General features: G+C 41.6%; 53 protein-coding genes and 1 other annotated feature (2 of these 54 running past the window's edge). Of the genes, 38 read left to right on the forward strand and 15 right to left on the reverse strand.

The annotated features are described in order from the left end of the window. On the forward strand, positions 1–1,423 hold the 3' portion of the coding sequence (locus MKY52_RS25110) for a glycoside hydrolase family 43 protein (protein WP_341054240.1). 44 nt of this gene lie to the left of the window's left edge; 1,423 of the gene's 1,467 nt are visible here — the last part of the coding sequence; its start codon lies beyond the left edge, outside the window; the stop codon is at positions 1,421–1,423. A gap of 88 nt (positions 1,424–1,511) precedes the next feature. Here the strand turns inward: MKY52_RS25110 and fabF are convergent, their stop codons facing one another. Beyond that, entirely contained in the window at positions 1,512–2,750 is a 1,239-nt protein-coding gene (gene fabF / locus MKY52_RS25115) for a beta-ketoacyl-ACP synthase II (protein WP_149644240.1), read from the reverse strand. Between the two features lie 124 nt (positions 2,751–2,874). Between fabF and MKY52_RS25120 the strand changes: the two genes are divergently transcribed. After that, positions 2,875–3,723 (forward strand): helix-turn-helix transcriptional regulator, encoded by an 849-nt coding sequence (locus MKY52_RS25120; protein ID WP_341054243.1) that lies wholly within the window; start codon positions 2,875–2,877, stop codon positions 3,721–3,723. Between the two features lie 116 nt (positions 3,724–3,839). On the opposite strand, the gene MKY52_RS25125 is transcribed toward MKY52_RS25120, so the two are convergent. Next, on the reverse strand, positions 3,840–5,009 hold the full coding sequence (locus tag MKY52_RS25125; protein WP_341054244.1) for an MFS transporter: 1,170 nt from the start codon (positions 5,007–5,009) through the stop codon (positions 3,840–3,842). Positions 5,010–5,195: 186 nt separating this feature from the next. On the opposite strand from MKY52_RS25125, the gene MKY52_RS25130 reads away from it, so the two are divergent. Further along, positions 5,196–5,612 (forward strand): hypothetical protein, encoded by a 417-nt coding sequence (locus MKY52_RS25130; RefSeq protein ID WP_341054245.1) that lies wholly within the window; start codon positions 5,196–5,198, stop codon positions 5,610–5,612. 158 nt (positions 5,613–5,770) lie between these two features. Continuing rightward, complete coding sequence (locus MKY52_RS25135; RefSeq protein ID WP_341055625.1) at positions 5,771–6,535, forward strand: exodeoxyribonuclease III; 765 nt, start codon at positions 5,771–5,773, stop codon at positions 6,533–6,535. A gap of 64 nt (positions 6,536–6,599) precedes the next feature. Here MKY52_RS25135 and MKY52_RS25140 read toward each other — a convergent pair whose 3' ends face one another. Continuing rightward, positions 6,600–8,042, reverse strand: a complete 1,443-nt coding sequence (locus MKY52_RS25140) for a serine hydrolase domain-containing protein (RefSeq protein ID WP_341054248.1) — start codon at positions 8,040–8,042, stop codon at positions 6,600–6,602. Between the two features lie 86 nt (positions 8,043–8,128). Further along, positions 8,129–9,265: a VanZ family protein gene (locus MKY52_RS25145; protein WP_341054251.1), complete on the reverse strand. Its 1,137-nt coding sequence runs from the start codon at positions 9,263–9,265 to the stop codon at positions 8,129–8,131. Between the two features lie 149 nt (positions 9,266–9,414). On the opposite strand from MKY52_RS25145, the gene MKY52_RS25150 reads away from it, so the two are divergent. After that, positions 9,415–9,762 carry a hypothetical protein gene (locus MKY52_RS25150; protein ID WP_042187563.1) on the forward strand — a complete coding sequence of 116 codons (348 nt, stop codon included), beginning with the start codon at positions 9,415–9,417 and terminating at the stop codon, positions 9,760–9,762. 166 nt (positions 9,763–9,928) lie between these two features. Further along, positions 9,929–11,161, forward strand: coding sequence for an aminopeptidase (locus MKY52_RS25155; RefSeq protein WP_341054253.1), 1,233 nt, complete (start codon positions 9,929–9,931; stop codon positions 11,159–11,161). Positions 11,162–11,368: 207 nt separating this feature from the next. On the opposite strand, the gene trpS is transcribed toward MKY52_RS25155, so the two are convergent. Continuing rightward, entirely contained in the window at positions 11,369–12,364 is a 996-nt protein-coding gene (trpS, locus tag MKY52_RS25160) for a tryptophan--tRNA ligase (RefSeq protein WP_341054255.1), read from the reverse strand. Between the two features lie 102 nt (positions 12,365–12,466). Further along, positions 12,467–12,752, reverse strand: a binding site (T-box leader). Between the two features lie 203 nt (positions 12,753–12,955). Between trpS and MKY52_RS25165 the strand changes: the two genes are divergently transcribed. Further along, positions 12,956–13,381 carry a hypothetical protein gene (locus MKY52_RS25165; protein ID WP_341054256.1) on the forward strand — a complete coding sequence of 142 codons (426 nt, stop codon included), beginning with the start codon at positions 12,956–12,958 and terminating at the stop codon, positions 13,379–13,381. A gap of 60 nt (positions 13,382–13,441) precedes the next feature. Here the strand turns inward: MKY52_RS25165 and MKY52_RS25170 are convergent, their stop codons facing one another. Then, the gene (locus MKY52_RS25170; RefSeq protein WP_042187569.1) at positions 13,442–13,810 is read right to left on the reverse strand and encodes a winged helix-turn-helix transcriptional regulator; all 369 of its coding nucleotides are present in this window, start codon (positions 13,808–13,810) and stop codon (positions 13,442–13,444) included. A 224-nt stretch (positions 13,811–14,034) separates the two neighbouring features. On the opposite strand from MKY52_RS25170, the gene MKY52_RS25175 reads away from it, so the two are divergent. The 3 genes from MKY52_RS25175 (at position 14,035) to MKY52_RS25185 (ending at position 17,444) form a co-directional block, all read left to right on the forward strand. Beyond that, on the forward strand, positions 14,035–14,571 hold the full coding sequence (locus MKY52_RS25175) for a sigma-70 family RNA polymerase sigma factor (RefSeq protein ID WP_149644250.1): 537 nt from the start codon (positions 14,035–14,037) through the stop codon (positions 14,569–14,571). Next, positions 14,564–15,685 carry a DUF4179 domain-containing protein gene (locus MKY52_RS25180; RefSeq protein WP_341054257.1) on the forward strand — a complete coding sequence of 374 codons (1,122 nt, stop codon included), beginning with the start codon at positions 14,564–14,566 and terminating at the stop codon, positions 15,683–15,685. The genes MKY52_RS25175 and MKY52_RS25180 overlap by 8 nt, the downstream gene beginning before the upstream one ends. Positions 15,686–15,872: 187 nt before the next feature. Beyond that, positions 15,873–17,444 carry an ABC-F family ATP-binding cassette domain-containing protein gene (locus MKY52_RS25185; RefSeq protein ID WP_341054260.1) on the forward strand — a complete coding sequence of 524 codons (1,572 nt, stop codon included), beginning with the start codon at positions 15,873–15,875 and terminating at the stop codon, positions 17,442–17,444. 2 nt (positions 17,445–17,446) lie between these two features. On the opposite strand, the gene MKY52_RS25190 is transcribed toward MKY52_RS25185, so the two are convergent. Together MKY52_RS25190 and MKY52_RS25195 are read right to left on the reverse strand one after the other, a co-directional pair. Then, complete coding sequence (locus MKY52_RS25190; RefSeq protein ID WP_341054262.1) at positions 17,447–19,252, reverse strand: cache domain-containing sensor histidine kinase; 1,806 nt, start codon at positions 19,250–19,252, stop codon at positions 17,447–17,449. 6 nt (positions 19,253–19,258) lie between these two features. Then, positions 19,259–20,887 (reverse strand): response regulator, encoded by a 1,629-nt coding sequence (locus tag MKY52_RS25195; protein WP_341054264.1) that lies wholly within the window; start codon positions 20,885–20,887, stop codon positions 19,259–19,261. Positions 20,888–21,181: 294 nt separating this feature from the next. On the opposite strand from MKY52_RS25195, the gene MKY52_RS25200 reads away from it, so the two are divergent. The 7 genes from MKY52_RS25200 to MKY52_RS25230 all read left to right on the forward strand — a co-directional run bounded on the left by MKY52_RS25200 (position 21,182) and on the right by MKY52_RS25230 (position 28,779). Beyond that, positions 21,182–22,573 carry an ABC transporter substrate-binding protein gene (locus MKY52_RS25200; RefSeq protein ID WP_042187580.1) on the forward strand — a complete coding sequence of 464 codons (1,392 nt, stop codon included), beginning with the start codon at positions 21,182–21,184 and terminating at the stop codon, positions 22,571–22,573. 125 nt (positions 22,574–22,698) lie between these two features. After that, positions 22,699–23,595, forward strand: coding sequence for a carbohydrate ABC transporter permease (locus tag MKY52_RS25205; RefSeq protein ID WP_427468745.1), 897 nt, complete (start codon positions 22,699–22,701; stop codon positions 23,593–23,595). A 12-nt stretch (positions 23,596–23,607) separates the two neighbouring features. Then, on the forward strand, positions 23,608–24,495 hold the full coding sequence (locus MKY52_RS25210) for a carbohydrate ABC transporter permease (protein ID WP_081382857.1): 888 nt from the start codon (positions 23,608–23,610) through the stop codon (positions 24,493–24,495). A gap of 58 nt (positions 24,496–24,553) precedes the next feature. Continuing rightward, positions 24,554–25,471, forward strand: a complete 918-nt coding sequence (locus MKY52_RS25215) for a dihydrodipicolinate synthase family protein (RefSeq protein ID WP_341054267.1) — start codon at positions 24,554–24,556, stop codon at positions 25,469–25,471. Positions 25,472–25,476: 5 nt separating this feature from the next. Then, positions 25,477–26,160 carry an N-acetylmannosamine-6-phosphate 2-epimerase gene (locus MKY52_RS25220; protein ID WP_341054269.1) on the forward strand — a complete coding sequence of 228 codons (684 nt, stop codon included), beginning with the start codon at positions 25,477–25,479 and terminating at the stop codon, positions 26,158–26,160. Positions 26,161–26,179: 19 nt separating this feature from the next. Beyond that, entirely contained in the window at positions 26,180–27,175 is a 996-nt protein-coding gene (locus MKY52_RS25225; RefSeq protein WP_341054271.1) for an ROK family protein, read from the forward strand. A gap of 197 nt (positions 27,176–27,372) precedes the next feature. Then, on the forward strand, positions 27,373–28,779 hold the full coding sequence (locus MKY52_RS25230) for a GNAT family N-acetyltransferase (protein WP_341054273.1): 1,407 nt from the start codon (positions 27,373–27,375) through the stop codon (positions 28,777–28,779). Positions 28,780–29,094: 315 nt separating this feature from the next. Here the strand turns inward: MKY52_RS25230 and MKY52_RS25235 are convergent, their stop codons facing one another. Next, a complete protein-coding gene (locus MKY52_RS25235) occupies positions 29,095–29,625 on the reverse strand; it encodes a GNAT family N-acetyltransferase (protein WP_341054274.1) in 531 nt (176 codons plus the stop codon). Between the two features lie 240 nt (positions 29,626–29,865). On the opposite strand from MKY52_RS25235, the gene MKY52_RS25240 reads away from it, so the two are divergent. Continuing rightward, a complete protein-coding gene (locus tag MKY52_RS25240; protein WP_341054275.1) occupies positions 29,866–31,053 on the forward strand; it encodes a stalk domain-containing protein in 1,188 nt (395 codons plus the stop codon). A gap of 184 nt (positions 31,054–31,237) precedes the next feature. Continuing rightward, complete coding sequence (locus MKY52_RS25245; RefSeq protein WP_076121390.1) at positions 31,238–31,426, forward strand: hypothetical protein; 189 nt, start codon at positions 31,238–31,240, stop codon at positions 31,424–31,426. Positions 31,427–31,543: 117 nt separating this feature from the next. Here the strand turns inward: MKY52_RS25245 and MKY52_RS25250 are convergent, their stop codons facing one another. Further along, entirely contained in the window at positions 31,544–32,833 is a 1,290-nt protein-coding gene (locus MKY52_RS25250; RefSeq protein ID WP_340969084.1) for an adenylosuccinate synthase, read from the reverse strand. 113 nt (positions 32,834–32,946) lie between these two features. On the opposite strand from MKY52_RS25250, the gene MKY52_RS25255 reads away from it, so the two are divergent. The 6 genes from MKY52_RS25255 (at position 32,947) to MKY52_RS25280 (ending at position 39,793) form a co-directional block, all read left to right on the forward strand. Beyond that, a complete protein-coding gene (locus MKY52_RS25255) occupies positions 32,947–33,825 on the forward strand; it encodes a LysR family transcriptional regulator (RefSeq protein WP_341055627.1) in 879 nt (292 codons plus the stop codon). A 45-nt stretch (positions 33,826–33,870) separates the two neighbouring features. Continuing rightward, positions 33,871–35,106, forward strand: coding sequence for a molybdopterin-dependent oxidoreductase (locus MKY52_RS25260; RefSeq protein WP_341054278.1), 1,236 nt, complete (start codon positions 33,871–33,873; stop codon positions 35,104–35,106). 162 nt (positions 35,107–35,268) lie between these two features. Then, entirely contained in the window at positions 35,269–36,078 is an 810-nt protein-coding gene (locus tag MKY52_RS25265; protein WP_341054279.1) for a hypothetical protein, read from the forward strand. A gap of 13 nt (positions 36,079–36,091) precedes the next feature. Beyond that, the gene (locus tag MKY52_RS25270) at positions 36,092–37,780 is read left to right on the forward strand and encodes a vWA domain-containing protein (protein ID WP_341054282.1); all 1,689 of its coding nucleotides are present in this window, start codon (positions 36,092–36,094) and stop codon (positions 37,778–37,780) included. Positions 37,781–37,804: 24 nt separating this feature from the next. Beyond that, on the forward strand, positions 37,805–38,944 hold the full coding sequence (locus MKY52_RS25275; RefSeq protein WP_341054283.1) for a toxic anion resistance protein: 1,140 nt from the start codon (positions 37,805–37,807) through the stop codon (positions 38,942–38,944). Positions 38,945–39,070: 126 nt separating this feature from the next. After that, positions 39,071–39,793, forward strand: coding sequence for a sensor domain-containing protein (locus MKY52_RS25280; protein ID WP_341054285.1), 723 nt, complete (start codon positions 39,071–39,073; stop codon positions 39,791–39,793). An 86-nt stretch (positions 39,794–39,879) separates the two neighbouring features. Here the strand turns inward: MKY52_RS25280 and MKY52_RS25285 are convergent, their stop codons facing one another. After that, positions 39,880–40,668 (reverse strand): tyrosine-protein phosphatase, encoded by a 789-nt coding sequence (locus MKY52_RS25285; protein ID WP_341054286.1) that lies wholly within the window; start codon positions 40,666–40,668, stop codon positions 39,880–39,882. Between the two features lie 218 nt (positions 40,669–40,886). Here MKY52_RS25285 and MKY52_RS25290 point away from each other — a divergent pair, with 218 nt between their 5' ends. Continuing rightward, on the forward strand, positions 40,887–41,708 hold the full coding sequence (locus MKY52_RS25290; protein ID WP_341054287.1) for a DUF2785 domain-containing protein: 822 nt from the start codon (positions 40,887–40,889) through the stop codon (positions 41,706–41,708). A 96-nt stretch (positions 41,709–41,804) separates the two neighbouring features. Next, on the forward strand, positions 41,805–43,196 hold the full coding sequence (locus MKY52_RS25295) for an alpha/beta hydrolase (protein WP_341054289.1): 1,392 nt from the start codon (positions 41,805–41,807) through the stop codon (positions 43,194–43,196). 148 nt (positions 43,197–43,344) lie between these two features. Here the strand turns inward: MKY52_RS25295 and MKY52_RS25300 are convergent, their stop codons facing one another. Beyond that, the gene (locus tag MKY52_RS25300; protein WP_341054290.1) at positions 43,345–44,073 is read right to left on the reverse strand and encodes an SDR family oxidoreductase; all 729 of its coding nucleotides are present in this window, start codon (positions 44,071–44,073) and stop codon (positions 43,345–43,347) included. 164 nt (positions 44,074–44,237) lie between these two features. Between MKY52_RS25300 and MKY52_RS25305 the strand changes: the two genes are divergently transcribed. The 4 genes from MKY52_RS25305 to MKY52_RS25320 all read left to right on the forward strand — a co-directional run bounded on the left by MKY52_RS25305 (position 44,238) and on the right by MKY52_RS25320 (position 47,627). After that, positions 44,238–44,576 (forward strand): winged helix-turn-helix transcriptional regulator, encoded by a 339-nt coding sequence (locus MKY52_RS25305; protein WP_341054291.1) that lies wholly within the window; start codon positions 44,238–44,240, stop codon positions 44,574–44,576. 81 nt (positions 44,577–44,657) lie between these two features. Further along, entirely contained in the window at positions 44,658–45,050 is a 393-nt protein-coding gene (locus MKY52_RS25310) for a hypothetical protein (RefSeq protein ID WP_341054292.1), read from the forward strand. Between the two features lie 142 nt (positions 45,051–45,192). Next, the gene (locus MKY52_RS25315) at positions 45,193–45,555 is read left to right on the forward strand and encodes a BlaI/MecI/CopY family transcriptional regulator (protein WP_341054293.1); all 363 of its coding nucleotides are present in this window, start codon (positions 45,193–45,195) and stop codon (positions 45,553–45,555) included. 2 nt (positions 45,556–45,557) lie between these two features. Then, on the forward strand, positions 45,558–47,627 hold the full coding sequence (locus tag MKY52_RS25320; protein WP_341054294.1) for a M56 family metallopeptidase: 2,070 nt from the start codon (positions 45,558–45,560) through the stop codon (positions 47,625–47,627). 501 nt (positions 47,628–48,128) lie between these two features. Here the strand turns inward: MKY52_RS25320 and MKY52_RS25325 are convergent. Next, positions 48,129–48,263: a hypothetical protein gene (locus tag MKY52_RS25325; protein WP_341054296.1), complete on the reverse strand. Its 135-nt coding sequence runs from the start codon at positions 48,261–48,263 to the stop codon at positions 48,129–48,131. Between the two features lie 209 nt (positions 48,264–48,472). Between MKY52_RS25325 and MKY52_RS25330 the strand changes: the two genes are divergently transcribed. From MKY52_RS25330 to MKY52_RS25350, 5 genes are read left to right on the forward strand one after another with little or no spacing between them, the layout of a single operon-like run. Then, positions 48,473–49,486 (forward strand): ABC transporter substrate-binding protein, encoded by a 1,014-nt coding sequence (locus MKY52_RS25330; protein ID WP_341054297.1) that lies wholly within the window; start codon positions 48,473–48,475, stop codon positions 49,484–49,486. A gap of 13 nt (positions 49,487–49,499) precedes the next feature. Then, positions 49,500–50,516, forward strand: a complete 1,017-nt coding sequence (locus MKY52_RS25335) for a FecCD family ABC transporter permease (RefSeq protein ID WP_341054298.1) — start codon at positions 49,500–49,502, stop codon at positions 50,514–50,516. After that, positions 50,509–51,546: a FecCD family ABC transporter permease gene (locus tag MKY52_RS25340; protein WP_341054299.1), complete on the forward strand. Its 1,038-nt coding sequence runs from the start codon at positions 50,509–50,511 to the stop codon at positions 51,544–51,546. Before MKY52_RS25335 ends, MKY52_RS25340 begins: the two co-directional genes overlap by 8 nt. Positions 51,547–51,565: 19 nt before the next feature. Beyond that, positions 51,566–52,366, forward strand: a complete 801-nt coding sequence (locus tag MKY52_RS25345) for an alpha/beta hydrolase (RefSeq protein WP_341054300.1) — start codon at positions 51,566–51,568, stop codon at positions 52,364–52,366. A 20-nt stretch (positions 52,367–52,386) separates the two neighbouring features. Next, positions 52,387–53,130 carry an alpha/beta hydrolase gene (locus MKY52_RS25350; RefSeq protein ID WP_341054302.1) on the forward strand — a complete coding sequence of 248 codons (744 nt, stop codon included), beginning with the start codon at positions 52,387–52,389 and terminating at the stop codon, positions 53,128–53,130. Between the two features lie 99 nt (positions 53,131–53,229). On the opposite strand, the gene MKY52_RS25355 is transcribed toward MKY52_RS25350, so the two are convergent. Continuing rightward, the gene (locus tag MKY52_RS25355) at positions 53,230–53,763 is read right to left on the reverse strand and encodes an SRPBCC domain-containing protein (protein WP_076299382.1); all 534 of its coding nucleotides are present in this window, start codon (positions 53,761–53,763) and stop codon (positions 53,230–53,232) included. Between the two features lie 18 nt (positions 53,764–53,781). After that, positions 53,782–54,114 carry an ArsR/SmtB family transcription factor gene (locus tag MKY52_RS25360; protein WP_341054305.1) on the reverse strand — a complete coding sequence of 111 codons (333 nt, stop codon included), beginning with the start codon at positions 54,112–54,114 and terminating at the stop codon, positions 53,782–53,784. 341 nt (positions 54,115–54,455) lie between these two features. Between MKY52_RS25360 and MKY52_RS25365 the strand changes: the two genes are divergently transcribed. Continuing rightward, positions 54,456–55,094 (forward strand): universal stress protein, encoded by a 639-nt coding sequence (locus MKY52_RS25365; RefSeq protein ID WP_231573438.1) that lies wholly within the window; start codon positions 54,456–54,458, stop codon positions 55,092–55,094. A 126-nt stretch (positions 55,095–55,220) separates the two neighbouring features. Next, positions 55,221–57,671: the 5' portion of a Na+/H+ antiporter subunit A gene (locus MKY52_RS25370; protein ID WP_341055629.1), read on the forward strand. 414 nt of this gene lie beyond the right edge of the window; the window shows 2,451 of its 2,865 coding nt (coding positions 1–2,451); it begins with the start codon at positions 55,221–55,223; its stop codon lies beyond the right edge, outside the window.

Raw genomic sequence — 57,671 nt, forward strand, 5'->3', positions numbered from 1 at the left:
AGCAGTAACCGCGTGCAATGATAATTCAGCTAGTTCCAGCAACACAAATAACGTAGCTGACTCTGCGCAGCCTGTCTTAAAAAATGTATCTGTACATGATCCGTCGATCATTATGGCAGATAACAAATACTATGTGTTCGGCTCTCATTTAGCATCTGCTAAATCAAATGATCTGATGTCTTGGACTCAGCTGTCCTCTGGGGTGGTAGAAGGAAACGTACTCATTCCTAATGTCAAAGAGGAGTTTGCTGAAGCATTAAAATGGGCACAGACGGATACCTTATGGGCACCCGATGTTATCCAATTGGCGGATGGCAAATACTATATGTATTACAATGCTTGTAAAGGGGATTCCCCGTTGTCTGCACTCGGCATAGCTGTGTCGGACAATATTGAGGGACCTTATAAGAATAAAGGAATCATTCTGAAGTCAGGTATGATGGGCAAGGGTGATGATGGAGAAATATATGATGCCACTCAAAAGCCGAATGTAGTAGATCCGGATGTGTTCTTTGATAAACAAGGGAAGCTGTGGATGGTCTATGGCTCTTACTCCGGTGGTATTTTTATTATGGAACTAGATGCTAATACAGGCTTCCCGCTGCCAGATCAAGGTTATGGCAAAAAGCTTCTGGGTGCGAACCATGCTCGGATAGAAGCTCCATATATGCTGTACAGTCCGGAAACGGATTACTACTATCTGTTCCTATCCTACGGTGGTCTGGCTGCAGACGGTGGATATAACATCCGTGTAGCTCGTTCAAAGGCGCCTGATGGACCTTTCGAAGATTCTGAGGGTCAGGATATGATTAATGCACAAGGATCGCCATCCGTATTGTTCGATGATCCAGCATATGCTCCTTATGGAGTGAAGCTAATGGGGAATTTCGAATTCTTGAATACGGATGACGAGCTGCCAGTGAGTGGAGAAGGATATGTATCACCAGGTCATAACTCAGCGTTTTATGATGAAGAGAATGGCAAGTATTATCTGATCTTCCATACACGGTTCCCGAATCGTGGAGAAAAGCATGAGGTAAGAGTTCATCAGATGTTTATGAACAGTGAGGGCTGGCCGGTTGTAGCCCCGCACCGCTATGGCGGAGAGAGCATAGAGAAATACACAAAAGAGCAAATTTCAGGCGAATATAAATATGTAAACCATAACAAAGACATTACTGCTGATATCGTGCAGTCGGAGCTGATTGAATTAACTAAAAGCGGTAAGATTAAAGGAGCAGTAAAAGGGAAATGGAAGCTTATTGATGATCATACTGCTGAGCTTACCATTGACGGTTCTACTTATAATGGGGTGTTCCTGAAAGAGTGGAATGAAGCAACAGCTAGTAACGTTATGACGTTTACTGTGGTTTCCAAGGAAGGTATCTCTATCTGGGGGAGCCACGTATCAACGATGGAATAATAGATTTTTTTTGAAATTGGCAGTAGAAACGGGGTTCCACTTAGTCCTGAGAATGACTAAGCTGGAACCCCGTTTTATGGATGAGTGGTCAATCTTCAAACTTTCGAATCACAATGACAGCATTATGCCCACCGAAACCAAAGGAGTTAGACATGCCTATAGTAAGATCAGATTTTCGCGCAATGTTCGGGACATAATCTAAATCACAGATGGAATCTTTGACCTCCTGATTAATGGTAGGTGGGATGATTCCTTCTTGAATGCTCTTAATTAGGGCAATGGCTTCTAGGCCACCGGCCGCCCCTAAGGCGTGTCCAGTCATGGACTTATTAGCGGTTACGGGAATCTGGTAGGCTTGATCACCGAATAACTTCTTTATCGCAAGGGTCTCAGAGCGGTCACCTACTACTGTACTCGTGGCATGAGCACTAATTACATCCACCTCTTCGGGCTGGAGATTAGCTTCATTCAGGGCCAGCTTCATCGCTTGATAAGCACCAATTCCTTCTGGATGGGTGGCGACCATATGATAGGCATCAGAGCTGGCACCATAACCGATAACCTCTCCGTGAATCTTGGCGTTTCTACGCTGTGCATGAGAAAGTGACTCCAGAATAACTATTCCGCCACCTTCACCGATAACAAATCCGTCACGTTCCCCGTCAAAAGGGCGACTCGCCTTAATCGGGTCCTCATTTCGAGTGGATAAGGAGGTGGCATTGCCGAAACTGGCTAAAGAGATTTCAGTAATGGCTGCTTCTGATCCACCAGCAATTACGATGTCGGCACCTCCATAACGGATCAACCGGAAGGCTTCACCGATTGCCGTATTTCCAATAGAGCAGGCAGTTACTGGAGACATTGTAGGACCTAAGGCTCCTAATTTAATGCTGATCATCGCCGCAGCCATATTAGAGATCATCATGGGAATTAAAGTGGGGCTGACCCGATCTGGTCCGCGGCCCTTTAACACATTCCCTTGTTCCATCAAGGTTTGAATTCCACCAACGCCTGATCCTACATAAACTCCGAGACGTTCCTTGTCAATCTTATCAAGCTGTAGACCGGAATGTGTCCAGGCATCTTCAGCGGCTGCCAGGGCGAACTGACTAAATCTATCCATTCTGCGTGCTTCTTTACGGCCAAATCTGGCCTCCGCATCGAAATCATGCACGATTCCCGCGATCTTTGTCTTAAAGTTAGAGGTATCAAATGAAGTGATTGGGGAAATACCCGACTCACCAGAAACTAGACGATCCCAGAATTGTTCTATTGTATTTCCAAGGGGCGAGATTAAGCCCATACCTGTAATAACTACGCGTTCCATAATGAACCTCCTCAAGAAGTGTATACAGGTATTTTTCCACTTATTTTATCCTATTACAAGTTATCGTTTATCCTAGTATAATTTGTACTATACTAAAGAATGTAACAGAGAGGAGAGTAAGCGTATGGCTAATCAGACGAGATTGCAGGCATTATCAGATTTCTTAAAAGCACGCCGTGCTGCGATCTCACCCAGCTCTGTTGAACTGCCAGAAGGCACACGCAGGAGAACGCCTGGACTTCGCAGGGAAGAAGTTGCACAGCTAGCGGGAGTAAGCAGTACCTGGTATACGTGGCTAGAACAGGGCAGGGATATTAAAGTATCTTCGTCTGTTCTGGACTGTATTGCGACTGCCCTAAAGCTAACTAATGATGAGCGGAAGTATCTTTTTGCACTAGCACTAGAGACTGGAACTGGGAACGTTCTATTTCAGCAAGAGGAATCCTCAGTAATAAGTCCTTCTCTACAGAAAATCTTACAGGAGCTTAAGACTTGCCCTACGATTATTTCAGACCGACGTTGCGGGATTGTTGGTTGGAATGAGGCTGCAGCATATGTGTTTCTAGATTTCTCTAAGTTGCCCATCGAGGAGAGAAACATGATTCGTTTGTTATTTGTTCGTAAGGAGTTCAGACGTTTAGCTGTAAATTGGGAACAATTCGTAAGTGGTTATCTATCCATCTTCAGAGCGTATTACGGACAATATGTAGAGGATCGTTGGTACGATGAATTTATTGAGGAATTAAAGGGACTGCATCCAGCGTTTAATGAAATGTGGGAACATAGTCGTGTAAGCTCTGCTCCAGATGTGCTATTGGAATTCAGACATGCCAAAGCAGGGAAAATGTTATTTCATTTAACCTCACTACAGGTTCAGGGCAGCACAGATTTACGTTGTAGTATTTATACGCCTGCCGCGGATTCAAATACTGAAATCAAACTGAAGCAGCTTATGGAGCAGCATAAAGAATGACACAAGTTCCCACCTGCAAGGTTTTTGTAAAGGCTAATACTCTTATTCATAGAAAACGGGCATGTCCCCTAGCCATCTACATGGCTAGGGGACATACCCGTTTAATTGTCCAAAGATTAATGAGTGGCTATATTCTTTTTATTGGCGTATTTACTTCCATAGATTCTGTACAATATCAATCCGAACAGCATACCGATAAATGACATCACAGAAATTGTTAAATAAAGGACCTTACCTCCAAAGGCTTCATATAATGCTCCACCTGCATAAGAGGCGAGAATTCCTGATACACCGAAGAACAGTAGCGCCAACACAGTTTGACCCGTAGCACGCCATTCCACAGGCACAATACTATATAGATACTGAATAGCTGCGGAGTAGAATACCGGGAAGGTAAGGATTTGTAAAATCTGTAGATAAGCTAATAAATGCGGATCCAAAATCCAGGCCGAAATAAAGAATCGAAGAAAATAAAAGGCTCCAGAAATCGAAATAATGATTAGCTCTTTTCCTTTGCGCAGCCACCAAAAGCTTAAGGCAAACACAATAATTTCACTCATTGCGGCGATAAAGAACGATTGGCCAACTAATTCAGGACTGCCACCAAGCTCGCGAATATAAACTCCAAGGAAGGTATCGTTCATTCGTGCGGGAACGGAGCTAATAAAGATGAGCACTAGAAATAGCAGTGTTTCTCTATTGCTAAGAAAATGCTTCAGGCTGTCAAGTGTGACCGGTTTACCGGTCACCGGAGCATCTGGCATGAACCAGCTGACTACAAAGCTTGTAAGACTAATCGCGACGAACAGCAAGGCCATCCCTTGTGAACCGAAATAACTCATCACATAACCTGTGAGTAAGGCCATAACACCGTATCCCAACGCACCGTATGTACGTATTGAACCATAACTGATTCCAGCTGCCTCAGAGATCCGGAAATTCAGGCTTTCAGCTAGTGGATCGATAGGCATTAAGAAAAAATAGAGCAGCATCGCAAAAAGAATAAGTCGCACGTAGCTGCTAGAATCGAATAAAAAATATCCCGTTACCGCAGAGCATAACAACAGAATTAACAGCACTTTGCGGATCGTTCTTGTTTTGTCACTGATCATCCCCCATAAGGGTTGAGCAATAATGGTAACAAACCCTCCAGTACCAATAATGAATCCAATTTGCGCGGGGTTAAGACCCTGCTCCCCTAGATAGACTGGCAGAAAAGGAATGAACATAGCCAGCAACGCAAAATACAAAAAGTTAAACCCTCGTAATAGTGTTGGTGCATTCATAAGTCTCTTTACCTCACGTATTTAATGATATTTGTATAGTTTCAATTTGGTTATTGTATCACGGATGTTGAATGATTAGGATATAAATCTATGATAAAAATATACTATTCTCCCATATGATATATCCATTCAAGGTTCAGTTCATTTTCATAGAATGTTGTATAACCTTGAAAGGAAGTGTTAAGAATGGCGTCAATTATTGATTATGGTTCTACGTTTTTAACTGTTGATGGTCCAGTATTGGCGGTTGGTGTTGGTCAAGGAATAACTACTACCTCTGTATTTCTTGATCCGGCTAATCCTGCAACTTATCGTTCGAGAGTTGAGCTAAAAGCGAGTTTCGGTGTTGATAGTTTTTCATTTACAGATGATATTCGCGTAGATATTTACAGAGGTGCTACAAAAGTATACAGTAGCCCGCTCAATCGATTCTTCGATCCTGGTAACAACCTTCAGATTGTAAACGTGCTTGCTGTGGATGGTGGACTGCCGGGAACCCAAATTTATACACTTGGTGTTCTATTTGCTAATAGTAATAATGCTGGAAGTTTAATTCAAATAAAAGGCCCAATTACATTCACAGCTACAGCAATTGGTCTATAAGTTAGCTAGCGTATGAATTAACTAAAAGCTGCACCAATTCTCCGCAATGGAGAGAGGTGCGGCTTTTGCTGCTATACATATCCCGTCAGCTCACTATAGTGATATAATAACCGCAGTAATAGTATAATTAAAGCAAAATGCAAGGAGAAAAGCCGATGATAAAGCTGGTATCATGGAATGTAAATGGCCTTAGGGCATGTGTCACTAAAGGGTTTAATGACTATTTCAAAGAAGTAGAAGCAGATATTTTTTGCGTTCAAGAGACTAAGCTGCAAGCAGGACAAATTACTATGGAGCAAGGCGAAGAATACGAGCAGTATTGGAATTACGCAGTGAAAAAGGGCTATTCAGGCACGGCAGTGTTCACCAAAATCAAACCGATCTCTGTGAGATATGGGATGGAAGAAGATGAAGAAGTAGAAGGTCGGATCATTACATTAGAGTTCGAACATTTTTATCTGGTCAACGTCTATACGCCTAATGCCAAACGAGATCTGTCTCGATTGGAATATAGAATGGAATGGGAAGACCGTTTCCGTAACTATCTCTTAGAACTGGACAAGCGTAAACCAGTTGTTGTCTGTGGAGACCTAAACGTTGCCCATGAAGATATTGATATCAAGAATGCAAAGGCTAACCGTGGGAACTCCGGTTTTACGGATGAAGAGAGAGGGAAAATGAGCACACTGCTAGAGTCGGGCTTCATAGATACGTTCAGATATCTTCACCCGGAGCTAGAGGGAGTGTATTCATGGTGGTCTTATATGCCGAAGGTGAGAGAGCGGAATGTGGGCTGGCGAATTGATTATTTCTTAGCTTCTTCTAGACTTGCACCTAATGTAATTGATGCTCAAATTGATTGTCAGATCATGGGTAGTGATCATTGCCCAGTCATGTTGAAGCTAGCTGATTTTTCGGAATAAAAAAAGTGATAAGGCCGCTAAGTTCCTGCATAGGACAAAGCGGCCTTTCTTTTATTAACTATACCTATTGTATTCTTCCAATTATATCATCGAATTCAAGCGGTCCCATATTCACATTAATCCGCTGCTTAAGGATTAGAGTGTTCTCTAGAATATTAATATCAAGTGTAATCAAGAAAGGCATTTCAACAAATAGCAAGGACAACTGAAGTTGATCTTCTGCAGTCCAAGTAAAGCTGGACATAATCCGGTTCATGAAAGGCTCCAGGATGAGTGCAAAGCTTTCGAGCCATTGTCCTCGGCCTAATCGAATAACATTCTTTTCACCAAGTTTAGTTATTAAAGTAACTTCAGCTTCATCATTGTTGAAGGAGATAGAGATGGTAGCTAGTGAAAATTGGTTATCCTCGAGTGTGTAGGTTACACCATTAATTTGATCTTCTAGAGAAGATGACTGCTGCGATTGTGGAGGGTCTATCGATAATTTCTTTAATTGGTCTGCCAATTTGGCTGCTAATGCTTGTTCTTCCAGAAGAGGGACATCTTTCATATTGGGTAATAAATGCTCCCACACTGCATTCAAAATACCTTGAATACTATTTGAAGCGGCAGTAATAGCAATTACCGCATTCTGATCAGGAAGAACAACGCAGAGTTGTCCGAATGCGCCATCGGCGCGGTAGGCTCCGTGTTGGCATCTCCAGAATTGATAACCATATCCGAGCGCCCAGTCATGATCGCCTTCGCCATTGGAAATGTGTTTGGAAGTTGCTTCATTAATCCACTGTTCAGGCAGGATTCGTTGATTATTCCAGATCCCTTTTTGTAAGTAAAGCTGGCCGAATTTAGCGATATCCTCTGTGGTAATGCTTAAGCCAAATCCCCCCGTGTTAATTCCACGTGGACAAGACTGCCAAGTTGCTCCGTGAATACCGAGCGGAGCGAACAGACGCGGTTCTAGATATTCTAGCAGTGTTTGGCCAGTAACTCGTTGAAGGATCGCGGACAGCATGTAAGTGGCGCCGGTATTATATAGAAAATGTGTACCTGGTTGTTTCTCCACTGGGACTGAGAAGAAAGCTTTAACCCAATTCCCGTCTGCACTTTTATGAAGTGTGTCCATAGTATCCACGACATGCCCGGTACCCATCATCAATAGATGTCTGATTGTCATGTTGGATAGTTTGTCAGTGTTAGTCGCAGGAGCCTCTTCAGGGAAGAAGGAGATAACTTCATCGTCGAGCGTAATTAGCTTTTCTGTAACCGCAAACCCGATTGCAGTTGAGGTGAAGCTTTTGCTAAGGGAAAATAGCATATGTGGTAGATCGGACTTATAAGGAGACCACCAGCCTTCAGAGACCACATACCCATGCCTAAGGAGCATGAAGCTATGCAGACCTAAGCTTTGCGTCTCTACTGCATCAATAAAGCTGGATATTGCGGCTGATGATATGCCCTGCTCTTCTGGAAGACTTCTAGACAACTGCAAGCTACTTGTAGTTTCCATTCATTCATCTCCTAAATTTTGAGAATCCTTGCCTTCCTATTTTATAATAAATTCCATTGTATAAATACTATATAAAATGAAGATTTTTAATCCTCTAAAGAGCTGCTGTTGGAGGCATCGGTATGCAATCTTTTCTCAGGCCATGAAATAACATGCGAGGTTCGGCTTAATTTCTCATAGATTAGCTGGTCATCTTTTTTGAATACCTTAATGATTAAATGAATAAAGAAAACTAAATCGACCAGTAGAACAATGAGGTAAGCGACCGTTCTCAATGGTGAAGATAGAAGCCCCGTCACATCAGAATCGATAACAATAGCGTGAAGTCCAAGTATTACCCAATATAACAGACCATATCGGATCATAAGCGCCCAGAAAGAAGCCCGATTACCTCTATTCGTTACCCGAATACGTACAATCCATTTGCCTAAGGTCCGCCCACCAGTGAAAGCTGGAATCAGGATGAAGTAAATCCCTGTTACAATCCAGAAAGCACTTTTTACATCGAATCCATAAAGTACACCAAACCCAATGATCCACACCATACTATCGATGAAAAAAGCAATCCCTCTGCGGGTATAGGAGACTCTTTTGGCAGAACGATCGATATTCGAATCCAGTTGTTCTATTTGTGGCAGTAACCCGTTTATCCAGATAGCAATTCGGAATCCAAAGATCCCTCCCAGCGTGTTGGTAATAAGATCATCGACATCAAATAGACGGTAGGGATGATCAAAAAAGCCGTAGATGCCTGTAACCTGTGTGACCTCAAAAGATAACGAAAGTATGAAAGACAAGAGAATACACATTCCCCAGCGCGTTCGAAAATAGTAACCCAGAAACAATCCAAACGGCACGGTCAAAGCGATGTTAAATATCACCTGTAAAAAAGCAGGCTCACGCAGTAACGACCAATACGTTGAAATCTGATCAGGTATGATCTTAGAGCCATCTATAATATCTTGTATGAATTGAAGAGGGGCGAGCTGCATCATACTTCCCGAAGGTGCCATATTATGTCTTGACGAAGGCATCGGAAGCAAAACAAGAAAATAAGCGTTCATCAGATAGAGCAGCAATAAGTATAGGATTAAAGCTCTAAGCTTATGGATGTAGCCGTGTCTACGGTATTGAACGATTAGAAAAGGGAGTGTGAAGATCAATGCCGCTATAGGAAACATCATAAAGGCATAAGAAATTGGGAAAAAGTAAGAATGAAACATAAGTCACCTGCCGAATCATTGTTTTTGTGGAATATTGTAGTCTGCTGCAAACTAGCGTTCCCGGCTCATTATAAAATTTTATGATAGGGAACTCAACTTATTTATTTAGCGCTTCCGGCATACATATGTCTATAGAGGAGCGTGAAGTGATGGAGAAAAAGGTGCAGCAGTATTATCGACTGAAGCAAAAACAAAAGGAAATTGAAAAAGAGTTAGCAGAGCTTCGGCAGGATATTCTAAGCTATTGTAGTGAGCAGGGGGCTACCGAGACTGAAATCGGAAGCTACAAAGTGAAGCTAGTGATGCAAAATCGCAAAGAATATGATGATCTCAAGTTATATGAAACCCTATCAGACCCCGAAGTGTGGCGTATGCTCTCCAAATCAGATCCCGCGAAGGTAGCAAGTTTGACCAAGCTTAATGTAATCTCTGAGGACAAGATAATGCATACCTATTCTTTAAAGACCGTAACGTTGCTGCAAGTGGATAAAAAATAAGGATTTACGTGAGCGGTTCCTTTCATGGGGGCCGCTTTATTATATCGAATCGCAACTCTTAGCATTTTGCGTTAAAATAAGAAGTGAAGCTGACCGTCTGCTGTTAAGGAGCTCCGGTGCTTTGGTGCGACAGTAAAGCAACCATAGAGATGGAGGAAGAGAATTCATGAAAGATTTTGATGTCATGTTAGAGAAATATGCGAACCTGGTTGTAAAAGTAGGGGTAAATGTACAGCCTGGACAAGTTTTGATGGTGCATGCACCTATTGAAACGGCAGAGCTTACTCGCTTGATTGTAAGTAAAGCCTATGAAGCAGGTGCTAAATATGTAATTGTTGATTGGGACGATGAAGCGACTACACGTATTCGTTACGAAAAAGCCCCAGAAGATTCCTTCGATTACTATCCACAGTGGCAAGCAGAAATGATGGAGAAGTTTGCGGAAGAGAACGGCGCCATCTTACATATTAAAGTACCAGATCCGGAATTGTTCAATGGTATTGATTCTTCCAAAGTGTCACGAGCAGTTAAAGCGGCAGCTGTTGCTCGCAAAAACTACTCCAAATATACTCGTAATAGCAAAATTAGCTGGTCTCTTGTTAAGGCTCCAACGCGCGCTTGGGCGAACAAGGTGTTCGCTGATCTCCCTGAGGAAAAGCGAGTGGAAGCGATGTGGGAAGCGGTATTCCAGATGAATCGTGTAGGTAGCGAGGATCCGGTTGCCGCATGGAGAGAGCATATCGGTCAATTGAAAGAAAGTCAGGATAGAATGAACGCTAAGCGTTATAAAAGCCTGCATTACCGCGCTCCGGGAACGGATCTGCATGTGGAGCTTCCAGAAGGACATCTATGGCGTGGAGGCGGCGGAGAGAATGATAAAGGCGTGTATTTCGTGGCGAATATGCCAACGGAGGAGATCTATTCCATGCCACATCGTACAGGCGTGAACGGTACAGTAAGAAGCACGCTCCCGCTTAATCTGAACGGACGGTTGGTAGAAGGTCTTTCTTTCACTTTTAAAGATGGAAAAGTAGTAGCATATGAAGCTGAGTCCGGACGTGAGCATCTGACTTCGCTGCTTGCAACGGATGAAGGTGCATCCTATTTAGGAGAAGTGGCTTTAGTGCAGCATGATTCTCCCATCTCTCGCTTGAACCGAATTTTCTACAATACAGGGATTGATGAGAATGCCTCCTGCCATTTCGCGTTGGGAAGTGCTTACCCTGTCAATATTGAAGGCGGCACAAAGCTTACGAATGAAGAGCTTGTCGCACGAGGTGCTAATGTCAGCTTAACGCATGTCGATTTTATGATTGGTTCAGCTGAGCTGGATATTGACGGAGAACTTGCGGATGGCACGATTGAACCGGTATTCCGTAAAGGGAATTGGGTGCTGTAAGGTATAAAATTAAGGTCGTAATCTCGCTTTAGGGGGTTATGGCCTTTTTCTTTGATGTAGAAGCGGACAAGTGTAAAGTCCTAACCCCTGGTCCAGAGTATAGCTTCAAGGAGGGATCGACGCTTGTAGCTGCAAGCGAAGCAAAAACAGCCGGCGCTCTCTTCAATAGAGAGTCCGGCGTTTTTTTATTGCCCTTAGAGATCAGTTTTATTTTGAAAAATAATTAAGGCCCATAGCCTCGCGTACTTCAGACATCGTTTCTTGAGCAATATTGCGGGCACGCTTAGTTCCGGATAATAAGATATCCTCAACAACCTTGGGTCTGGCAGCATAATAGGAGCGACGCTCACGCATTGGTTCAATTAGCTGGTCTAGAGCTGTCGTGATAAGCTGCTTACAGGCAGAACAGCTTATACTGCCACTTTCGCAGCTATCGTGAATCTCTGAGGCGCCATGCGAACGAACAGCACGATGATAAGCATAAATGGGACAAATATCTGGATGCCCAGGATCATTTTTATGAACACGGGCTGGATCGGTTGTGGCTTTACGGATCTTGAAGGTGATCTCTTCTTTCGTAGAGTCCAGCTCGATAGCATTGCCTAGGCTTTTACTCATTTTAGCGTTGCCGTCTGTTCCTATTAGTCTTGGCGTCTCGCTGATGAGCGCTCTGGGCTCCACAAGGATGGGGCTGTACAGCTCGTTGAATCTACGTACGATTTTGCGGGTCAACTCCAGATGGGGAAGCTGGTCTTCTCCTACAGGAATAATCGTCGCTTTACAAAAGGTTATATCCGCAGCCTGGCTAACTGGATAACCTAGAAAACCATAATACAATTCATCTAAGCTGGAATTTTTCGATTCGGCTTTAATCGTGGGATTATGCCGTAAAGAATTCACAGTGACAAACATGGAGAAAAGGACGGTCAGCTCAGCGATCTCTGGGATCATGGATTGAATAAATATAGTGGCTTTATCTGGATTTATACCTGCTGATAAATAGTCTAATGTAATTTCATTCAAGTTTTGACCTAGTAGTTGAGGGCGATCAAAGTGAGTCGTTAGGGCTTGAATATCTGCTAAAAACACAAAAGTATCATATTGCTCCTGTAGCGCCACTCGATTCTGTAAGCTGCCCACGTAATGGCCAAGGTGAAGCTTTCCAGTCACTCGATCTCCAGTTAATACACGTTCTTTTATCATTTGAATTCCTCCTGTTTTGTTGCTTCTGACTAACATTGAGTCGCCACCACCAGCCATCATCCATGGCCATCACCTCCTTTAAATGACAAAAAAACCTCATCCAATAAGGACGAAGTTGTCGTGGTACCACCTTAAATGATCACTCCGCCATACGTTAATATGGTTTTACGATCTTCTCTTACCGGTACGGAGAAGGTCTGAGACAATCTCGATACAGGTCCCTTGATAACGGTGGGAAACCCGGCTTTCCCTACAACATCAGCTAAGATGGTTCGGAAGAGCAACTCTAAAGGCCATTCGATCAAGCGCTGGACACCGGTTCGCAGCAACCACCGGCTCTCTGAAGTCCATGTTCGTTTGTCTACTTACCCTTTGTCAGCGTTGTTCATGATATTTGGGTAATTGTAGTTCTGATGAGCGGATTTGTCAATGGGTGGAAATTAGAGGGTAATAGACGAAGTATCTAGGATTATATGTTCTAGCAAAGTATAACTTAAATGTATATATTCATCAGGAATTATGTCCAATTTATCATTGTTGATTCACAATATAATAATGTATAACCTTGTAACTGGAATGGAGTGATGATAAATGGCGACAAATATAAGTTATGGTTCACAGGCAAAAACCCCCTTAGACCCGTTTACTACTGTTACAACGGTTGCAGGGATTCCTGGAGCTGGAGCGGGTCTAGCCACAGCGCAAGTAAATATTAGCCCGGCTAACCCAGCCTCTTTCTCCAGTAGAGTCGAGTTAAATGGTAGTTTTAGTCTTACTGCACTTGCTGATAGTCAATTTCTTGTTTTAATCCGACGTGCTGGAGTCGATATTTATAAATCCTTTTATAGTTTTACTTCAACTACTGATATTCAATTAAATGCTCAGTGGGTTGATGGTCCTTATATTGGAGTCCACAATTATGAATTGGTAATTCAAAATGATAGCAACTTAACTATAAATCTATTTGGACCCATATCATTCACAGCAACTGCTATTGGAGGAGACGGAGTAATTTAAGTTATGGACAGTTAAATCGATTTGATTTAGCTGTCTTTTTTTTCATGGGGCATAATTTATTTATTTATTTAAAATGTTGTCCTCTAAAACAGCATATTTATCGCCATATTGCTTAATGATATGTTGTTCTCCCCAATTACATAGAGAAGTCAAAATGTCGCTTAAACTATCACCATATTCACTAAGCTCATATTCCACTTTGGGTGGGACCTGATTGTATACGATCCGGTTGATAATTCCATCGGCCTCAAGTTCGCGTAGTTGCTGGGTTAACATTTTTTGAGTAATTCCGGGCATTAACTGTTTTAGTTCCGATGTTCGTTTTTTGCCATGAGTTAAATGACACAGAATTACACATTTCCATTTTCCTCCAATCACTTCGAGTGTGGCCTCAACAGAAATATTGTATTTTTTCTTGATAGTTGTCATGATATCCTCCAATGTATGGGTACTTTTTTGTACCTATGGTACTTTTAAGTGCGTACTATTGATTATGTCCAATTTTACTAATCATAACATTTATCGTTCTTTTTTTATAGAATGTTATAATTTTAAGTGCTCAGTCCCAAAAAAGTTAATATAAATAAAAACCGTTTCTATACCCTCCCCGTCTTAATCTATGAGAGGTTTAGGAGAGGGGGCTAAGGAAGGATATGACGATGACTAATGCAGAAATGAAGAAGGTAACGATTCTTGATTCTAGGAGCGAGACGGATTTCTACGATTCTATATTGGTACATAGAGAACAACTATACAGTATTGCCTATAGCTACTTGCGTAACCGGAATGATGCGCTTGAAGCGATGCAGGAAATGACTTGCCGGGCCTGGATCAAAAGAAAAACATTAAAGGATCCAAAAGCGTTTAAATCATGGATCATTCGGATCCTGATTTATGTCTGTATAGATGAACAAAGACGTAGAAAACGTTCCATGCCGCTTGTAGACGAGAGAATAGGAGAGCAGATTACGCACATTGGCCATCATCGGATGGAAATGCTGTGGGCACTTGAACAGGTTAAACCCAAGTATCGCCATGTGCTGCTGCTTAAATACTACAACGATATGACCTTAAATGAGATTGCTAACATTCTGGATAAACCTGAAGGAACGGTCAAGACATGGCAGCATAAAGGACTCAAGCAGTTAAGAACGATCATTAAGAATCGGGGTGATTGGAACCATGAGTAGTCAGGAGGAGCTTGCCATGTTAATCGATGCTGAACGGATCCCACAGGAGCAAAAAATGGAGAGTGCAGCCGCACAAATCTATGCCATTCAAGCAGGACTCGAACTAGGTAAAAAGCGCGGAAAAAAGCTAATGTTTGCTAGAAGCGCTATGGCTGTACTGACTGCATCTGTTTTGATTGCAGGTTTACTCTTCTTCAATCCAACCCAATGGATGCCACAGCAAGCCTCTACAAGTATTGAATCAAGTGATTGGGATGTGCTGGAGCCTTTTAAGAAGCTGGCTGAATCTGATGTTGATGCCCTTACGTTAGAATCTGCTATTCGAAACGATTATGTGCAAATCGTGAATAAGAGTGCTGAGAAAAACGGATATAAAATCACTCTAAATGCTGTGATCGCTGATGAAAATAAAATTATACTGCTATATACAGGGACTACAAGTGGTGGTCAGGAAATTTACAATGTGAATAGTGTATGGCTGACAGATGCTGTGACGGGACAAAGTGTAGTGGATAAAAATGGGGGTAGAGGTGGGATGGGTTTACATGCTGTGGATAGTATTTATACATGGCTCGGAAAAACTATCTATCCACTAGATAAGGATAAAGCATTTCCAAAAGAGGTGGTGGCGAATTTTCAGATCGCTTCAGTGGATCCAGGAATGCTAGCAAAACCAAAAACGGGAACAGATCTAGCTGACATGCGCTATTCTGATCGTTTAAAGGTGAGTTTCGCTATTGATCCAAAATTCTGGGAACAGAAGACCGAGACAGTAGTTATAAATCAGCCTTTTATGATTGACGGACATGAAGTGAATCTTGCGCAGGTGGAGCTATCTCCTTTAAGTATAGTAGTTAAATTCACGTTAAGTGAGGCATTAAAAACCGATTGGGAGATCAGGAATGAAATTTTTGGAAAGACTCCTAGTGAGTTGACCTCGCGGGTTGGGAAGCGCGAATTGAAAAATAATTCGATTGGCGGAAGTGGCAGTGAGGACGGATTTATAAGTAACTTTAGCAGCAACGTATTGGATCATCCAAAATTCATTCGTTTGAAGCTTGATGCGGGGCCTGATCGCGAGAAAGAGGAGTATATTGATATCTTGAAAAAATAAGCAGCAAGTGATGAGAGTGAGAATGTGATGGGATTCGTAATGCAGAAAAAGGTCCGCTGACAGCGACCTTTTTTTGTTTTCTAGAAGATTAAATATGATTATAAAGTCCTTTTTTAAAATAGTGCTATAATAGCTCTTTGAGTGTTCTGAGCTGTATTTTGATCTATATGAACTAGGGGTGATAGATTTGAGCGTAATCCGTATGGAGAACGTAACTAAGAAATATGAGAATACTTTGATTTTTCGAGATATATATTTTCGAGTTAGCATGGGTGAACGGATTGGGTTAATCGGACAAAATGGTGCGGGGAAGTCTACTGTTTTTAAACTGATAATGGGAAAAGAGGAGCCAACAGCAGGGAAAGTAGAGTTAGATCCCAATGTGAAGATCAGTTATTTCTCTCAATTCTCGGAGCTTTCCGGCTCCTTGTCTGTACAGCAAGAGATAGAATTGTGCTTCGAGCAAGTAGCGCTTATCGAACAAGAGCTTAACCAAATCGGGGAACAGCTTGGACTAGTGACGGATGATGATCAGATGAATACACTTTTAGAGCGGCAAGCGGCGCTTTTTGAACAAATGGATCATTTGGATGGCTGGAATGTATCTGTAGAAATCAACACGGTTCTGATGAAGTTGGGCTTCAATGAAAGATCACGGCATCAACCTGTAGATGAGTTATCGGGAGGCTGGAGGAACCGTGCAGCACTGGCTAAAGTCTTAATTGAAATGCCCGATGTCGTATTGCTCGATGAGCCTACTAACTTTTTGGATATCGAAGGGATCGTATGGTTGGAGCAGTGGCTTCACCGTTATAATGGGGCGATGATTCTCATCTCCCATGACCGGCAATTTATTGACAGAGTAGTCACGCGGACGATAGAAATCGAGAATTATCATTTTCAGGAATATGAAGGCAATTACACCGACTATGTTCGTAAAAAGAAGATGCGCAAAAAGGTGCTTGATCGTCAATTCGAGTGGGAAGAAGAGCTTCTACTTATGGAGTCTGAAGCCATTGAAACCCGCGGGAACAAAAAGTCCCCGAAGGATCGTCTATCACGAAAACTGACAGATATGAAAAAGCGTGTGGAGCCTCATCCAGTGAACGTACTGATCACCGATATCTACAGTAATTTACGATTTCCGGACAAGCTTGGTGAAGTGAAGGGAATTGGACAAAGCTATGATGGTCGGACGATATTCCAGAACATTTGCTTCGATATTCAAAAGGAAGATCGGATTGCTATTGTGGGGCCTAACGGAAGCGGGAAGTCGACACTCATAAAGGTATTGACTGGGCAAGAAGAGCCTGAAACGGGTGGTGTGACTTGGGAACGTGGGGTCAGCTATGCGTACTTCAATCAGATGTGGGACGAACTCGATGTTAAGGATACAGTCAGTCATGCCGTAAATGTGTATGGGCTGGGACTCGATGCTCCGCGGAAAAAAGTGAACAAATTTCTATCGATGCTACAATTCTCGGAAATGGATCTGAGCAAAACGATCGGCAGTCTGTCAGGTGGACAGCAGGCCAGAGTAGCGTTAGCGAAATGCCTTCTCTCTGGCGCGGCTGTCATTATTTTGGATGAGCCAACGAATCATTTAGATTTGACGAGTATTCAGGTGATGGAGCAAGCACTCATTCATTTCCCTGGAGCCGTAGTTACCGTCAGTCATGACCGCTTCTTCATCGATAAAATTGCAACGAAAATGCTTACCTTCGATCCTGAAGCAGGAATCACTGAGCAGAATGTTTAGGATTATGCTGGCAGTCGGATGATCACGGTCGTTCCTTCACCTACTTGACTGGTGATTTCAATCCCATAGGGTTCACCAAAATGAAATTGAATACGATCATGAACATTTTTTATACCAATATGATCTTCATCTAGGGTGTCTGATGGTTGAGAGAGACGAAGACGTAACTGTTTAAGTTTCTCTTCATCGATACCAATTCCGTTATCTTTAACGATAATTAGCATGTCATTCCCCGAAATCATCGAGGAGACTTCAAGGAGACCCGGTTCACTTCGACACTCCAGTCCATGGACGATAGCATTCTCAACGATGGGTTGAAGGGAAAAGTGCATGACTTTAATTATTTCGGTATTAGGTTCTAGCTGTTCAATATATTGAATTTTGTCCCCGAAACGTAATTGTTGGATTTTTACATACAGCCGGACGTGTTCAAGTTCTTCTCGCAGGGTTACGGTTATCTTTCCGGTCTGGATATGAATCCGAAACAATCTACCTACAATCCCCACCATTTCGCCAATCTCTCTTTGCCCATTAATGATGGCTTTCATTTGAATAGATTCAAGTACATTCGCAAGGAAATGTGGATTGATTTGGCTTTTAAGGGCGCCGTATTGAGCTACTTTTTGCTGTGCTTTGGCCATAGAAGATCGCTCGATATAATTTTGCAGGTCTTTCACCATTTTTCGGATTCCATTGTAAAGAACACCAAACTCATCTTGACGATTACTATACAAATCCACATCAAAGTTCCCCATCCCCACCAGCTTAACCTTTCGGCTTAAAAGAATAATAGGCTTAGTAACACGCTCCGATAGGATATACATGAATAAGATCGCAGTGACAAGCGACAAGAGCGCTAATGTTAAAATGATTTTTCCGAGAAAAGTGGCCTGCTTTGTCATCTCTTTCTCATCAATATACTGAATGACCTTCCAGTTGGAATAGGGAGACGTAACAAAGTTAATGTACGAGTCTTTATCGTCAAAAGTACCATAAAAGCTTCCTGTATCATTGTTCATGAAAGTATTAAGCGCCTGAGGCTCTATAGGGATAGGTTGTAAGGGTGAGGTTTCTATGATGTCAGAGCTATAAACACTACCGCCCTTATCGTCTAAAATAATGAATTTTCGTTTGCTATTCTCCGAGAGCTTTAAGATTTCACGTAATGAATCCAATCGGATATCGATTAACATGACGCCTATGGGTTGCTTGCTTCCTTTTTTATTAATAACCCGGGCGATAGAAATAACGGATTGTTTGGAATTGGTGCGATAGAAGGGGACATGGCTGCCAAATAGGATCACTCCGCCTTTTTTCTGCTGGGTCTGTAAATACCAATCCTCCTGGGTATAATCCTTCACATCATAATCCGCACGATTGAAATTGGCAGAGTAGAACACACGTGATCCCGAAAAAATCTGCACACTATCAACATTTTTAATCGTCATCTCAATCCCGCTGATGAAATGCTCAATCGTGTTTCCATACTGAATATTCAGGTCATTTCCTACGTCGTCTTTATGGATCGTCCAATGCTCAAGTGCGGTTTGGAGCTGGCTATCTACCTGTGCGTTCAGTGTACCTTTATCAATACTTTGAAGATATTGGTCAATGTTGAACGAGAGGTTATTAAGGATCAGATTTGAGCTGCTCTGGTATTCATTTTTGACGGCTTGGTTTGAAAAGATATAGATGATTGCGGATATGATCAGGAGTGGGATGGTAATGGTCAGAATCATCAGCATGAAAATTTGACGATTGACATGCCGCATCCGGTAGCGTCTCTTTGGTTGCTCAATCTGCATCATTTTAGGTCACCAGCCTGATTGTTTTCTATAGTCTGATGGGGTCATGTTGGTGATACTTCGGAATGTTTTCACGAAATGCTTATAGCTTTTGTAACCACACATCGTACAGACATCGGTCACTAGAATCTCCGGTTTTTTTAAGCATTCTTGCGCATATTCCATCCGAATTTCGGTTACAAAACGCATATAGTTCTTATCGAGTTTCCGCTTGAAGAGGCGACTTAAATAAGACGGATTATAGAAGAATCGATCTGCTACCATCTGCAGAGTCACGTCTTGATCAATATTTTCTTTAATGAAGGATTTAATATGCTCGAATATGATCACATCCTGTTGGTGGTTGTGTGTCAGTCCTTCGGTATAAACAATCCCCAAATGAATCATCCACCTGCCAAGCCAGTCAAAAAGCGTCTCAAGCGAATCAAAATCATCCACAAAGGTAAGGTTCAGGAGCTTTTCGCTGTACACACCTTCGATATGGATGTGGTTTTTATTGGTGAAGCGGATTATAACACTTATGATTTCCTGAAGAAATGCGAGCCAGTAATCAGGAGAAGAGACATCGGTTTTACTCAAAATATCTTGAGCCAGGCGGTGCATCAGCTGGAGCGTTTCTATTTCGTTAGAACTTTCGATACAGGAGATCATCCGTTTCTTATCATTCTCATCTAGTTGAATTAGGGATGGTTTCTGAGAATTTAAGTTTTCTATCCATTGTGGCACATAGAATAACCTGCAATCTCTCATGTAAAAGCGTTGATATAACATTCGATCGGACTCGTGCAGCAAAGTATGTATTTGTGCAGGGTTCTCCGTCGTCTTACCTATAACTAAATAGAGGCCTAGATGATGTTCTAACGTAAGCGCCTTCAGATATTGATCGATTCGTATCTGTACTTGAGTTTGAAGAGGGAAGTTGTCAGTAGAAGACGGAGATCCCAATACAATAAGACCATAGAGCTTTGTTTTAGATGAATATGTAAAAATAGAGTGCGGTGTAGAGGCATGGAGATACTCATCCACTGCGTAATGAATGAACTTTTCCGCATATTCTCTCATCCATAGGGTGGATTGCGTGCGCGTTTCTCTCATAGGAATGCCAGTCAAAACAAAGGGGAGATAAAGATAGTAGTTACTGTTGAAATTACATAGTTCATGGATAACAGCATCATCTATTACTGAATGTTCTTCCTCTAGCAACAGCTTTACAAGCTCTGCCCCTTCCAGATTAGAACGTTTTAATCGGTCTTGCCGTTTTAGATGAAGCTTGTTCATACAGTTTTGTATTACTAGAAGGCTTTCTTCGTATTCCAAAGGCTTAAGCAAAAAAGCATGTACATTCCCTAGTTGTATAGCCTTCTGAGCATATTCGAAATCGTTGAATCCTGTCAAAATGATAAATAATGTATCAGGAAGCAGATTGCGAATCTGCTCAATCATTTGAAGCCCATCCATTTCGGGCATCCGGATATCGGTGATCACCAAATCAGGCTTCTCGCGTAGCGCGGTGGTCATTCCTTCTCTGCCATTCTCTGCTTCAATAATGCTGTGGATCCCAAGCTCCTCCCAAGCAAAGTAATGTTTTAAGCCCTTTAGTATTAATGGCTCATCCTCTACAATCATCAATTTATACATGAAATCCCTCCGGAAGACTAGAATTATAGTGGATCACTCGTAAGAGAATGCCATTAGATGTAAGATTAAAAGGGTTACATTAAGGCGAAAAAGTGAAAAAATATAAATTCAATTGTTAATAGGTGGAATATGTAATGTATTATAACATTGAAGAGGGGTGGATTGAAGAGATATGTCAGAAATGAACCCTAAAAGTAAAAGGAGTGGGATTCTCCTGAATTTACAATTGATTTATGATTAGCGCAAGGAATGAGAGCAGTACTTTATTCCACAAAAAATAATTGGGGGTAGCACATGAAAGCAATGAAAAAAGGGCTAATGAGTATTGTTGGTGTCGCACTTTTAGGTACACAGTTAGTTGCATGTGGAAATACGAACACAGCGAATTCAGCGGTTACACCAAGTAATAATGCTGACAAGACTGAGCCCGCAGCAACTGAGGCTGCTGCTAAACCAGTAGAAATTACTTGGTGGAATTTTCCGAGCTTTCAAGCTTTAGATGGTGAAGTAGGCAAGTATGAGAAGGAAATCATTGCAGCTTTTAATGAGAAGAATCCTGAAATTAAAGTAAACCTTGAGATGATCACCTTTGAAGGCGGCCCTGAAAAACTGAATGTCGCAATTGCTTCGAATACCGCACCTGATGTGATCTATGATGCACCTGGACGGATTATTGATTGGGGTAAAAAGGATTTACTTGCACCGCTTAACGACATGGTGACTGATGAAGTGAAGAATGATATTTCAGAAGCTTTTTGGAAGCAGTCAAGTGTAGGCGACAACATCTTTATGTACCCGATCAACACAGCGCCTTTTATGATGGCTGTTAATAAATCTATTTTTGAAAAGATTGGCGCTCTAGATTTACTACCTTTGGATAAGGAAGATAGAACTTGGACGTTTGAAGAATATAAAAAGGCGTTGGAAGCTGTAAAAGAAAAGGCACCGGACGTTATTCCTACAGGATTCTTCGCGAAGAGCCAAGCTGGAGATCAAGGCACTCGCGCTTATCTTGCTAACTTAGGTGTATCCCGATTCTTAAATGAAGATAACTCAGCAGTCGCTATCAATACTGATAATGCTGCTAAAGCGTTAGATTGGATTGTCCAAGCTACGAAAGATAAACTCAGTGTCTCTGGTGCAGCTTCACTTGCTGCTGCTGACGTGAACGATTTGTTCCTGCAAGGTAAATTGGCCTTTACACTTAACTATTCCGCTGTACTAAAAGCACAGAACGTATCTAAAAAAATGGTACAGTTCGAAGATATTCTCCTTCCATTCCCTACACTAGATGGTTCGGAACCAAAGCTTGAACCATATCTGGGCGGTATGGCTGTATTTAACAATGGGGATGAAGCTAAGATTGCAGCTTCCAAAAAGCTGATTGATTTTATTGCTAATGATCCTGTATGGGGTAAGAAAAACTTGATTCAAACAGGTGGTCTCTCGGTTCGTAATTCGATTACTGGTCTTTATGACGATCCAGAGTATAAATACGCTGAATATGCACGTAAATTTACGACAGATGCACCAACGATTGCTGATGGATATGCAGATATTCGTACGTTCTGGTTCCCTGAATTACAACGTGCTTTAACTGGAGGCGCAACCGGCAAGGAAGCTTTGGATAGTTTTGCTACAAAGGCTAACGAAGCTATTACTAAAGCAAAAGCAGCTATGAAATAAATAGTGAATGGTGTTCAAAAGAATAGAGTGCGGGAAGCACTCTATTCTTTTTAAAAAAATGAAAATTTTAAAGCTACGCACCTATAAATATCATTATTTTTCATCAGAGAAATGGGGAGAAGGTTGTGGGGACAACGGTACGCAAAATTAAAGGTTATGTGATACGTGACTGGATGATGAGTTATCTTTTCTTATTACCAGCGTTTGGATTTTTTCTTCTGTTTGTAGCCTACCCAATGATAAAAGGGGTTTATATTAGTTTCTTTGATTACTCGCTGAGAGATTTTAGTTTTATTGGTCTCGATAATTATATTTCATTATTTAAAGATGATAATTTCATGAAGTCCATGGGAAATACTTTATTACTCGTAGTGATCACCGTACCGATCGTGATTATCTTTTCACTGTTTGTCTCCATGAATATTTATAAGAAAAAAGAGTTTGCTAGATCGTTTTTCCGCGGTGTGTTCTACTTGCCAGCCGTATCTTCGGTCGTAAGTATTACAGTCGTTTGGGGCTGGATTTACCATCCCAACTACGGAATTCTGAATTATTTGACGGGTTTATTTGGAATGGAGCCTGTTTCATGGCTTGGGGATACAAGAACCGCATTACTTGCAATTATCGTGGTCTTAATAACGACTTCTGTAGGGCAACCGATCATTTTGTATGTGGCCTCCATTGGTAACATTCCTACCTCTTATATTGAAGCCGCAGAGATAGATCGAGCAACCCCTTGGCAAATTTTCCGGAAAATATTATGGCCGATGCTGATGCCAACGAACTTATATATTATCGTGATTACCACGATTAATACCTTTCAGTGTTTTGCACTGATTCAACTCCTTACCTCAGGTGGACCTGTATATAGCACTTCAACTGTTATGTATGGTGTATATGAACAAGCCTTTATGCTAGGTCATTTCGGATATGCCTCTGCAATGGGCGTCATACTCGCAATTGTAATTGGGATCATTTCAATCATTCAATTCAAATACTTTGGCAGCGATGTTGAGTATTAAGGAGGGGACATCATGAATTCTACGAATCCATTAGAACTGAAAGCACCTATTATCCAGTCTAAGAAAGTAAGCGCATGGAAAAAAGAATTAACGATTCCAAAAATAATCGCTACAATCCTATTGATTTTGGCTACATTATTTTTTATATTTCCCTTTTACTGGGTAGTGTCGGGGGCCTTTAAACTTCAAACTGTGGCAACTACCATCCCACCGGAGTGGTTTCCGTTAAAGCCGACGTTACAGAACTGGACAGAATTATTTAAGAATCCAGTAGAACGCTGGATGTTTAATAGCTTTATTATTGCTTTTGCAGAAATGGCTGCGATCTGTATTGTCTCCTCCTGCGCCGGATATGTTCTCGCAAAGAAATCATTTCCAGGACGAGGAATTATCTTCACGATGTTTGTTGCCGCTATGGCATTGCCTAAGCAAGTTATTCTCGTTCCGCTGTTTACGATGTTAGCAGACTTTGGTTGGGTCAATACGTATAAAGGGCTTATTTTACCGGCGATTGGCTGGCCATTTGGAGTCTTTTTGATGAAACAGTTCGCGCAGACGATTCCGGGAGAGTTGATTGAAGCGGCAAAAATTGACGGCAGCTCGGAAATTCGATTGTTCGGAACGATCATTTTACCGTTATTGAAACCAGCAGTTGGTGCACTGGCTATATTCACCTTTATTACTTCATGGAACGATTATTTCAGCCAGCTAATCATGACGCGATCTACTTCGATGATGACCTTGCCACTTGGGGTTGCGACACTTCGAGGCGAATTCACAACGAACTATGGACTGCTTATGGCAGGTGCTGCGTTAGCTTCTATTCCTATGATTGCGATTTTCCTAATGTTTCAAAAGGCATTCACACAAGGGATTACTATGGGTGCTGTTAAGGGTTAACAATTCTCATAACAATGTAAATTAACAATAGTGATTTAAACGATGGAGGCTATTATCTATGAAATCATATAATCTTGAAGCTTTTAAAGGCATTATTATCGCTTTGTACTCCAGTTATGATGCTGAGGGGAATATAGATAAAGAAGCGGCACGCAAATTAGCTCGTCATTATGCTTCTACAGGTGTGAAAGGTCTTTATGTTGGCGGAAGCTCAGGCGAAGGCATGCTGCAATCGGTAGAAGAGCGTAAACAAATGCTCGAAGCAGTTATAGCGGAAGTAGGAGATGAGCTTACGATCATTGCACACGTAGGTGCTCCATCTACAAGAGACAGTGTTGAGTTAGCTGTACATGCTGAATTAGTTGGCGCACATGCGGTATCGGCTGTTCCGGCTATCTATTACCGTTTGTCTCCGGACAGTGTTGAAAGCCATTGGCAGGCGATCATTGATAGTACTTCACTTCCATTTATTATCTACCACATCCCGCAAACGACAGGCTTTCAATTATCTAAAAGCTTGTTAGTGAAGATGGCCGCGCAGGATAAAGTGATTGGCGTGAAGATTTCAGCAGAAAGTACATTTGAGCTTCAGCAGTTTAAGGCAGCAGGTGGAAATGATTTTCTTGTATTGAATGGACCGGATGAGCAGTACTTAGCTGGCCGCAGCATTGGGGCAGATGGTGGGATTGGTGGAACCTACGGGGTCATGCCCGAGCTATTTTTAAAAGTAGAACAATGTTATGGGCAAGGCGATATGGCTGAGGCGCAGAAATGGCAGTTCATTATCAATGATCTCATTGTAGAATTATTATCCTTTCCATCATTATATGGTGCATGTAAAGCTATTCTGAGTTTGCGTGGATTTGAAACGGGCCAACCGAGAATGCCAATTTTACCCATCAAGGCTTCGGATCAGGATCGGCTGGAAGCTCTCAACAATAGAATATTAGAGTATATTCTTGAAGCGAAGGGATAGGGTTTATGATGACTCGAATGAGCGATATCTTTCCGATGAAAGGTCTGATCGTGTCATGTCAGGCACTTGAGCATGAGCCGCTTCATGGTGGAGATACAATGGCAAAAATGGCAAGAGCGGCGGTTCAATCAGGGGCAATTGGAATTCGGACGAATGGGGTTCCAGATATTCTAGCGATTAAAGAAGAAGTAAATGTACCGGTTATTGGACTTATTAAACGGGATATTCCCGGATCAGCCATATTTATTACGCCAACTCTGGATGAGGTGAAAGCAATCGTGTCCGCTAAAGCGGATATTGTTGCATTAGATGTTACGAATCGGGAAGGTCGCTTAGCGTCGGTTAAGCCTTTAATCGCATATGCCCATCAAATGGGTGTGCTTGTAATGGCAGATATATCGACTTTGGAGGAAGGACTGGCAGCGGAAGAATTAGGTGTAGATTTTATTGGTACAACACTTTCGGGCTATACACCATACAGCACACAACAAGAAGGACCAGATCTTGTCTTGCTTCATCAGTTATGCGAGTTCGTGAAGATTCCCGTAGTTGCAGAAGGGCGTATATGGACACCGGAAGATGCGGCGAGCGCTAAGAGGGCTGGGGCATCTTATATAGTTGTAGGAAGTGCGATTACAAGGCCACAGTTGATCACTTCACGATATGTCAAAGCCGTGATCGATTGCTGAGACTTAAGGAGGCGAGTCCGTGTTAGAAGATTATGATCCTCTAAAGGAATATGCTGTAGGAGTGGATATCGGGGGAACGAAAATTAATGCCGGACTCGTTACACCACAGGGGGACGTAGTACATACTGTAAGTCTGAGCACAAAGGCTGGGTTCACGAAGACCGTGGACCGAGCTATTCAGGCTATTCAAAAGCTAATGAATGAAGTTACAGCGATGCATGCAGGCATTCAGTTTAAAGGGATTGGTGTAGGAACGGCAGGACAAATCGATTGGGAGGCGGGGAGTATTCGCTCAGCCTCTGAGCTTATTCCTGGCTATGCTGGGACAGATTTGAAAGCGTTGCTTCAGACTCAGTTCCAGCTTCCAGTAATCGTAGATAATGACGTGAATGTACTGGCATTAACAGAGAAATATTTAGGTTCTTGTATAGGTGTAGAAGATTTTATCTGTCTTGCACTTGGAACGGGTGTAGGCGGAGCAATTATTGTAGAAGGTCGCCTTGTTCATGGTTCTTGGGGTGGGGCTGGAGAGTTAGGGCATATGTCTGTAGATTTCAAAGGGCCGGCATGCGTTTGTGGTGGGAAAGGCTGCTTAGAACACTATGCGTCAGGCACAAGCATTACTCGGCGTATGCAGGAAAAACTAACTATACACAGCCTGCCACTTGATAACATAAACTCACGAGAAGTGATCACGAGATGGAGGTCAGGAGACCGTCTAGCTACAGAAGTAATGGAAGAAACAATTGCTGCGCTTGGTTCAGCTATCGCTTCGTTTATTCATATTTTTAACCCAAAGGTTATTGTTATTGGTGGTGGAGTGGCTGAAGCAGGTGAGCTATTATTCGAAGGAATAAGAAAAGAAGTGGCTACGAGAACGATGCCATCGATGCTGGAAGGCGTCCGCATTGAAGCAGCCTATCGTGGCAATTCCTGTGGAATGATCGGTGCGGCATTACAGATCTGGGAGTACGGAGTCCCATCCCTTTCATCTAGTAATGAAGGCTTTATCTAAATCTCTTGATTAAATAGAATAATTTACCGATAATGTTAAAGGGGATGAGAGTAAAGGTCAAATCTTTCTGGGGTCCCTAATCCGTTTATAAGGAGTGATGATGTTTGAGTACGAACAACACCACAATGAAGTCCGAGAGAGGTCAGTATTCGTAAGGGAAGAACACCTCTCAATGACTACGGGAGGCACTATCGGAAATGATGAATTTAATGAACATGGTACGGGGAACAGAGAACGATCTACCCGCTAAAGAGATGATCAAGTATTGGAATCATGAGCCTGGAACTTTGAAGCTTGTGAGAGCAAGTAGCAATTTTATTTATACGTTTCAATGGAATAATAAGCACTATTATTTAAGGTTTACTCACGAAGAGGATAATAGCGCAGAGAATATTCAGGCTGAACTAGATTTTATGATGTACTTATTGGAACAGGGGTATGAGACCGTAGCGCCAGTACGCTCCAAGCAAGGGAAGTGGATTGAGACCCTTTCAACTGGAAATAGCAAATATCACGGGGTTGTTTTTGAACAAGCCCAAGGGGAATACGTTCCGCTTGAAGAGATGTCGGAGCTGCAGTTCCAACATTGGGGTCAAACGCTCGCGAGATTGCATAATTTATCTGAGACTTATGCTCCGAGCACACCCGCGCGTAAAAGCTGGGTCGATTCGCTTCAATTTATTTTATCCGTATTAAGAAGACACCCCGAGGAGCATAAAGCGCTTAAGGAATATGAACGAATTGAGGCGTGGCTAAGTGAGCTCTCTTTTGGCGTAGGGCATACGGGGCTGATCCATTTTGATTTTGAGACAGACAATATCTTTTATATGAAAGAGACATCTCGATATAGCGCGATCGACTTTGATGACTCTATGTATCACTGGTTTGCGATGGATATCACATCAGCGTTAAGAGATCTATCCAAGCAGAATGATGATGAGAGCAAGAAGAACATCGATCTTTTTATTAATGGCTATAGATCTGTAAAGCGGCTGGATGATGATTATATTAAGCTATTGCCAGAATTCCAAAGATTCTCTGACTTATATGGATTCGCTAGGTTACTTCGGAGTTTAGAGAATTTGGACGTTTCTGTTTGTCCGGAATGGGCACTACAGCTAAAATCAAAATTAGAAGGAATCTGTGATCGTATTCGGGATGGCTTTCATCCACATATTGCGCTGAAGACAATCACTGAGAATAACTGGTATGCCTGTACGCAATTAGAGGTGTCCAATGAGCAAAAGACGGTTTTTCCTGTACCAGTAGTCTATTGGTTAGCAGAATCGGCTTATTGTGGAATGACTCCGTTGGCTTTGTACGCAGATGAAGAATTGGTAGGATTCTCAGTATATGCCGTTGATCCTGAGGATGGAAGCTATTGGATTATGGCTTATATGATTGATCAGAAATATCAGAATAGAGGATTTGGTCGAACCGGAATGGATGCCTTGATTCGAACTATAAAAGCGGAACATCACTGCGACAAAATCGTTATTGGACATCGAATAGAGAACGAACGTGCTTCGAACTTATATACATCCCTTGGATTCGTTGAAATGAGCAGGGATGAGGTTGAAGTTATACGTGAGTTGATAGTGTAAAGAAAAGAGGCCGTTCCAAAAGTAGTTTTTGTACTACTTGGGAGCGGCTCTTCTTGTTATCCTGTAAATGACGTTCAAAATGATGATCTAAGTGAAGTTTCAATAGAACAATTAGGGAATTTCTCCCTCTAATTCTGAGATTATTGGTTGCCAGACTTATAATTAGGGAAAACCTCCCCTAAATTCGTCTGATTTGATGAAAATCAAAGGGATTAGCCTGATTTATAGGGAGGAATTCCCTAATTTCAATCATTATTAGCGAATATCGACTATTTATAGGGAGTTTTTCCCTAATTTGTTTTAAACCATTAAATATTAGGTCCACTCTTGTTCCAAAGAAGAATAAATAATCTCGTTGCACCATTGCTGATTACAGAATCTAGTCTCCCTAAGAACCCCGTCTTTAAACATCCCTGCTCTAATCATTACATTCTCAGATTGCACATTCTCGGCGTTGGCATATGCAACAACCCTATGTGCATTAAGAGAGCTAAAGGCATAACCTATCAGAGACTTCACGGCTTCAGTTGTATATCCCATTTTCCAATAGTCCGGGAGTAGGACCCAACCGATTTCCCATTCTCTGATTTCTTCCCAATTTAACTTTATGCTGACATTACCGATGGGCTTCATATCCAGCTTTGTACATATTGCAAGATCATAATATTGCCGTGGATCACATGTTGCTTGAGACAAGATCGAAAGGAAGTCATCTTTAATTTGTTTTGCATCAGGTGCAGTGTTCTCATATTTGTAGGATAGGGGATTTTGTTCTAGTTCTTCATAAAAAGAAGAATCACTGCTTGTATAATCTCTTAAAATTAATCGGTTCGATACTATTTCCATGAATATAGCACTCCTAGTTTAAGTTTTAATTGTTCTTCAGTTGCTACCGCCTAATACGATTACAAAGACTCTGTTATACGTACTCTGTAACTTCTTGTAGATCAATGTAATTTCCTTTATTTTTCATAATATTTACACATTATAAAAATATAAGCTTAACAACCTTCCATTTTTATCTACAAAAATAGTGGAATTGTGATAAAGTAATATTGGTTTATTTACTAGAGGGGGATTTTGGAAATGAAAATGATTAAATGGGGCATCACTGCAGCGCTGGCAGTATCTATGTTTGGTCCAATTCATACAGCGAAGGCAGCAGATACAAGTGTACAAGCAGAGACTACGACTCAAAACAACGATGATCTAATCTTTAAGATGGACTATACGGAGATGACCGTTGGTGACAAGGTTCCAGTGCAGATTTTTGCAAAAGGTCCAGATGGCTCATCCGAACGTGTTCCACTGTCTCAAGCAGATATGGTTATTGAGAAGCCTTACTTATTGCAAAAGCTGCCTGATGGTTCAATAAAAGCATTAGCCGTTGGCGAAACAAATGTAACCGTACGTTCAGGAGCTAATTCCAAAACGTTAAAGTTATCTATCAGTGCTGATAAGGACATCGAAACAGGTGTATTAATCAATGGCACGATGTATTTGCCTGTACAATCCACATTTAAGAGCTTGGGTGCAACTATTCAGACTAACACAGCCACTAAGACCTTTAGCATTCGTCTGGGAGATTTGCCTATCCAACTTCAGCTAGGCACTGATATTGCTATGGTGAATGGGAATAAGGTGAAAATGAGTGGTAAAGTGCAAACCGTGGATGGAGGAGCTGTATTCCCTGCAACCCTCTTAAAAACTTCATTGGGAGCAGTGTTGGACTTTGGTGCTCATTATGAGTCTTTGAACATCAATTTCGGTAAAGCGGAGTTATTTGCGTATACGAAAAATACGTTAAAAATAGCTAAAAGAGAATCTCAAGGGGATCTCGCTAAGCTAATCGGAAAGACTTATTGGTTCAACCAGTTTGACTCCGACTATAAATTCCAAAAAGCAACGATTGTTGATATTCTAGTGAACGACGATAATGAGTTTGCCATTTCTTTTAAATTGGCATCAGGTAAAGTTGTGGAGACTTATGATATGGAATATGATCAGGTCACTCGCGTTCTAGCAAACAAAGAGTATTTCTTTACGTCTGATCCTACCAAAATCTATAAATGGTCAAATGCAACATGGGCTAAAATTAAGGCAGGTAAAATTTCGACAGGAATGACCAAGCAGCAAGTAGAACTAAGCTGGGGAACCCCTATCGACAAATCAAGTCTATCCGGAAGTGGAATTACTGTAGAGACTTGGCGGTATGGAAATTATAACTATGTTACCTTTACGAATGGTGTTGTCTCCATGATTTACACGAACTAAGTTATCTATATCTATCCGATTCTAAACAATAGGACGTCTTCATTCTCGAAGGCGTCTTTTTTATATTCTACAGGAACTTTTGAACGTCTTTAATCATACAACCTGTCCTTGCAGCATATCTTTTGGAAGAAGCACTTTCAGAATGAAGTGTTGACTATTGTTGACCGAAATGAGGGGTTCATTCATGGCAAAGTCAAAACGTGGACATGCACTGTGGAGTTTACCATCCAGGGGTCGGGGTACTTGTCCGGTCTGTCAGAGCACACGGATCAAACTGCTTTATCCAAAAAGAAAAACGGACGGATCAGTCGTTAAGGTTTGTAAGCGTTGTGACAAGGCGCCTCAGACGAAAGTGGATGCAGTGTTGGTGTAAAAGAGTAACGCAAGGATGCCTAGTTGCAGCTATATGCATTTTGCATGTAGGTACAACTAGGCATCCTTATTTTGAAATATAAGAAAGTATAAAATTCACACTATGCTTGATATGAAATTATTTCAGCGTACGATGAATAACCTGATCACGTCTAGGTCCCACAGAAACAGTAGAAATACGTATTCCAATAGACGTTTCAATAAAGTCTACGTAACTTTTAGCTTGCTCTGGCAGCTCGTCGAAGTTTGTGATATGGGAAATATCGCAGTTCCAGCCAGATAAATACGTTATTATCGGTTTTGCTGTGTTTAACTTATTTGTTGCTGGAAACTTGTCGGTGATTTCCCCATTTTCAAGTTCATAGGCAACGCAAACCGGAATCTCATTTAAATAACCAAGAACATCCAGATTGGTCAGCACAACCTCCGTTGCACCTTGCATCAGGCAACCATAGCGTGTAGCTACTGCATCAAACCAACCCATACGTCTAGGACGACCCGTTGTTGCTCCAAATTCCCCTGCATCGCCACCTCGTGTGCGAAGTTCATCCGCTACAGGGCCTTCTAATTCAGATACAAAAGGTCCGGCACCAACACAACTGGAATATGCCTTCGTTACAGCGATAACATTCGTGATGGCAGCCGCAGGTAGACCCGCGCCGACAGGTGCGTATCCGGCAAGTGTCGATGAAGAGGTAGAGTAAGGATATATACCGTGATCAGGATCGCGCAGAGCGCCTAATTGCCCTTCAAGTAGAATCGTTTCTCCCTTTGCATAAGCTTCTTGTAGTATTTCTGTTGTATTGGCAACATATGGTGCCAATTGCGCAGCTTCCTTTTGTAACTGAGTCATTAATTCCGAGACTTGGATAGGGGCTTTCTTATATAAATGCTCCAGCAATACATTTTTTGAAGCAAGTAATTGTTCGAGACGTTTCTCAAGTCGGGCGGGATCAAACAAATCTGCAACTTGTATCCCGAGCTTCGCATATTTATCCGCGTAGAATGGCGCTATTCCTCGTTTGGTTGAACCGAACCCTTGTGACCCAAGTCGTTCCTCTTCCAGCTCATCAAACAAACGATGGATCGAAAGTACGATTTGAGCACGCTCAGACACGTACAACTTCGGCTGTGGAACCCCTCTATCTGCTAATGCTTGTAATTCCTTTACTAATACTTCTGTATCAAGAGCTGTTCCTGGTCCAATAATGTTTGTAACTGAAGGGTAAAATACACCAGAAGGCAGCATATGAAGCGAAAATTTTCCATACTGGTTAATGATAGTATGCCCAGCATTACTTCCACCTTGAAAACGAACAACATAGGATGATTGAGCGGCTAGTACATCTGTCATTTTTCCTTTGCCTTCATCTCCCCAGTTAGCTCCTACAATTGCGATTACGGTCACGTGATTACCTCCCAAGCTTGTGATTGGCTACAGCTCTAAGTATAATGCTAGATATAACATTAGAAAAATTGATATATGTAATATCTATTATAAGGTGAGGTAATGACTTGGGAATGGACATCAACTTGGAATGGTATCGCTCTTTTTATTGGGTAGCACAAACAGGCAGCTTAACTGCGGCAGCAGAACGGCTGAATATCACACAACCAGCGGTGAGTCACACGATTAAGCAATTGGAAGAAAAGATGGGCGGCCCTTTATTTTTCCGTACCTCTAGAGGGGTGGATCTAACAACAGAAGGAAAAGTGCTGCTGCGATTCATTGAGCAAGCCTTTCAGAATGTGGAGATGGGTGAGCGAGCGATTGCAGAAATGAACAATTTAAATAGTGGAGAGATTCATATCGGTGCAAGTGATACCCTCTGCAAATATTACTTGTTATCTTATCTCGAGCAATATCATGAACAATACCCTAACGTACGTATTCATATTACGAATCGAACAACACCGGAAACGCTCACGCTTTTAAAAGAAGGAAAAATTGATTTCGGCATCGTAAGCTTACCGGCATCTGACAAGCAGATTGAATTTCGTAAGAGTACACGGCTCCAAGATTGTCTTGTAGGAGGCAAGGGCTTCCGTCATTTAGCGGATAATACGATGCCGCTTTCAAACATCAAGCAGTACCCATTGTTGTTCCTGGAGCCAGGAGGCAGCACAAGAAAGTATATAGATGGGTTTCTTGCCTCCAATCATGTGACGATAACACCAGAGTTTGAACTAGGCAGTGTAGATCTTCTTGTTCAGTTCGCTTTGCGTGGCTTTGGTCTAGCTTTTGTTATTCGTGATTATGTAAGGGAAGCATTAAAAAGTGGGGAGCTTGTAGAAATCCCTTTAGATCCGCCATTTCCAGAACGTAACATTGGGATAGCGACTCTTCGAGGGGTTCCACTCTCTGCTGCATCAAAGTCCTTTCTAACCTTATTGGACTAAATTATATCGGATGCGGGATCATACATATGAGGAGGAGGCTAAGCTATGAGTGATTTGCTTGGTCGGCTACGTAAGGGATACGGGAAAAAGCTGCGTGCACTTCACACCTGGAACGGCTGGATCGTCGTGATATTAGCCTTGACTGGGCTTGTGCTAGTAGGCGGTTTCTGGCGAGGTTTCCTTGGTGAAGGCAGGGTATGGATTAAAGGCTTGCATATTGTGGTAGGAATTGCATCTATACTTCCAGTGATCTATTATCTTCTGCTGGCCAGTAAACATTGGAAACAGCTAAAGGAAAAACCTTGGCAGCGGTTCAATGTACTTGTTGTGCTCTTCCTGTTGCTTGGGTGGTTCGTTTCTGGTGTATTGTTATGGCAGTTTCGTACGGTAGGACCGCAAGTATCTAATCTTTCATTGGTCGTTCATGATGTCCTGACTTGGATTGGACTGCCTTACATTATCTATCACTCATTGACTCGTGTGAAGTGGTTGAAGGAGCCGAATCGTCGGACCATCAAGAGCGAGGGGAGTGCTATTACAACATCTCAGAATACTCCGCAGCCAGTCTATACACGTAGAGCTTTCATTCGAGGGACGATCGGTGTAGGGCTTGCCCTTACAATCGGACCCTCATTTGTAAAATGGTTAGGCAGCTCGATTGGAAACATCGGTGGCAGTGAAACGATCGATAAATTAATCGAGAATGACCGCAATCAGCTGTTGCCAGCACCGCAGCCACTGGCGGCATCGTCACCGCCTCTTGGAGGTGGGTCGCAGGGTCAATTCCGTGTTTATACTGTAACCCCTATTCCTGAGTTCACGAACGATAATTGGTCCTTTAAGTTGGATGGTCTTGTTGATCAGAGCTTTGCATGGAATTGGGAGCAATTCGTTCAATTGCAACGTACGGTTCAAGTGAGTGATTTTCACTGCGTGACAGGTTGGTCCGTCTATAAGAATACCTGGGAGGGCATCAAGCTGAAGGATCTTCTACAACTGGCTGGTGTGAAGTCCACTGCAAAGACAGTGAAGTTCTACTCAGGGGATGGGGTATATACAGATACCCTTACGCTGGAGCAGGCGGATATGGACGATGTTATGGTCGCGGTGATGCATGATGGGAAACCGATTCCGAGCGATCTCGGTGGACCGGTTCGGCTAATTGTCCCCAAAATGTTCGCCTACAAGTCAGTGAAGTGGCTGAACCGGATTGAACTGATCGAGGGAGAGCATACAGGATACTGGGAGCAACGAGGCTATTCGAATGACGCTTGGGTATAAATGAGTTTACTTAACCTTAATGGGCTTTGGGCCTGTTAAGGTTTTTTTGTGATTAGGGATGTAATCACAGAAATAATTCCATATATATAGAAGTGAATCAACGAGGGGCAGAGATCATCTGAGGAAAATTAGTTTTTTTGTAAATAAAAGGAGTATGGTGAGTTGGTTTCTGATAAAATAAAGCAAATGCTGGAAAAAGTTACCGGATCGGTTAGGGAGGTGTTTATGTTGAACGGTGCGAGATCCGTAAAGCTATTAGGACTTATAGTTGGCGTGGTGTTACTGAATATTATCGTTTTGTCACCAGGGTTATTAGGGGTCGAAATTGGGGGAGTAAGCGTTCTAGAGACTTCCTTTGGCGTGACATTAGTAGTGATCAGTCTTCTTGTTGTCCTTTATGGAAGTTATAATTTGCTGTTTAAAGCTTCGGTGGTTCCACCTGTAAAAGAGATAAAGACGTATGAGGATTATATAGCAGCGCTCACGCAATACAAAAATGTAAAGGTGCTGAAGAAGGACATTACACTGGCTTTGGATCAGGTCATTCGAATGGAAAAGAAGAAAAATACGTTAATGGTTATCCTTGGTCAGAGATTTGAGCAGTCGGAGCTAAGCTTCAAGAAGTTTGGTGCGGTCAGTTATGAAGTAGAGAAGCTTTTCTATCTGAATATCCGAGGGATACTTAATAAGTTAAGTGTTTTTGACGCTTCGGAATTCTCCCTTTTTGCCAGTCAGCAGAGACCTGCGCAGTTCTCGGATAAATTGGTGCAGAAAAAAACAGCGCTATACAATGAATACTTGGCTTATGTAACAGGTTATCTCGGTGCAAACGAAGAGATTTTGCTGAAGTTAGATCAATTACTTCTCGAAATATCGCTTTTAGACAGTACGAATTATAAAGATGTTGAAGATATGCCTTGTATGAAGGAGATCGATGAATTGATCAAACAGACGAAATTCTATAAGCAATGAAAGGAAGATGCGAATGGCTAGGAAAGGGAGAACATTTTTAGTCCTCGGAATTATAACAGTGATAGTTTTTGCTCTTGTGTATTTTGGGATTACCTTAACATCTAATTTAGGCAAAACCACTACTGAGGTTTCGTCAGAAGATGCAGGAAAGCGGTTGGAAAAACTTTATAAAAAAATTAACGTAAATATCGCGGAGCAAGTTAAAGGACAAATCGACCTTGATCCTGTAGCGATTGGTGATTCCTTACCGGATATTTCTAAATTTCCTATATCAGTAACCAATACAACGGATAGCTTTGTCGAAATCTTTTCATCCACAGAGAAATCAGGAACGGGTAATGATGGATGGCTTAATGAAGTGGCGACAGACTTTAATAGTTCCAATATAGAAGTGAACGGATTACCTGTTTCAGTAAAAATTCGCAATATTGCATCAGGAACAGCGACGGATTACATAAGGTCTGGTAAATATATACCAGATGCGTTTACACCATCCAATGAGTTATGGGGTGAGATGGTAAAAGCGAACGGAATGAATACGCAGCTTATAACCAATCGTCTTATTGGTAATGTAGCCGGTATTGTCACGAATAAAACGAAATATGATGAGTTAGTAGAAAAGTATGGTTCTTTAAACGTTAAGACAATTACTGATGCGATAGCGAATAATGAATTATCTATGGGTTACACAGATCCTTTTGCCAGCTCAACAGGTTTGAACTTTCTTGTGACTGCACTTGGGACGTTTGACAGCTCTGATTTGCTTGGAGAGCAAGCAGTTCAGGGCTTTGAGAAATTCCAAGCGAATGTACCTTTTATCGCATCGACTACTTTACAAATGCGTGATGCGGCTAAAACGGGGAAGCTGGATGCTTTTGTATTAGAGTACCAAATTTACGCAAATGCCCCCGAACTAAAGGGTAGTTATGTATTTACCCCTTTTGGTGTAAGGCATGACAGCCCTCTTTACGCATTAGGTGATCTTCCACAAGAGAAGCTGGACACTATTAAGAAATTCGCGGAGTTTGTTGAACAGGATAAGTATCAGCGTTTGGGTGAGGAAAAAGGTTTTAATGGACTGAATGACTATCATTCGGAGGTTAATCCAGTGGATGGCAGTCTTTTATCCTCGGCTCAAAAGCTGTGGAAGGAGAAGAAAAACGGCAATAAACCCATTGCGGCAGTATTTGTAGCTGATGTCTCAGGTAGCATGAACGGTGAGCCTTTAAATCGTTTAAAGCAATCATTATTAACAGGACAGAAATACTTAGGCAAAGATAATAGTATTGGTTTTGTTTCCTACTCCGATAACGTTACGATAAATCTTCCAATTGGCAAATATGACACGAATCAGCAGTCGATGTTTGTTGGGGCAATAGATAGTCTTCAGGCGAATGGGGGGACAGCGACTTTTGATGGAATTGTGGTGGCACTCAAAATGCTTCAAGACGAAATGAAGATAAACCCGGAAATCAAACCTTTAATCTTTGTATTAAGTGATGGAGAAACGAATGAAGGTCATTCACTGAATGATATCAGGGGCTTAATTGAAACCTATAAAATTCCGATTTACACCATTGGCTACAACGCAAATATTAAAGCACTGGAGAGCATTTCAAGTATTAATGAAGCGGCTAACATCAACGCGGATACAGACGACGTAGTCTATAAAATCGGAAACCTGCTTAATGTTCAAATGTAAGTTACAACTTTTAGGAGGGGTTCTATGTCTTTTACGATGGAAGTGGTAAGTCGGGAGAAATTGAAATCAGCGATTGAAGAACAGGTTAAACCTGAGCCACAGGAAGTAACACAATTGAAGGAAATGGCGATAACCAATGTCTCGACGATTTTGGAGCTAGATTTAGAATCTTTGGATAAACGAAAAGAAGTGCTGCAATCCATAGACAGCTTCGGGATGAGCACCATGAGATCGTCTTCAGACAAGAACTCTCTTTTGCAAGTTTCTGTAGGGAATTTATCAAAAACAGGGGATGAAGGCGGGCAAGTAGCTAAAGGGTTAACGGAACTAAACCTCCAGCTGAAAGATTTAGACCCAAGCGCAGTGGATTTTGCCAAAAGTGGTCTTCTAGGGAAGTTCTTTAACCCATTGCGGAGTTATTTTGCGAAGTATCAAAAAGCAGATGCTGTAATCTCAGATATTATCATTTCTTTAGATAAAGGCAAAACCGTATTGAAAAATGATAACACTACATTAGAGTTTGAGCAGCAATCGCTTAGAGAGCTCACTAAAAAACTGCAGAAAGAAATTCAGCTAGGAATGCTGATGGATCAGGAGATTGAGGCTCAGCTAGATGCAGCCAAGCTACGTAATGAGTCTGAAGAAAGAGTAAAGTTCATAACCGAGGAGGTGTTGTTTCCTCTGCGGCAGCGTGTGATGGATCTGCAACAGATGCTGGTAGTAAATCAGCAGGGAATTATGGCGATTGAAGTGGTTATACGAAATAATAAAGAGCTAATTAGAGGGGTGGACAGAGCTAGAAATGTTACGGTTTCTGCCCTGAAAATCTCCGTTACGGTGGCCAGTGCACTCTATAATCAACGAATTGTTTTGAAAAAGATTGAACTCCTAAATCAAACAACCAACACGCTAATAAGCGGCACCTCAAAAATGTTGAAAGATCAGGGGGCGGCGATCCATAAGCAATCCCTAGAATCTAGCATTTCAGTAGATACATTAAAACAGGCATTTACAGATGTGCTATCCGCTTTAGATTCGATCAGTACGTATAAGCAGGAAGCTCTTCCTAAAATGCGTGAAACCATTAACCAGTTCAGAGAGCTGGCAGATAACGGAGAACAGCAGATCGTGCGGCTCGAGAAGGGAAATAAGCTGGGCTTGTAGCTATTTCCAGTCTAAACCCATCCTAGCCTTTAGTCTGGTAAGACTCCGGTCCTAAGACTGTTTTGAGCCTTCTCTTTCTCACGTATAATGAGATTAATTGATAACGTGAGAGGAAGGACATAAGAAATGAACGATAAGTTGTATACAATGCCGATCGGAGCGGTAGATTCCATGCAGATTCCCGTAGAATCGAAATCACAATCTAAACCAGGCAAACGTCGATCAAGTCCCAAGACCTATCGGAGTATGTTGTATTTTATAATCTCTTTGCCGATTACGATTGTATATTTCGTGTTTATGGTGACAGGATTAGCATTATCGATTGCTTTAACACCAATTTTCATCGGTATACCCTTGTTTTTCGCAGTAGCTAAAGGGTTAGATTACATTGTGAAATTTGAGCAAGAGCTAGTAAGATCACTACTGGATATTCCTAGACCGAGTGAAGAGCGCAGAACGGATATGAAGCAAGAGGGAGCGGGCTTCCTGCAACGCATGAAGTTAGGTTTTGATGGTGCAAAGTTTGCACGTAACATCATGCTGATTATGGGACGATTCGTATCCAGCATTATCTTCTTCTCACTAACGATAACTGTGGTAGCGGCAGCGCTAGGTCTGATCACACTACCTGTGCTACATCAGATTTTCTTGCAAACGATGAATTTGAATATTTTGGAGAATAGTGTGTTTGCCTTATTTAATATCGACTGGACATTATCTCAGCAATATATTTCTTATGTTGTAGCGGGACTCGTCGTTGCTGTGATCGCAACTTGGGTGATTAAGTCGTTGATGGATGTACAGCGTAGAATGTTGTTTGTATCCTACGAGGAAGAACGTCAGTATTAAATGGAAAGAAGCGTAGCTCTTAAAGAGCTACGCTTCTTATACTTTTATCGCTATCTTAATGAATTAGTCCACAGCTCAATAAGTTATTAAGCTTCTAAACAGTAGGCTTGTAGCTGCTTGCGCTTATCAGCAGTCATGCCGAATTCCTGTTCGAGGAAAATCTCTACACTTTTATAACGCGCGTCAATGGCAGAGAAAATGGCTTCCATGAATTCTCTACGTAATATAAGCGCAGCCATAACAGTATCGACTTCCTTCGGTGACAGATGCTGTGAGGCTTGCTTTTTTATTTGCTCATTCAAAGGACCAAGTGTCTGATTGGAGAGTAAATAGTCTTCTATAATCGTCTCTCTTGGAACCCCAAGTGCTAGGAAGATGAATGCTGATCCTACGCCAGTGCGGTCTCTTCCGCCGGCACAATGATGCAGGATACTGAATTCATCTGGAAGCATAATGGTTGCCATAAGTCGCTTAAAGGAAGGGTTATTAAAGGCCATATCCAAATACATATTAACCAAGAAGTCTGTCGTAAAATGTTCAAGGAATCCAGAACGAACCACATCTCTCATGTCTCCAGGCACCTCTTGCTTTAGCGCAGGTACACAAATGTTATTAACTCCTGGAATGACTGGATCTGGTTTTAAACGAATTTCTTCTATTCCCCGATAATCAAATATGGTCTTAATTCCAAGTGATTTAAAGAGCTTTATATCTTGATCGGTCATTCCTGTTAATTCGGCTGATCGAAAAAACAAACCGTATTTGACTCTACGGCCATCTGAGGTGGTGTATCCGCCCATATCTCGGAAATTGAGGATGCCTTTAAAGGGGAGAACACGACGCTTAGAATCTGTTGTTTCTAGTTTCTGGTTCATTTTCGTACCACCTTTGGTTGGTTATTGAATAGGCTATTCTAAAATGTAGAAAGGGTGTCGCTTAACCATAAAAGTTTGCCCTTAATACTATATATAGTACCATGATAAATGCCAACAAAAAAACATAGCAAAAAGGTCACCTTTTCTGTAAAATCGTTTGCAATATCATGTAACGTTATTGCGCTGTATACGGAAAAATTCTAGTAGGAGTGTGTAAAATGAATTTAAAAGAAAAGTTGATAGTAATAAAAGAAAATGGCTACCAAGCACCTCCCGATACATACCAGTTGATACAAGAAATGATACATAACATCGGTTCTGTGGATGCCGAGCTGCGTGATGACCTGATTTATACAATCTTATCACATTGGATTCCTGGTAATTCTCTAACTGCAAATGAACTAGAACAACTTCTTCCAGTTATTTTGGATCATAACCATTTGCATTTTAAGCTTGGTGAAACAAATACAGACGCTGTCTTTACTCGATCTTTCTCAATGCTAGTCATACCACTCGTCTTAGAGAGACATAGAGAATCACCATTTCTCTCAAGAGAGCAAATTCATCAGATAAAAGAGAAAGTATTTTACAATGTACAAGAAGAGCAAGATTACCGCGGGTATGATGAAGAAAAAGGCTGGGCTCATGCCATAGCCCATGCAGCAGATGCTTTAGACGATTTAGCTCAATGTTCCGAACTGGATAACAATGACCTCATAACAATTCTCCATTTGGTTTATGAAAAGATGATCATAACAGATCGAATTTACTCCGATGGGGAAGATGAGAGAATGGTAAGACCCATAATTAGTGTTTTAAATAGAAAAATACTTAGTCAGACTTATGTAGAGCAATGGATTCAAAGTTTTGGTGATGTGGAGAAAAATTCAGAGTTTCTTCCTGCCTTTAGACAAAAAAATAATATAAAGAACTTTCTGAAAAGTTTATACTTTCGAGTTAAATTTTATAAAGTAGATGCCAATCTCTGCCCAACTATCGAGCATACATTATATAGAGTAGAAAAAGTATACTATTCCTAGCTGGAAGTTCACTTGTGAAAAAATGTTCATAATCCCATATAAATCCTGTATAATGAGAAGTGTGAAAACGTTTGAACAATAATCAGGAGGGGTTCTATGCATTCAAGTGGATTATTTAAATGGAGCTTTTGGGGACTTGCTGTATTATTTTTGTTAGCGCTCTCGGGATGTTCCAGTAACGGAAATGTAAATGAAAAAGTTGCTACTTCACCAACCCCCACTCCAACGATAAGCAATACTTCTAATGCGTCGGATAGCCCAACCAGTGTGGAGGTGGCAGAAGGTACCGTGCACATCGAAAATATAGGTGAGCGGAGAATATTTGTTTATTTGCCTGCAGGATATGAAACTGACAACGAGCGTTATCCCGTTGTGTATATGCACGATGGGCAGAATGTTTTTAATACAAATACCAGCTCTTTAGGCAAAGAATGGAGAGTGGAGGAGATCATTGATCAGCTCGTTGCTGATGGAACTATGGAGAAGGTTATCGTGATAGGAGTCGCTTCAAGTGATGGATCAGAACGGGGAATGGAGTATGTTCCATTTCCGGATGAGTCTATTCCTTCGGATGGAACGAGTGCAGAGAAATTTACCCAATATTTTATCAATACAGTTATTCCTTATGTCGACGATGCTTATCGGACCATTCCCGATCGGGATCACCGTATGATTATGGGATCGTCATTCGGTGCTATTCAGGCATTGTGGATGGGTTATCAACATCCGGAGACCTTCTCAGTGATAGGGGCTTTATCCCCTGCCACTTGGGTAAGCAATGGGCGTATATTGGATGAGCTAGCGAAAGAGACCGGGAAGCCTGCATTGAAGATTTGGCTCGACATGGGTGTAACTGAAGGAATGCCAATTGATCCGCTTGTGAATGTATTAAAGTCGAAGGGATTTGTATTAGGTAAGGACCTATTCTTTCAGATGGACCCTCTGGGTACACATGAAGAGAAGTCATGGAATAGACGTGTACATAGTCCATTGATTATGTTCGCCGGGAAAGAGGCTGTACAAAAGAGCAAGCTTGAAGTAAGCGACTATCTGACATTACTCTCACCGGAAGCACTCGATGTACGCCTTAATTTAATAGCCACTATGGATAATGGGATGGATTATACAATCCTTGACGGAGTTGGATATGAAGTGTTGAATCCTGAAGTGGGGCAGATTGATATGGCAGGTAAGGTGAGCTTCCTGAAACCGGAATCCTTGAAAGTTAATGTTTCATTTCAAGGTGTTACTGAAGAACATTTGGTTAACTATGAGCATTATGTAAAGGTATTTAAAGTTTATGTGAAATCTCTTGATGTTGACGAGAACGGGAATGAGTTCTCCATTAACCTTAAGACCTCAGCTCGAAAAATTAATTCAACTCCTGAATATATCACAGCGCTAGTGAGGGCCGCTGAAAAAATCGGTATATATAAAATTAAGGAGATTCAGGAGGATGTAATTCGTATAATCTTTAATACGAAGTAGTCATAGAAATTCATATTTGAGTTTCCTATCATCCTAACTAAGGGAAGCGGATTCCCCGGCTGATAATCAAGGGATTTCTCTCTAATTCTTTAAACTAAAAGGAGCTGACCCCCTAAGTAGCATTTCCTACTTATGGAGTCAGCTATTTTTATCGTAAAATATACCCTCCATCCGGAAATAGGGCGCTTCCCGTAGTATAGTTATTAGTCATCAAATAAATGGTTGTATGTGCTGCTTCGTCGGCATGGCCAACCCTGCCAAGGATATTCATATTCGTATATTCATCGTAAGCTTTATCTCTAGTTTCCTGCTCTGCACCTTCCCAATTAAAGTTGGTATGAATGGTCCCTGGGGAAATGACATTTACCCGAATCGGAGCTAATTCTACAGCCAATGCTTTTCCCAGACTCTCAATCGCGCCGTTACAAGCTGCATAAGATGCACCGTCTGCAAGTGGTCGTTGACTGAATGCGCCAGACATCAGAACAACGGAGCCTTTAGGATTAATATATGGGATCGCGTATTTCACAGCATTATATTGAGGCCAGAACTTTGCATTAAAGCAGCTATGAGCAATCTCTAAGCTTGAAGTAATGGGTCCTCTAACATAGGAGGCGCCCGGAGTAAACAAATGATCGAAGTTGCCGATTTTTTCGAAAAAAGACTTTAAGTCTTCTTCATTTTGATTATCAAGCGAATGAATTTCGGTAGAATCGAGCCCAAGAAATTGTTGAGCTTTAGCTAGTTTATCTTGAGAACGACCGGCGATAATGACCTTTGCACCTTGGTCAACAGCTTGTTTGGCGGTAGCTAGACCGATCCCCGAACTTCCACCGATGATGACTACGCGTTGATTTTTTAATGAAATAGTAGACATGTGTATCTTCTCCGTTCATAGTGAAATGGACTTATTAATTTCTGTTTTTTATTATTAGATATAAAAGAGAATCTGCACAGTACGCACTTTTTTCGTACTAGGTACGATTGTTCGTACTAGCTGATTAGAAAATACAGCATATGGCTATCGAAAGAGGGGATCACATGGATTTACTGGAACCGAGATTGACCGGAGTGCTAACAACGCTTGAAAAGATCGGTGGAAAGTGGAAGCCGCTTATTTTGTTTATTTTATTGATAGATGGCACGAAACGATTTGGTGAACTAAGGAGAATCATCCCAGCTGTCTCACAGGGAACATTAACTAAGCAACTACGGGAGCTTGAAGAGGATCAACTTATCGATCGTGTGATTTTTCATGAGCTTCCATTGAGGGTGGAATATAGTATTTCAGAACATGGCAAATCACTAATTACTGTTTTGGATAGCATGTGTGGCTGGGGAAGGATGCATCAGGAGTATTTAAATAATACAAATAAGTAAGGGGCGGACATTATTATAAATACTATTTTGCAGGACCCAACGGGTCAGGCCTATAAGACGCTGATACAGGTAGCTATGGAAGTGTGTGATGAATTTATTTTGGTCAAACGTGATCAGATGGAGTTAGAGTCAGAAGGATATGAACTATTGGAACGGTTACAGCCTTTTCTCAAAGAGATCGTCAAAGATGATTATTGGCCGGGAACTCGGCTTATGGGACATTATGCAGATGTTTATTATTTTAGATGCTCAACGGATGCGGTCGATATCCTACTATCCTATTCTACGAGCTTGTACTCATGGGTGCAGACTAGGGTACCCGATGATCTTTGCTTTTTAAGCCATGGGCGACCGTGGTTAATCAATACAGCTCATGAGCGAGAAAGCAATATTGTAACTGATGTAGAAGAGGTGCTTAACAGACTAGAAGAGAGCGGACTATTGTTCCGTGACTTATCTGTGTTTTATCCTTAATAAAGATAACAATGAGGCGATGTTTGCAAAGACATAGTCTCTTTTTTGTGCTGGAAATTTTTGTAGACAAAATGGTCTACAAGTTGTAAACTCTAATTCAAATGGAAGGTCTAGGAATTGTAGACCAACGGGAGGCGCAAGGTTGAAGGATCTCAGACTGACCGAAATGGAAGGGAGATTTGCGGAATTAATATGGGATCATGAACCGATTCCGTCAGGAAATCTGGTGAAGTTATGTGAATCCGAGCTCAACTGGAAGAAATCTACGACGTATACGATGTTGAAAAGACTTGAAGCTAAAGAGATTTTTAAAAATGTTAATGGTGTGGTAGGTTCTCTTATCAAAAAGGATGACTTTTATGCGGAGCAGAGCAAGGCGTTTGTGCAGGAAACCTTTGGCGGTTCGTTACCCAAATTTTTGGCTGCTTTTACAAAGAGTCGGAAATTAAGCGACACCGAAATAGATGATGTTCTAAGACTAATCCACGAGCATAAGGAGGAGTAACGGTGGATCAGCTGTTTGGACATATTTTAAACATGAGCATTACGGGAAGTTATGTGATTGTGTTTATCATCGTGGCACGGCTGTTCTTAAGAAAAGTTCCCAAAATATTCTCCTATGCCTTATGGTCAGTGGTTTTGATCCGACTCCTGTGTCCGTTCTCGATTGAGAGTATATTTAGTTTTATCCCATCTGAAGTACAGAACTCACCTCTAAATAAGCTATACACACAAACGCCTCAAATCCAAAATGTAATCAACACATACGAGCAAGCCGTAAATAATATATCACCCGTACCTATCCCCTCTACACCTGCTGCACCAAGTGGTATAATCCCTTCAAATCCTTCAGACGCGTGGATTAACATAGGCCAATATATATGGTTGATCGGGATTGGGCTGCTGCTCATCTACAGCATTGTTGCCACTGTTCGACTTTCACGAAACTTAAGAGCCGCAACCCCTCTCTTCGAAAATGTATATGAACATAACGGCATCTCCACACCTTTTGTATTCGGCTTCCTTAAGCCTAGAATATACCTTCCAAACGGTCTTTTGGATCATGAAAAAGCTTATATCATCAAACACGAGCAATTGCACATACACAGATGCGACCACATCATAAAACCTCTCGCGTTCGCTGTTCTGTGTATTCATTGGTTTAATCCAGTGGTTTGGCTTGCTTTTTATCTGATGAGTGATGATATGGAGAAGTCCTGTGACGAAAGCGTCATAAGACAGATGGGCAGCGGAATCAAAAAGGAATATTCGACCTCACTCTTATCCTTATCTACTGGAAGACGATTTATTAGCGGTTCACCACTTGCCTTTGGAGAGAGCAACACGAAAGGGCGGATAAAAAATATTTTAAATTACAAAAAACCAGCCTTTTGGGTTGTTTTAGTCGCAATCATAGTCGTGGCTGCGCTGTGTGTCGGACTCATAAGTAATCCGAAAAATGATCCATTAACCGTAAAAGATTATGCCGAGCAATTTATGGAGCATAACATTACGAGCTATGAGAATAGTACAAATGTTAAGATGGTTGACAGTAAAATTACTAAGCTTGATAAAATAGCGTCATTCGACGATCTGTTTGCAACACCCTTGGAAATTTGGAGTTTAGAATATCGCTTGAAACCGGATGATCCAATTAAGCTGACGATGACGGAAAATGTGGTTGATGGATTTATCACCGAAGAAGGAAGCATGGGAAAACCGATACTTATTTTTTCCATTATGAATTCAACACCACAATATTTGGGCGTAATCAGGAGTGGAGAGAATGATATATCCACACCAGCCGGTCAGGAAATGGCAGTGCGTGTGTTTCTTGAAGCAAACCATCACCTTCCGCATGAAACTTATAGTGGGAATCATATTCTAGTGAAATTCCCCTTAACGACAGGCGAAACAAGCCAACTATTGTTATCCCAACCTGTTATTCAAGGAGATTCAGGAATTTGGAGCGTAGAACGCTGGAAGGATTCGAATGGAAATGAATATTACAATACACCTCAAACCGATGTTACGATAGCTGAATATTATGCCCGTCTGCAGACATTAGCGGATCAGGGGGAGGAGCCAGCACTGCTTGATCCTTTGCAGGTCGCCATGAATTATATAAGCAATGATATTGGAATGGGTCAGCATGTTAAGCTGGATCAGCTTGTGGTGGACAATGAGGCTACAGCTGATGATTTTGCGATCACGCCCGAGAGTATATTAATGGGCTATGTTTTTAATCTTAGCCTGGAGAATCATACCTTTGATTTTGATAACATTGAATGGCTAACAATGGAGGATTCCGCTCGCTTTAAAGGGTTGAATATTAATCCAGATGAGGATATGCCCAATGGATTTTATATCCTCAACAAATATACGTATACCGATCCATTAGAGGTTACAGAGGATACGAGATATTCTATAGTTGATGCTAATGCGGGTGCTCTAAAAGAAGTAAGTAAGCAGGAGTTTATTGAATATTTCAAGCAATATACTGATTTTGTGCCCCCGTGTGTGATTACTAAAAAAGACGGATATGTCACCAGCATTGCTGAGAAATATATGCCGTAATTTATACGCTGATGAAAAAGTTGAAGAACCCGCATTTAGTGCGGGTTCTTCAGCATGTTCATCAGCGCTGGCTTATTTACGTTAGCTTCGGCACATTGTATTCGGTTTTTCGCATACATTTGGCTCGTATACGTTAGCTTCGGCACATTGTATTCGGTTTTTCGCATACATTTGGCTTATTACGTTAGCTTCTGCACATTGTATTCGGTTTTTCGCATACATTTGGCTCGTTTACGTTACCTTCGGCACATTGTATTCGGTTTTTCGCATACATTTGTCCGTAAGCTCGACTAAAACATGTATTCTAAGGATTTAAGGTCCGCTCGGTCCGTCATCCCAAAGAGGCGTGTGCTTAATTAAAAACAGGGCTCTCCATGGTCAACAGTTGAATATAGACCCATCCCTTGAGTTCATTTCACATTTCTCCGCAATCTAGAAAATTTAAGAATTCTATTATAGCAAGCATAAACGCCTTCGGTGTTCTTAATAGGACGCTAGAGTCTAGGCCATTGGTAGACCCAACTGTTTACGAAACTTATTCCGAACTACGACAGAGAGTGCATCTAGCTCGACAAGCTCTGCCAGAGCGTACGCCTTTTGAAGACCAACCTGCATTAGATGCAGTACATGTGACACGGATGCACCGCCAGCTCCATTTTCTTTTTTTACAATTACGTCACCTGCGGAAATTTCTCCCTTAATACTGATCTGACAATTTACAAAATTCCAACTATTTAAAGAATGGTATTGATAATTATTCTCATATGATTTATTATGATAACGATTCTCATTATCATTACATTATTTTAAGTAATGATAAAAAAATAAAGATGGGGAGAGAGAAAATGAATCAGAAAAAAGTTTTATTAGCAGGGGTATCAGCGGTTTTAGCTTTGAGTTTGGCGGCTTGCGGTAACAATGAAAAGGATAACGCAGCTTCAAAAAATGCAAATAATTCCGCTGTAGCAGCAGAGGGAAATGCAAACAACAAAGGAAATACGGCTCAGGAGGCGGTAGCCACTGAACAAACCATTACATATCTAGGTAAGGATTATGTAGTACCTGCAGAGATTCACAATATCGTAGCTGCAAGTCTGGAATCTATGGAAGATGCTGCAATCCTAGGAGTGAAACCTGTAGGCGTACTTGCTATAGCAAATGCCATTCCAGGTTATCTGTCAACGGAATTAGCTGGTGCATCTTTAGTGGGGGATAAATTTGCCCCAAGCAATGAGGCGATCTTGCAGCTAGATCCAGATGTTATTTTAGGGTCTTCCAAGTTTGGTGAAGATGTGTCGGGTGCGCTTAATAAAATTCAAACGATGATTCCTTATTCACATATATCAACGAATTGGAAAGATAATCTGCTTTTACTAGGTCAATTATCCGGAAAGACCTCAGAAGCAGAAAAGATTATTAGCGATTATGAATCAAAAGCTGCTAGTGCAAAGGCTGACGTTGGAGAAAAGTTGAAAGATAAATCAATTCTAGTTATTCGTATTCGTGAGGGTAGTATGTGTGTGTATCCAGCGGGTGTTTACCTGAATCCGGTTATTTACGAAGATTTAGGTGCTGCCATTCCCGAAGTAATAACAACTACTAAAGCTCAAGCTGAGCTTTCACTAGAAGCTTTAGCGGAAATTAATCCGGACTATATTTTCTTGCAGTTTGAGACCAGCGAGAATACGGATAATGCAACGGCACTTGATGATTTACTTAAGAATCCGATCTTCAAAAGCGTAAATGCAGTCAAAAACAATCATGTCTTTGTAAATGCAATTGATCCGTTGGCGCAAGGTGGTACGGCTTGGTCTAAAGTAAGATTCCTGGATGCTGCAATTGAAAATCTCTTGAAGTAAAACCGAAGGTGCGATGAATAAGATGAATACAAAAAATTGGAAAGTTATATTGATTCTATCAACTTCTCCATTATTCATCGTATTAGCAATGGTTGTATCCGTCTTATATGGTGTTAAGGATATTGGAATAGTAACAATCTGGCAGGCGATTACACACTTCGATGCAAATAATGTGGACCACAACATTATTATGACATCTAGATTACCGCGTGTAATCGCCGCTTTATTAGTTGGAGCGGCCCTAGCTGTTTCAGGGGCGTTAATGCAAGGCGTTACACGGAATTATCTTGCATCACCATCGATTATGGGAGTAAATGACGGATCGGCATTTGTTATTACGTTGGCTATGGTGTTTTATCCTGGATTATCGAATGTTCATATGATTCTTTTATCCATGGTGGGTTCCGCTATCGGAGCGGGTTTGGTTTTCGGATTTGGCTCATTGGTCAAAAACGGCTTATCTCCAGTCAGACTAGCCATTATTGGTACTGTAATTGGTACATTTTTAAGTAGTATTGCCTCAGCAGTAGCAATGTTTTTTCAAGTCTCACAAAATGTTAGTGTTTGGTATAGCTCGAAAATACATACTGTAAATCCAGATATGCTAATATTGTCCATTCCTTTTATAATCGTTGGTCTGCTCTTGGCAGTTAGTATTTCTAAATCTGTAATGGTTGCCTCCCTAGGGGATGAAACGGCAATTAGCTTGGGTCAACGGACAAAATGGGTGAAAATCATCAGTATTTTATCTGTTGTATGTCTGACCGGGACAGCAGTGGCCTTAGTAGGTAAGATTGCCTTTGTAGGTCTAATCATTCCTCATATTACACGTTTTATCGTTGGTATCGACTATCGTTTCATCATTCCTTGCTCAGCAGTCATTGGGGCTGTTTTTTTAGCATTTTGTGATGTCTTAAGCCGGTATATTAACTTTCCGTTTGAGACGCCAATTGGCGTTGTGACAGCCTTTATTGGAATCCCGTTCTTCCTTTATTTAATTCGGGTTAAAGGGGGAGAGCAACGTGGATAGAGGCAGAATACAGTTTAGTCGCTATATATTGACGCTACTAGCTTTTATCCTGCTAACACTTGTGGCGGGGTATTTTCATCTAACGAATGGCGCTTTTGATATGTCTGTCATGGATGTGATAAAAACGCTGCTGCGAATAGATCCCAATCCTAAGTTTGACCTGGTTATTTTTCAATTTCGACTACCACGGATCATTATTGCGTCATTAGTAGGCATAGGTCTGGGGATGGCTGGAACGGCCATTCAAGGCATTACCCGAAACGGACTGGCTGATCCAGGTATCCTTGGGATTAATGCCGGTGCCGGAGCTGCCATCGTTGCATTTATGTTTTTCTTTCAGATGTCAGGGGTTACTTTTTTTAAAGAAAGCTGGTTTTCGATACTAGCCATGCCTCTCTTTGGTTTTGTGGGGGGGCTTGCCGCAGTTGTGGTTATCTTTATTTTCTCTTGGCGGAATGGTGCACTTGATATGCAACGTTTGATATTGACAGGGATCGCGATAAGCAGTGGTTTTGGGGCGTTGTCGTTGTATCTATCTCTAAAAATGAATGCAAGTGATTATGAAATGGCTGCGGTATGGAGTGTCGGAAGTATTTACAGCGCGAATTGGACTTATATCATAATGATCACACCTTGGGTACTGATTTTAGGATTTGTGATGTATCGAAAAAGCTATTTGCTCAATTATTTTCAATTGGAGGATTCCAGCACAAAAAGCTTGGGGATCTCCGTAGAAAAAGAAAAGCTGATCTTTCTGTTATGCAGTGTGGGGATTGTAAGTGTTTGTGTATCTGTATCCGGTTCTATAGGTTTTATAGGCTTGATGGCGCCTCATATCGCCAGAAGATTAGTAGGGATTAATCACCGCTATATTATGTTATCCAGTGCAGTGATTGGGATGTTTTTGCTGGTGATCTCGGATTATTTTGCCAAAACAATATTTCAGCCGGCAGAGTTACCCGTGGGTATAGTCGTTTCGATTATTGGTATTCCTTATTTCTTATATTTATTAGCAAAGTCAAGAGTGTAAGGGAGAGTGTACAGATAAAATGTCAACACAAGTAGAGCTCGAACACACAGAATCATGGAAACTAGAATCTCAGTATATGGGTTACACGTACGATATAAAGGTTTCTCTTCCCAGAGAAGCAGCACCAGAAAAGGGCTTTCCCGTGTATTACATGCTCGATGGTAATTCATATTTTCAATTGGGTCGGGATGTTGTGAAATTGCAGTCAAGAAATGCCCCAAAAACTTTTATTGCACCAGCAATTGTGATTGGTATTGGACATTATGGTTCAGATGAAGAGGTCTCTAAAAGAAGATTTTATGATTTCACACCTCCTGCGAAGCAGTATGTATATCCGGATCGATTGAAAAATGCTGACATAGGACCACATGGTGGTGCTGAAAAGTTACTATCTTTTTTAGAGTTGGAATTAATGCCCCTGATCTCTGAAAAATATAATATCGATCAGCATAAGCAAGTTTTGTTTGGTCACTCATTAAGCGGGTTGTTTGTTCTCCTGACGCTGTTTACTCGTGCCGAGCTATTCCAGTATTATTTGGCCTCTAGCCCCTCGATTTGGTGGAATGATCATGAAATCTTGGCGTATGCGGAGGAGTTTTATAAGAAGGGTCAAACGATAAGATCCGAGAAAAGAAAGCTATTGATCACAGTGGGCAGTGAAGAGGCGTTTATGGTCGATGATGCTAAAGGATTATTTTCGAAATTGTGTGAGTATTCTTTGCCTGATTTGCAGGTTGAGCATTACATAGCGCCAGATGAAAACCACGCGTCAGTAGTACCGACCATCATGAGCAGAGCGTTCCGTATGTTGAATTGTTAAGGAAGGGGATATGATGCAGGATGATGTTAGGAGAACTTACTACTTTTGAACATATGGGGCGACAAATTATCTTGTATCTCCCTAAAGCATATCATTTGTTTACTGAGCGAAGCTTCCCGGCGGTTTTCTTACAGGATGGCGATTTCTTGTTCAAAGAGTCGATTGCTGATATAGAAAGGGATGTGGAGGCGGGGATTACAGAACCGGTTATTTTTATCGGGATTGATTCTCAGCTTCGCAATGATGAATATACACCTTGGGAAATGCCTGCTCTTTTTAAGGATTGGTCCTTTGGGGGCAAGGGGGATGACTATTTGGATTACGTATATAAGGAACTGGTCCCGCATATAATTCGTTCCTTTCGCATCTCTCATGAGCCGGGCAAATTGGCATTAGGCGGTGTATCACTAGGTGGGTTAATAAGTATGTACGCGATGTACAAGACAGAGTCTGTTTTTGATAATTTTATATTCATATCCGCGTCTGTGTGGTTTAAAGATTTTATACATTATATGGAGACTTCAAAGTTAGATAGGGAATGCAAAGTCTATATGTATGTAGGTGAACAGGAAGGTATCCAGAAGACTAATGCACAGAAGAACATGGTGCCTAATAGTAAACGTGCTTTTGATATTTTAAAAGAGAAGATTGATGGAGCTGATCAGCGGGTGATGTTTGAGACAGATCCATTAGGCACGCATAATGACACGTTTTTTCTGCAATATTTTCCGAGTAGCATCAGATTCTTATTTCCCGCAAAATGAATAAAAGGACGAGCAGGATAGAGTATCCTTGCATCGTCCTATTTTTTTACATATAGGTTAGATAACCATAATTTAGTCTTGTGTCCGACCATATCTACTTTAGTTACTCTTCTGTATATTCTCAAGATGTACGTCCAAATTATCAAAGGTTTGTGAAATACCCGGTAGCATCCCCATATCAATCACTTGTTGTAACGCTTCTGGAGAAGCGTATTTACCGGTGTTAACCAGCTTCGTTTGACCATCCAGCTCGATAAAATCTAGTTGGACTAGTGTCTCGGGCAGATCTTTTGAAATATTACCTTCTGCATCTGAGAACCCGTCCGTGTAAATAATTTGCTCTGGAATCGAAATTTCCCGATAAATCGCCTTACCCCAAGACTCCATACCGTAGAAATCTCCCTGACTCTTATCCTCGCATTTCATGCAATAATGCCAAGTACCTCCTGGCCGAAAATCGACATGGCATACGGGAAGTGTCCAACCTTTTGGCCCCCACCAATGCTTCAAATGCTCAGCCTCAGAAAAAGCTTTAAAAACTAGCTCCCGTGGGGCTTTAAAAATACGCTCTAATATTAGAGTGCTGCCTTCAACTTTGGATACTAGTTGGTTGGTTTGGTTAGAATTTGTCATTGGATAAATCCTCCTCGTTTACTTTTCATTATCTAATTCCTTGCTTTGTAGCTTCTGCAAATAATCATCCAGTCGATCGTAGCGTTCCTTCCACATATGACGGTAGGATTCTAACCAAGTGTCCAATTCCTTAAAAGGGTCAGGGCGGAGCTTGCAAATGCGCCGATTAGCAACAGCTTGAACTTCAATAAGGCCTGCTTCACTGAGAACACGCAAATGCTTGGAGGCTTGAGGCTGACGCAGCTGAAGACTTTCTGCGATCTCTCCAACGGTTAGGGGATTCTCGCGTAATAGTTCAACGATCTGCATACGATTAGGCTCTGCTAAAGCACTCATTACGTTAGTATTCATAAACAATCATCACTTCGATTCATTGATTTGATTCGGATTTCATATGACGGGCCATGATGGAGCGACTCAACAGGCCTACTTCCTTGTATTTCCTGTTTGCTTTCACAATATACCATTAAGTGAATATTCCTGTAAAGGTATATTTAAATTTTCATTGTATGATAACTTCAAAAAAGGGCATAGTACAAGCATTACGTAGAAATATGTTCCATGATAACCATTAAACTTTACAAAAAACATAGGAATAGATATAATTAAGTATAACTTATCGGTTTTAGATTTACGCAAGGGGCCTAACGCCAGTAGGCTCCTTTTGTATTTCTTGGCCATGTTACAGGAGGGTGAAGGTCATACACAATGAAAAGATTATGGTTTGTGTTCATTATGGTCCGCATGGGGAGCGTTTAATCCGGCGTGGTGTGCAACTATCTGAAATAATAGGGGCCCCATTGTTTGTATTAAATGTCGATAGTTCGGACAATGATGAATATAATCAGAGCAAAGAAATGTATATGACGGTTTGGAAACGTCTTGCCGATGAAGCTGGCGCAGAATTTATCATTCGGAAACGTGAAGGCCGAAAAACAACTGATATTATTGTAGAAGTAGCTGAAAAGAATGAGGTTACACAGATCGTCATTGGACAATCTGCTCAGACTCGATGGCAGGAGCTTACCAAACGCAATTTCATCAATGAACTCATTGGTAAAATGAAAATGATGGATCTGCATGTAGTTGCCGTTCAACGGATGCGCGCCGGGCTGGAAGAAACCCATGAGGAAGGCGTAATCGCCTACCTGGTCAAAATCGGGGATGAGTATCAGCTCAGTGATGAACCTAAGGGTGAGTATTCACTTAAAGGAAAGTTCTTTCACGAATTACACACAGAATTTGAGAACGGTTTATTCAGAATTGAGCAAGAGGATGGAAAGGCTAGATATTTGCATATTTGTGATGGCACATTGACCGATTCTTTATAATCGGCGTGCCCTTATCTTCATGAGGGCCTATTATTAAGGGCCCTTCCAATCATATGATCTTTGGCTTTTGGTAAAAAAGTAAGTACTAAAGTTCACAACTTGATAAGCTCAAGTGGAAAAGGAGGACTGCCTTTGCTGCATGTAATCATACTTGTTCCGTTTCTAATGGCCTTAGTAATCGCACTTTTGACCAAGAGAGCATCCAACCTTCATAGAGGATGGCTTGTTTTCCCCGGTTCACTCGCTTTGTTTGTATATTTTTTAACCCGGATTCCCGTTATTAAGGGAGGGGATTTGGGATATGAAACCGTTTCATGGATTCCTTCCCTAGGCATTGATTTGGTTTTCCATCTGGATGGATTAAGTTTACTGTTCGCTTTGTTAATCACTGGAATGGGTAGTCTTGTAATTATCTATTCGATTTATTATCTAGACAAGCGAAAAGAAGCGTTAACCCCTTTTTATATTTATTTAATGTTGTTTATGGGGGCGATGCTTGGCGTTGTGCTCTCGGATAACTTGATGGTGTTATACGGCTTTTGGGAATTAACAAGTGTTTCGTCATTTCTGTTAATTGCCTTTTGGCATCGGCGGCAAAAATCGCGGTATGGTGCTCTCAAATCTATGTTGATTACCGTATTTGGTGGTTTAGCGATGTTTGCCGGCTTTTTAATGCTTTATGTAATGACAGGCACCTTTAGTATCAGGGAAATTTGGAGTGAGGTTGGCGATATTAGCGGGCATGCTTTATTTATTCCGGCGATGCTACTAATTCTCTTAGGCGCCTTCACCAAATCAGCTCAGTTCCCGTTTCATATCTGGCTGCCGGATGCCATGGAGGCACCGACACCCGTCAGCGCCTATCTGCACTCGGCAACGATGGTTAAAGCTGGATTGTATCTTGTCGCCCGTTTCAGCCCTGTTTTTGCGGGGCAATATGAGTGGTTCTGGGTTGTGTCAGGCGTCGGTTTGATCACCTTGATTTATGGCTCTATCCAGGCGATGAAGCAGACGGACCTGAAGGCTCTATTAGCCTATTCAACGATTAGTCAACTTGGACTGATTATGGGATTGCTAGGAATGGGATCGGCAGCGGCATTTTATGCAGGGGAAGATTCAGTCTTTTACACTGCTGCAACAACAGCGGCTATCTTTCACCTTATTAACCATGCCATCTTTAAAGGCTCTTTGTTTATGATGGTCGGTATAGTTGACCATGAGACAGGTACCCGCGATCTGCGAAAGCTGGGCGGACTGATTTCCATTATGCCGGTTACCTTTACGGTAGCGATGATCGGCAGTTTCTCCATGGCTGGTTTGCCGCCATTTTCAGGATTTTTAAGTAAAGAGATGTTTTTTACAGCTGTCCTGAATATCCGAAACTTGGATATATTCTCTATTCCCTCGTTGTTTACGCTCTTCCCGGTTTTGGCCTGGATTGCCAGCGTGTTTACTTTTGCATACAGTATGATTTTGGTATTCCACACCTTTTTCGGAAAATATCAGCCTGAGAAGCTGGACAAAAAACCGCATGAAGCCCCATTTGGACTTCTGCTTGCCCCGTGCCTGCTAGCAGTGCTGTCTATATTTATCGGTTTTTTCCCGAATATATTATCTAATACACTTATTATCCCTGCAATGAATGCTATTCACCCTATCTTGCAGACCGGGGAACCTTTTGTTGTGAATATCCATTTCTGGCACGGATTTACACCAGAAGTATGGATGACACTTGGTGTTGTGATTCTTGGTATTACTGTATACCGAATCTATGGCCGCTTAAGTCTGGTCGATAAAGAATGGGGCAGTGGCTACACTTTAAATCAAGTCTATGACGGAGTAATCCGGCTGGTTGAGAAATTGTCTAGATGGGTGACTGGTTCTTATATGACTGGTTCCATGAGACATTATTTAATGTATATTTTTTCCTTTTTGATCGTAACGATTTGCGGTGTCGTCTGGTATTCAGATGGAATTACACTTGGTACGACTGAGTATACTCCCTTTTCTTTGTTTGAGGTTATTGCTGTAATGGTTTTGCTTCTAGGTGCTTTAGCGATTCCGTTTGTGCGTTCCAGAATAACAGCCATTTTGTTAACAGGAATGGTTGGTTATATGGTTACTTTGCTCTTTGTTCTGTTCAGAGCTCCTGATCTTGCGCTTACGCAAATGATTGTTGAAGTGGTATCTGTTACATTGTTCCTATTATGTTTCAGGCATTTGCCTAGGCTGGAAAAAGAGAAGCTCAAACCTCGTGCGCATTTCCTTAAACTAATTATTTCCATCGGGATGGGCGTAACGATGACATTGGTTGCACTTGCTGCTTTAGGCAGTAGTCCGTTCGAACCCATCTCGAAATATTATGTGGAGAATAGCTATACTTTGGGTGGCGGTAAAAATATCGTCAATGTACTGCTCGTTGATTTCCGCGGTTTTGATACCATGTTTGAAATAACAGTACTAGGCCTCGCCTCACTTGCTATTTATTCCATGATCAAGCTGCAGTTGGACGGAGAGGGTACAGCAGCCCAACTGAAGAGAGTTGTTCCCTATAATAAGCCTCGTTATTCCCGAAGT

Origin of the sequence: Paenibacillus sp. FSL P4-0184 (assembly GCF_038004625.1) — a bacterium.
In the GTDB taxonomy this organism is placed as follows: Bacteria; Bacillota; Bacilli; order Paenibacillales; family Paenibacillaceae; genus Paenibacillus_AQ.

Excerpts from the sequence above, each read along its gene's own strand:
- fabF (WP_149644240.1), bottom strand. The coding sequence starts at position 2,750 with ATGGAACGCGTAGTTATTACAGGTATGGGCTTAATCTCGCCCCTTGGA.
- MKY52_RS25120 (WP_341054243.1), top strand. The coding sequence starts at position 2,875 with ATGGCTAATCAGACGAGATTGCAGGCATTATCAGATTTCTTAAAAGCA.
- MKY52_RS25125 (WP_341054244.1), bottom strand. The coding sequence starts at position 5,009 with ATGAATGCACCAACACTATTACGAGGGTTTAACTTTTTGTATTTTGCG.
- MKY52_RS25130 (WP_341054245.1), top strand. The coding sequence starts at position 5,196 with ATGGCGTCAATTATTGATTATGGTTCTACGTTTTTAACTGTTGATGGT.
- MKY52_RS25140 (WP_341054248.1), bottom strand. The coding sequence starts at position 8,042 with ATGGAAACTACAAGTAGCTTGCAGTTGTCTAGAAGTCTTCCAGAAGAG.
- MKY52_RS25145 (WP_341054251.1), bottom strand. The coding sequence starts at position 9,265 with ATGTTTCATTCTTACTTTTTCCCAATTTCTTATGCCTTTATGATGTTT.
- MKY52_RS25150 (WP_042187563.1), top strand. The coding sequence starts at position 9,415 with ATGGAGAAAAAGGTGCAGCAGTATTATCGACTGAAGCAAAAACAAAAG.
- MKY52_RS25155 (WP_341054253.1), top strand. The coding sequence starts at position 9,929 with ATGAAAGATTTTGATGTCATGTTAGAGAAATATGCGAACCTGGTTGTA.
- trpS (WP_341054255.1), bottom strand. The coding sequence starts at position 12,364 with ATGATAAAAGAACGTGTATTAACTGGAGATCGAGTGACTGGAAAGCTT.
- MKY52_RS25165 (WP_341054256.1), top strand. The coding sequence starts at position 12,956 with ATGGCGACAAATATAAGTTATGGTTCACAGGCAAAAACCCCCTTAGAC.
- MKY52_RS25170 (WP_042187569.1), bottom strand. The coding sequence starts at position 13,810 with ATGACAACTATCAAGAAAAAATACAATATTTCTGTTGAGGCCACACTC.
- MKY52_RS25175 (WP_149644250.1), top strand. The coding sequence starts at position 14,035 with ATGACGATGACTAATGCAGAAATGAAGAAGGTAACGATTCTTGATTCT.
- MKY52_RS25180 (WP_341054257.1), top strand. The coding sequence starts at position 14,564 with ATGAGTAGTCAGGAGGAGCTTGCCATGTTAATCGATGCTGAACGGATC.
- MKY52_RS25190 (WP_341054262.1), bottom strand. The coding sequence starts at position 19,252 with ATGATGCAGATTGAGCAACCAAAGAGACGCTACCGGATGCGGCATGTC.
- MKY52_RS25195 (WP_341054264.1), bottom strand. The coding sequence starts at position 20,887 with ATGTATAAATTGATGATTGTAGAGGATGAGCCATTAATACTAAAGGGC.
- MKY52_RS25200 (WP_042187580.1), top strand. The coding sequence starts at position 21,182 with ATGAAAGCAATGAAAAAAGGGCTAATGAGTATTGTTGGTGTCGCACTT.
- MKY52_RS25210 (WP_081382857.1), top strand. The coding sequence starts at position 23,608 with ATGAATTCTACGAATCCATTAGAACTGAAAGCACCTATTATCCAGTCT.
- MKY52_RS25215 (WP_341054267.1), top strand. The coding sequence starts at position 24,554 with ATGAAATCATATAATCTTGAAGCTTTTAAAGGCATTATTATCGCTTTG.
- MKY52_RS25220 (WP_341054269.1), top strand. The coding sequence starts at position 25,477 with ATGATGACTCGAATGAGCGATATCTTTCCGATGAAAGGTCTGATCGTG.
- MKY52_RS25230 (WP_341054273.1), top strand. The coding sequence starts at position 27,373 with ATGATGAATTTAATGAACATGGTACGGGGAACAGAGAACGATCTACCC.
- MKY52_RS25235 (WP_341054274.1), bottom strand. The coding sequence starts at position 29,625 with ATGGAAATAGTATCGAACCGATTAATTTTAAGAGATTATACAAGCAGT.
- MKY52_RS25240 (WP_341054275.1), top strand. The coding sequence starts at position 29,866 with ATGAAAATGATTAAATGGGGCATCACTGCAGCGCTGGCAGTATCTATG.
- MKY52_RS25245 (WP_076121390.1), top strand. The coding sequence starts at position 31,238 with ATGGCAAAGTCAAAACGTGGACATGCACTGTGGAGTTTACCATCCAGG.
- MKY52_RS25255 (WP_341055627.1), top strand. The coding sequence starts at position 32,947 with ATGGACATCAACTTGGAATGGTATCGCTCTTTTTATTGGGTAGCACAA.
- MKY52_RS25260 (WP_341054278.1), top strand. The coding sequence starts at position 33,871 with ATGAGTGATTTGCTTGGTCGGCTACGTAAGGGATACGGGAAAAAGCTG.
- MKY52_RS25270 (WP_341054282.1), top strand. The coding sequence starts at position 36,092 with ATGGCTAGGAAAGGGAGAACATTTTTAGTCCTCGGAATTATAACAGTG.
- MKY52_RS25275 (WP_341054283.1), top strand. The coding sequence starts at position 37,805 with ATGTCTTTTACGATGGAAGTGGTAAGTCGGGAGAAATTGAAATCAGCG.
- MKY52_RS25280 (WP_341054285.1), top strand. The coding sequence starts at position 39,071 with ATGAACGATAAGTTGTATACAATGCCGATCGGAGCGGTAGATTCCATG.
- MKY52_RS25285 (WP_341054286.1), bottom strand. The coding sequence starts at position 40,668 with ATGAACCAGAAACTAGAAACAACAGATTCTAAGCGTCGTGTTCTCCCC.
- MKY52_RS25290 (WP_341054287.1), top strand. The coding sequence starts at position 40,887 with ATGAATTTAAAAGAAAAGTTGATAGTAATAAAAGAAAATGGCTACCAA.
- MKY52_RS25295 (WP_341054289.1), top strand. The coding sequence starts at position 41,805 with ATGCATTCAAGTGGATTATTTAAATGGAGCTTTTGGGGACTTGCTGTA.
- MKY52_RS25300 (WP_341054290.1), bottom strand. The coding sequence starts at position 44,073 with ATGTCTACTATTTCATTAAAAAATCAACGCGTAGTCATCATCGGTGGA.
- MKY52_RS25305 (WP_341054291.1), top strand. The coding sequence starts at position 44,238 with ATGGATTTACTGGAACCGAGATTGACCGGAGTGCTAACAACGCTTGAA.
- MKY52_RS25330 (WP_341054297.1), top strand. The coding sequence starts at position 48,473 with ATGAATCAGAAAAAAGTTTTATTAGCAGGGGTATCAGCGGTTTTAGCT.
- MKY52_RS25335 (WP_341054298.1), top strand. The coding sequence starts at position 49,500 with ATGAATAAGATGAATACAAAAAATTGGAAAGTTATATTGATTCTATCA.
- MKY52_RS25345 (WP_341054300.1), top strand. The coding sequence starts at position 51,566 with ATGTCAACACAAGTAGAGCTCGAACACACAGAATCATGGAAACTAGAA.
- MKY52_RS25350 (WP_341054302.1), top strand. The coding sequence starts at position 52,387 with ATGATGTTAGGAGAACTTACTACTTTTGAACATATGGGGCGACAAATT.
- MKY52_RS25355 (WP_076299382.1), bottom strand. The coding sequence starts at position 53,763 with ATGACAAATTCTAACCAAACCAACCAACTAGTATCCAAAGTTGAAGGC.
- MKY52_RS25360 (WP_341054305.1), bottom strand. The coding sequence starts at position 54,114 with ATGAATACTAACGTAATGAGTGCTTTAGCAGAGCCTAATCGTATGCAG.